This is a genomic window from Amycolatopsis sp. NPDC050768 (genome assembly GCF_040654155.1).
GTDB lineage: Bacteria > Actinomycetota > Actinomycetes > Mycobacteriales > Pseudonocardiaceae > Amycolatopsis.
On sequence record NZ_JBFAHL010000001.1, the window covers coordinates 1117608 to 1174231 of the forward strand.

The following is a 56624-nucleotide window of genomic DNA, read 5'->3' on the forward strand; positions in this document are numbered from 1 at the left end:
TTCAACGCTCCTAGTGCTCGTCGCGCGGGCGGGCGTCCCACGCTTTGACCAAGGTAGAGAGGTCGCCGGGCAGGCGGTCGGCCAGCCCATCCTCCGGGAGGCCCTCCTTGCCCTTCAGCCACGGCCCCAGTGCCTCGATCGTGGCCTCGTCCAGACCTCGGCGGGACAGGCCCACGACGTTCACGCCGGTGACGCGCGCCGGGTTGCCCACGGCGATCGTGAACGCGCCCACCTCGCGCCGCACGGCCGAGGCCATGCCGACCATCGCGCCGGGACCGACCACCACCTTCTGGTGCAGGATCGCGCCCATGCCGAGGTTGGCGCCGTCCCAGATGTGGCAGTGGCCGCCGGTGAGCACGTTGGACGCGATGGTGACGCCGGAGCCGACCAGGCAGTCGTGGGCTATGTGGGAGCCGCGCAGGTAGTAACCGTCGCTGCCGAGCGTGGTGGTGCGCCAGGTGCCCTGGTGGACGGTCGCGTACTCGCGGATGCGGTTGCGGCTGCCGATCACCACACCGTGGCCGTCGGCGTCCGCGTCGCCGGTCGGTGCGGTGTCCCAGCCGGCGGGGTGTTCACGGCCACGGTCCTCGCCCGGCGTGCCGATGGTCACGTGCGGGCCGATCCAGTTGCCGTCGCCGATCCTGGTCGGGCCGACGATCACCGTGTACGGTCCGATCACGTTGTCGTCGCCGAGCTCGACGCCTTCGCCGATGATCGCGGTGGGGTGGATTCGGTTGGCCACGCTGGTGATCCGTTCCGTTTCGTTTTACCGCTGTCGGGTCCGAGCGGCCTGGGGTCTGGGGCAGGCGGCGGCGCCCGGTAACGTGTGGCCCGCGTTCACGCAGGGCGGCCGGGCGCAGAACCGGCGGCTCTCCGGCCTCGCGGCCTGAGCGCACTGCACTGTACCGGACGCATCGAAATCGCCTGCCGAGAGAGACTGCCGATGATCCCCATTACCGTGGTCGACGTCCGTGACGCGGAAGACCTCGTCGTCGAGGTGCTGCGATCCGGCGCCATCGCACAGGGGCCGATGGTCAAGCGCTTCGAGGACGCCTTCGCGCACGTCGCGGGCACGAAGCACGCCATCGCCGTAAACAACGGCACCACCGCGTTGGTCGCCTCACTGCAGGCGCTGGACCTGGCACCGGGTGACGAGGTGATCACCACGCCGTTCACGTTCGTCGCGACGCTGAACGCCATCCTCGAGGCCGGCGCCACCGTCCGGTTCGCCGACATCCGGCGCGACGACTTCGCGATCGACCCCGACGCCGTGGGCGCCGCCGTCACGGACCGCACCAAGGTCCTGATGCCGGTGCACCTGTACGGCCAGACGGCGGACATGGGCAAGCTCGCCCCGCTCGCCGCCGAGCACGGGCTGCAGGTCATCGAGGACTCGGCGCAGGCGGTCGGCGCGTCGTTCGAGGGCCGCGCCGCCGGCTCGTACGGCATCGGCTGCTTCTCGCTGTACGCGACGAAGAACGTGACCACCGCCGAGGGCGGCGTGATCACCACCGACGACGACGTGCTGGCCGACAAGCTGCGCGTGCTGCGCAACCAGGGCATGCGCGCCCGCTACCAGTACGAGATGGCCGGTCACAACTACCGGATGACAGACCTGCACGCGGCCGTCGGCATCCCGCAGCTGGAGAAGCTCGACCAGCTCACCGCGGCCCGCCAGGCCAACGCGAAGCGGCTGTCGGAGGGGCTGGCGGGCACGCCGGGCCTCGACATCCCGCAGGTGCTGCCGGGCCGTGAGCACGTGTGGCACCAGTACACCGTGCTCGTGGGCCCGCACGCGATGCTCTCGCGCGACGAGCTGGCCGCCTCGCTCACCGAGCGCGGCATCGGCAACGGGATCTACTACCCCAAGATCGTGTTCGACTACGACTGCTACCGCGGCCACCCGCTGATCCCGGGCGCCGACGTGAACGACTTCCCGGTGGCCACGGCCGTCGCGGCGCAGGCGCTTTCGCTGCCGGTGCACCCGCACCTGACCGACGCGCAGCTCGACAAGATCATCGAAACGGTTCGCGAGGTGCTCGGCGCATGACCCACCGCATCGCCCTGATCGGCACGGGCAACATGGGCTCGCTGCACGCGCGCGTGCTGGCGGCCAACGAGCGCGTGGACCTCGTCCGCGTGATCGACCCGCGCGAGGAAGCCGGCCGCGCCGTCGCCGAGCGCTACGAGACGCAGTGGACGCCGGAGCTCGACTCACTGTCCGATGTGGACGCCGTGGTGCTCGCGTCGGCCACCGAGGTGCACTACGACCTCGCGCAGGAGATCCTCGGCCAGGGCAAGCCGATGCTCGTCGAGAAGCCGGTGTGCAACAGCTTCGAGCTGTCGCAGGAGATCGTGGCGCTGTCCGAGCAGAAGGACGTGCCGCTGATGTGCGGCCTGCTCGAGCGCTACAACCCAGCCGTGATGACGGCGCGGGCGCTGGTCAACGAGCCGGTGCACTTCATGGCACGCCGCCACGGCCCGTACGCGCCGCGCATCAAGACCGGCGTCGCGTGGGACCTGCTGGTGCACGACGTCGACCTGGCGATCCAGTTCTTCGGCGGCGCCACGCCGGCCCGCGTCACCTCGGGTGCCGGCTACTTCCACCCGAGCTCGGTCGAGGGCGCGGAGGACGCCATCGAGACGGTGCTGTCGTTCCCGACCGGCCTGGCCACGGTGTCGGCTTCGCGGCTGGGACAGAAGAAGGTGCGTTCGCTGGTCGTGTCCGAACTGGACCGGCTGATCGAGATCGACCTGCTGCGCCGCGACGTGACGATCTACCGCCACGTGTCGCACGACTCCGTGACGCCCGACGGCCTCGGCTACCGGCAGCAGACCGTGATCGAGATCCCGGAGCTGGTCACCGCGCGCGAGCCGCTGGCCACGCAGCTGGACCGGTTCCTGGACCTGCTCGAGGGCAAGATCGACGCCGCCGTGGAGCGCGACCTGATCCTGCCGTCGCACCACGTGGTGGCGCAGGTGCTCACGCAGGCCGCGGCTTAGGTCTTCGGTAAGACGGTTTTTCGGTAAGACGGAGTCATTTGGTGAGGCGGGTGCCGTCCTTGCCGTACGCGACCAACGGGGTCAGTACGGCGGGGTCGGGCACTTCGCGCTGGTCGAACCAGAACACGACCACGCGGGGGTCCACGCTCCACGCCGCCGTCTGCGCCACCACCGGCTTGCCGTGCACGGTGCTGACGATCTTCACGGCAGGCCCGGAGAAATAGCCGTACACGGGCACCCAGGTACCGCCGGCTGCCATGCCGCCCGCGGTGGCGTGGAAGCCGAACGAGCGATCGGCGCCGCGGATCTCGTTGCTGGCGTAGAGCGACAGGTAGCCGGTTTTGGTCTGGACCGCGGCCATGATGCCGAAGTGGACGTCGGGCAGGGCCGCGTTGTCGTCGATCTTGGTCGCGTAGAAGACGAGCTCGCCGCCGGCGGCGGTCTTGATGCCGGTGTGGATGACGTCGCCGTAGGGCTGGGTCGCCGAGTTCGGCACCTGGTCGATCGCCGACGTCGGCGGTGGCGAGGTGGTCGGCAGGGCGCCGTCCGACGCGACCGGGCCGCTGGTCGCCGGGGCCGGCGGCGCGGCGACGGGCACCTGCGTCGGCTCCGCCGGCGTACGCAGAGCGACGGCGCCGAACACGATCCCGACGACGGCGGCCACCGCGGCGGCCGCACCCGCACCCGTGGCGATCCTGCGCCGTCGACGGATGCGCCGGCCCTCGGTGATGATCCGGCCCAGGTCGGGCGCGGCGAACGGCTGGTCGGGCTCTTCGCGCAACGCGGAGCGCAGCTTGTCGAGGTCGTTCACCGCCCGCTCCCTCCGATCAGCACGTCTTCCGGCCCGGCGTCCACCCGCAGCTTCGCGAGCGCCCGCGAGTTCGTGCTCTTGACGGTACCCACCGACACGCCCAATTCATCGGCGACCGCCTGTTCCGGCAGGTCGAAGAAGTGCCTGAGCACCACCACGGCCCGTTCGCGGCCCGTCAGCCGCGCCAGCGCGGACGTCAGCCACTCGCGCTGCGTCACGGCCTGCGCGACGTCCTGGCTCGTCGGCCGCTCCGGCACTTCCTCGGAGGCGTACTCGCGCAGCGGGCGCCGCCAGCCGTCGATCACGTGGTTGACCAGCACGGTCCGGGCGTACGCGTAGGCGTCCTTGCGTCGCACGCGCGACCAGGCGGCGTAAGTGCGGGTGAAGGCGGTCTGCGCGGCGTCCTCGGCCTGGTGGCGGTCGCCGGTCAGCAGGTACGCCGCGTGGGTGAGCCGGTTCGACGAGGCCTGCACGAACTCGACGAACTCGTCGTCACTGCGCGCCACCCGCGAACCCCCGATCTCCACGTCTACGGGACGGCTGGGTGCACGTCAGGTTGCCGCCGCTAGAGCTTTTGCACGCGACCCGCGATGAGCGCGTCCAGGTCCAGCACCACGGGCATACCCGCGACGTCGAGCTCGACTTTGCCGGAGTGCTCGCCGAAGTTCTCGTAGTCGCCGTCGACAAGACGATAGGTGATCATGCTGACGGGTGCGTCGAGGTCGATGATCCAGTAGTGCTCGATGCCGGCGTCGGCGTACTCGAAGTGCTTGGTGACCTGGTCGGTGCGCTTGGCGCCTTCGGGCAGGATCTCCACGACCAGAAGGGCATCTTCGGCACGCACTCGCGCTGGGTTTTCGTCGAGTACGGAAGCTGGAGCGACCAGCACATCCGGCACACGCACGGTAGGCGGAGCCTCGTTGAGCAGCAGCTCTACTTCATTGACCGCACTGAAGTCTGGTGCGAGCTGCTCGTCCAGCAGGTACGTAGCTCGCCAGATCGAACGCTGGTGAAAAACGAGCGGGCGCGGCGACACAGCGAGAACCCCTTCGACGACTTCGACATGGAACTCCGAGGTCTCCGGAAGTTCCGCCCAGTCGTCGAGGGTCAGGAGGTGGTGAGGCCACTCGAGGGCACTCATGGCAAATCCTTCACTTTCAGTGACCGCAACAGTGATCAAGACTACCGTCCGCGTTCACCGGTCACCTCAAAGCTACCCGCTGAAGTCGCCGGCTGGAGAGCCCCAGCCGGAGGCGTCGTCCGACAGGCCGCGGCGGCGGGCGTTCTCCGCGCGCACCCGCTCCACTTCGGACTGGATGTACTCCTCGTCGTAGCGCTGGAACACGCGCGCGGGGTTGCCGGCGACCAGGGTGCGCGGCGGGACGTCCTTGGCCACCACCGAGTTGGGCTGCACGGTGGCGAAGTCGCCGATCGTCACGCCGGCCATGATGACGACCAAGCCGCCGATGAAGCAACCCTTGCCGATCTTCACGGGTTTGCGCTCGATGAGGTCGCTGCCGGAGTGGTTCTGCAGCGTCATGTTCGCGAGCCAGCTCGAGTGCGTGAAGATGAGCGTGTTGAGGCCGATGCTGGTGTGCTCGCCGATCTCCAGGCCGCCGCTCGCATCGAGGGCCGCGCCTTCGCCGATCCAGCAGTGCTCGCCCATGGTGAGGTTCTCGGGGCTGATGATCTTCACGCGCTCGCGCACGCGGCACGTCGAAGGCAGCCCGTAGAACGCCGCCCGCTCGGCGTCGTTCAGGTACTGCGAAACGAGGTCGTTCATGATCATCGGCCGCAGGCGGTTGCTGCGGTCGTCATCGAAGAACATCGTCGCCCGCCACCATCTTCGTGAACACGCGCAGGTGTTCCTCGGCCACCACGTCGAGGCCGAAATTGGCCCGGACCATGGCGCTTTCCCGCTGTGCTATCCGTTCCCTCAGCGAAGGGTCGTCGAGCAGTGACAGCACGGTCGCCTCCACGGCCTCGGCGTCGTCCGGGCGCACGAGCAGGATGTTCTCGCCGTTGCGCAGCTCGATGCCCGGGTAGTTGTCCTCCGTGACCGACGCGATGGTGGCCGTGCCGGACAGCATCGCCTCCAGCGACGCGGTGCCGCAGCCGCCGTTGAGGTCGTGGGTCACGATGTCGGCCGCGGCGAAGTACGCCGGCACGTCTTCCTTCGGCACCGCACCCGTCACGACCAGGGCTTCCGCCACGCCGAGCTCTTCGGCGCGCTTGAGGAACGCGTCGTGGTAGACGCGCCCGACGATCACCACGCGCACGCCCGGGTGCCGGTCGAGGATCGCGGGCAGCGACTCGATCAGCGGCAGCCGGTTGCGCAGCGGGATCACGTGGCCGAGCGAGACGATCAGCGGCGCGTCGCCCACCTCCAGCTCCGTGCGCACGTCCTTGGTCACCGGCTTTTCGAAGTGCCCCGTGTCCACGGCGATCGGGAAGTACTCGGAGTTCGCGTCGCTCGTGCCGTAGCGCTCGACGCAGTAGTCCACGCCGAGCTTGTCGAGGATGACGTAGCGCGGCCGGATGTAGGAGAGCACGGGCTTGACCAGCACCGCGTCGAGTATCCGGAACACGCGCGAGTACAGCTTGTTCTCGCTGATCAGGAGCGTGTGGATGGTCAGCAGCACGGGCAGCTTGTGGCGCCTCGCGTAGAACCCGGCCAGCCACGACAGGTCGAAGAACTGGCCGTGCAGGTGCACCGCGTCGGGCTTGAACTCGTCCAGCAGCTTCCACACCCGCCGCCAGTTGCCCGGCTTGAGCGACGCGAAGCTCATGTCGAAGTCGATCGACAGGCCGAGCTGCGGCATCTTCGCCGCGGGCAGCCGCACGACGCGGTAGCCGTCGCGCTGTTCGTCGGCCGGCGCGTCGCCGTAGGCCGCCGTGATCGCGAGGACCTCGTGGCCGGACGCCGCGTACTCACCCGCGAGCGACGCCGACATGTGGGCGCTGCCGCCCACACGGGGCGGGAAGAAGTTGTTCACCACCGCGATGCGCATCGCACGTCCTTGGGCTGGGCCCGCGGCGGAGTTCACTCGGAATCCCTGACGAGGGCTCGCATGCCCTCTTCAACCGAGATCGTCGGCTCCCAGCCCAGCATCTCGCGGGCCCGCGTGATGTCCGCGGCCCGGCGCGACACGAGCACGTCACGCTCGTTGAACTGCGGCTGCACGTCGACGCCCACGGCCTCGATGAGGATCTTCGCCAGCGTGGCGATCGAGGTGTCGACGCCGGTGCCGATGTTGATCGGCAGGTTCGACTGCTCCGACTCCAGCGCGGCGACGACCGAACGGGCCAGGTCCGACACGTGCACGAAGTCCATCGACTGGTCGCCGCGGCCGTCGATGATCGGCGGCTGGCCGGCGCGCAGGCGCTGGATGAAGTGGTTGATCACCGACGTGTAGTAGGCCTCGATCTTCTGGCCCGGGCCGTACACGTTGAAGAAGCGCAGCGCGTTCCACGACAGGCCCTTGGTGCGCTCGTAGAAGCCCAGCAGGTCCTCGCCGGCGCGCTTGGAAATGCAGTACGGCGTGAGCGGGCGCAGCTCGTCGTCCTCGTGCATCGGCAGGCGCTTGGGCTCGCCGTAGACCGAAGCGGTGGACGCGAACACCAGGCGCTCGACACCCTCGTCGGCGGCCGCGGCGAACACGTTGTGGTTGCCGGTCATGTTGATGTCGATCGACTCGTGCGGGTCGGCGATCGACTTGTTGATCGAGACCGTGGCGAAGTGGATCACGTGCGAGCAGCCGCGAATGGCCTCGCGCACCGCGCCGCCGTAGCGCACGTCCTGCTCGACCAGCTCGACCTTGCCGGTGGCCACGAATTCGTTCACGCGAGCGCGGTCGCCGCGGGTCATGTTGTCGAAGATGCGGACGGTGTACCCGCCGTCCAGCAGCAGCGGGATGACGTGCGCGGCGATGAACCCACCGCCGCCGGTGAAGAACACCTTCTTCTCGGACATGGTGGCTGCTTCTCCTCGGTCGGCGATCTTCAGTCGGTTTCGGGTCATCAGCCGAGCGCGCGAACGGCATCACGCACGGTCGTCACCACACGGTCCACCTCGGCTTCAGTCAGCTCCGCATGCATCGGGATCGCCAGCTGCCTGCGGAACGCGTCGGCGGAGACGGGCAGCGGCTGCTGCTCGCCGTACACCGGCTGCAGGTGCGAAGCGTACGTCCCGAAATTGCACTGAACGCCCTGTTCGCGGATACGCAACGCCAGCGCGTCGCGGCTGACCTCGGGCGCGACGGTGAGCAGGTAGGCCTGCCAAGGGTGCTCGCGGTCGGGCAGCTCGACGGGCGCGGTGAGCTGTTCGACGTCGGCGAACGCCTCGTGGTAGCGCTTGGCCACGGAGCGGCGGGCGGCGAGCAGGTCGGGCAGCCGATCGAGCTGCACGCCCATGATCGCGGCCTGGATGTCCGACAGGCGGAAGTTCCAGCCGAGCTCGTGGAACTCCGGGATCGGCAGCGTGCCCGAGCCCTCGCGGCTGATGGCCGGCTCGATGCCGTAGGTGTGCATCTTGCGCGCGTGGGCGATGAGGTCTTCGCGGTTCGAGACGAGCGCGCCGCCCTCGCCCGCGGTGATGCCCTTGCGGCCGTGGAAGGAGAACGCGGCGAGGTCGGCGAGGCTGCCGGCCGGGCGCGTCTTGTACGTGGCGCCGGCCGAGCAGGCGGCGTCCTCGAACAGCCACAGGCCGTGCTTGTCGGCGATGGCGCGGTACTCGTCGAAGTCGCCCGGCAGACCGGCGACGTCCACGGCGAGGATGCCGACCGTGCGCGGCGTGATCAGGGCTTCGATCGCGGCCGGGTCGGCGCTGAAGATGTCGGGCCGGATGTCGGCGAACACGGGCTTCGCGCCGGCCTGCAGCACGGCGTGGCCGGTGGCGGGGAACGTGTAGTCGCCGACGATGACCTCGTCGCCCGGCCGCACGCCGAGCACCTTCAGGCCGAGGAACAACGCGGCGCCGCAGCTGCTGGTGGTCAGGGCGTGCGCGGTGCCCGTGGTCTGCGCGAACCGCTCCTCGAAGCGGCGGCACGCGGGACCGGCGCCGGCGAGCCAGCCCGAGCGGAACACCTCGGCGACCGCCGCCAGCTCCTCCTCGCCGACTGTCGGCCTCCCGAGCAGCACCTGTTGGTCGGCCGGTTGTCCAGACATCCCCGCTCCAGTTTGTTTCTCGCACCAAAGTCGTTGCGCAAGCTCGTCCCGAAGTGTATATACACGTACTCCGCCGAGCCGGGCGTGGGGACGAAACGTGCCGGTAACGGGCGGGCGGAGCGCTTAGTCTTGCCGCATGCGGATCGGGGTTCTGGGGGCGGTCACGGCGTGGGACGCGGCGGGGGAGCCGGTCGTCGTCGGGGGTCCCCGGGTGCGGGCGCTGCTGGCGCAGCTCGCGCTGGAGTCGGGCCGGTTCGTGCCGGCGGAGCGGCTGATCGACGGCCTCTACGGCGAGGAGCCGCCGGACGGCGCGGCCAACGCGCTGCAGTCACAGGTGTCGCGGCTGCGCAGCGCGTTGAAAACTGTGGCGCCGGTGGAGTTCACGGGCGCGGGCTACCGGCTCGTCGTGGAGCCCGACGAGGTCGACGTGCACCGGTTCGAGCGGCTGGCGGGCGACGGGCGGCGCGAGCTGGCGGCCGCCGACGCCACGCGTGCCAGCGACCTGCTCGGTGAAGCTTTGGCGTTGTGGCGCGGACCGGCGTTCGCCGACGTGACCGAAGCGCCCTTCGCGGCGACGCAGGCAACCCGTCTCGAGGAGCTGCGCTCGGACGCGGCGAGCGACCGCATCGACGCCGAGATCACGCTGGGCCGCGCGGCGGAGGTGCTCGACGAGCTGCGGGCGGCGGTCGTCGCCGCGCCCCTGCGCGAACGGTCGCGCACCCAGCTCGTGCGCGCGCTGCACGCGGCGGGCCGCTCGGCCGAGGCGCTGGCGGCGTTCGAGGACGCGCGCCGCACGCTGGCCGACGAGCTCGGCGCCGACCCCGGGCCCGAGCTGGCCGAGGCGCATCTGGCCGCGTTGCGCAGCGAGCCGGCGGCCGCGTCGTCGCCGTTGCCCGCACAGCTGACCAGCTTTGTCGGCCGCGACGGCGAGCTGCGGCAAGTCGGTGAGCTGCTGCGGCACGCGCGGCTGGTGACGTTGCTGGGTCCCGGCGGCACCGGGAAGACACGGCTGGCAGTGGAAGTCGCGACGGCTCATGCCGGGTCGGCGGCGTTCGTGGAGCTGGCGCCGCACGTCGCCGATGATGTCGGGCAGGCCGTGCTGAGCGCGCTGGGCCTACGCGAAGGCGCGTCGCCGTTGCGGGGTTCGGGCGTGCAGGACCCGGTGGAACGGCTGGTGTCGGCGTTGCGCGACCAATCGACGTTGCTGGTGCTGGACAACTGCGAGCACGTGGTCGACGCGGCCGCGCGGCTGCTCGCGCGCCTGCTGCCCGCGTGTCCCGGCCTGCGTGTGCTCGCGACGAGCCGGGAGCCGCTCGGCATCACCGGTGAGCAGCTGGCGCCGGTGCCGCGGCTCGCAGTGCCGCCGCCGGGCACTCCCGCGGCCGAGGCGCTGGGGTTCCCGGCCGTGCGGCTGTTCGCCGACCGAGCGGCCGCGAGCGACCCGGCGTTCCGCGTGGACGAGGACACGATCGGCGACGTCCAGCACATCTGCGCCGCGCTCGACGGCCTGCCGCTCGCGCTGGAGCTGGCGGCGGCGCGCGTGCGGACGCTGCCCGTCGGCGAGATCGCCGCCCGGCTGGACAACCGCTTCCACCTGCTCGCGCGTGGCAGCCGTACGGCGGAGACGCGGCATCGTTCGCTGCGCGGCGTCGTCGAATGGAGCTGGGAGCTGCTGGACGACGACGAACGCCGGCTCGCGCGGCGGCTCACCGTGTTTTCCGGTGGGGCGACGCTGGGTCTTGCCGAGCTGGTGTGCGAGGTGCCGGACACCGTCGACCTGTTGCCGGGTCTGGCGGACAAATCACTGGTCGAGACCACGGGCGATCGCTACCGCATGCTGGAGACGATCCGTGCGTTCTGCGCGGAGAAGCTTTCGGGCGCGGGCGAAACGGCGCGGTTCGAGGCGGCGCACGCTTCGGCCTTCCTGCAGCTGGCCGAAGAAGCCGACCCGTTGCTGCGCACCGCCGACCAGCTGCGCTGGCTCGACCGGCTCGACGCGGAGTACGACAACCTCGTCGCCGCGCTGCGCTGGTCGACGGACGCGGACCAGCGCAGCGCGCTGCGGCTGACGGCCGCGCTGGCCACGTACTGGTGGATGCGCGGCCGGCGTTACGAGGGCGCGATGCTGTCGCTGGAAGTCGTGAAACGCTGTGGTCCGGTCGCTCCCGAGGGGTACGAGGAGCAGTTCCTGATGTGCGTGCTCAATGCGATGTCCGGCGCCCCGGGCCACGACGCGACGCTGCCCTACCGGTCCACAGTGGAGCATTACGCGCGAGACATGTCCTGGGCACCAAGGCATCCGACACTGAGCCTCCTGCTGGGCGTGGTGATCGGCCCGCCCGCCGACGAGGAGACGCTCTTCACCCGCAGCAACATCATGGCCGGCGGTGACCCGTGGAGCAGCGCGCTCGTCCCCATGGGCACAGGCCTGCGCGCGATGCTCACCGGCGACCTCGACGAGGCCGAGACGAAGCTGCGCGAGGGCGAGTCCCGCTACCGCGCCCTCGGCGAACGCTGGGGGCTGTCGATGTCGCTCGACCACCTGTCGCAGCTGCTCACCTGGCGCGGCCGCTGGGACGAGGCCATGGCCGCCATGACCGAGTCCATGGACCTCATGCAGCAACTCGGCGCGGCCGACGACTACGCCGACCTGCTCTGCCGCCGCGCCGACAGCCGCACCCGCCGCGGCGACGTCGCGGGCGCACGCGAGGACTATTCGAAGGTGATCGCGCTGGCCCGCCGCGCCGGAATGCCGGAGACGCGCGCTTCGGGTTACGTCGGCTTGGCGGCTCTGGCGCGCCGGGACGGCGACTTGGCGGGGGCTCGTTCACTGGCGGAGCGCGCGTTGGCGGAGTGCACCAGCGGCTCCTTCTCGGTCGCCGCGGTCCGCGGAGCGGCGACGATCGCGTTGGGCTGGGTTGCCGTCGCGTCGGGCCACGCTTCGGAAGCCCGCGCGCTCATGCGCGAGGCCGTGGAGGCGGCGCACCAGTGGCAGGACAGCACCGTGCTGGCCTCGGCCCTGGAGTGCGTCGCGGGCGCCGCTCTGCTGGAGGGCCACGCGGAGGAGGCCGCCATGCTGCTCGGCGCCGCCGTCGCCGCGCGCGGCACGGACGTCGCGGGCCAACCGGACGTCGCCGAGGTGGCCGACCGCGCCCGCGCTCAGCTGGGCCCGGGTTACGAGCGGTATTACGCCAGCGGACGGGAGTTGACGGTGCAGAAGGCGTTGACAGCGGCGGGGATCGCTCCGTAACTCCCCGCTGACCTGCACTGTCAGCCATCGTGCGTCGTTCGTGCGTGGGCCGTCAGCGGGGCCCGGCAGCGTGAGGGCCCGGAGCGAACCACGGAGGCCCACCATGACCATCACCGCAGCGTCCACCAGTCCGGGCAGAACGCTGACGCCTGCGCGCAAAGCCGCCATCATCGGCGTCTGCGTGCTCGTGCAGATCCTTACGGCCGTCGACATGACGGTGCTCCACCTGGCGATCCCGGCGTTGTCCGAGTCGCTGCGGCCGACCACCACGCAGGCGCTCTGGATCGCCGACGGGTACGGGTTCGCGTTGGCCGGGCTGCTCATCACGGCGGGCAACATCGGCGACCGGATCGGGCGCAAGAAGCTGTTGCTCGTCGGAGCGGCGGTGTTCGGGCTCGTGTCGGTGGCCACGGCATATGCGCCGAGTGCCGAGCTGCTGATCGTGCTGCGGATCCTGCTCGGGGCGAGCGCGGCGACGCTGATGCCGTCGACGCTGTCGATCCTGCGCAACACCTTCACCGGCAAGGAGCGCACGGCGGCGATCGGCGTGTCGAGCGGGCTGACGATCCTCGGGTTCGGCCTCGGTCCGCTCATCGGCGGCGCGCTGCTGTCCCACTTCTGGTGGGGTTCGGTGTTCCTGATCAACGTGCCCGTAGTCGTCGTGCTGATCGCCGTCGGCATCTTCGTGCTGCCGGAGTCGCGCAATCCCGTGCCCGGGCGGCTGGACGGAGTCAGTGTCGCGCTGTCGCTCGTGGGCATCCTCGGCGTGGTCTACACCATCAAGGAGATCGCGTACGAGGGTCTGAACCACTGGGACGTCTACGCGGCGGCGATCCTCGGCGTCGGCAGCCTGCTCGCGTTCGTGCTGCGCCAGCCGCGCCTGGCCGAGCCGCTGATGGACTTGCGGCTCTTCCGCAACCGCGCCTTCTCGGCGACGGTCGTGACCACCGTGCTCGCGATGTTCGCGCAGCTGGCCGTGAGCGTGATCTCCACGCAGTACTTCCAGCTCGTCAACGGGTGGTCGCCGCTGAAGTCGGGGCTGGCGGGCCTGCCGGGCATGGGCGGCGCGCTGATCGGCGGCACCCTCGGCGCCGTGCTGATCAAGTCGCTCGGCCGCGCCGGCACGGTCACGCTCGGCTGCCTGTCCTCGGCGATCGGGTTCGCGCTCTACAGCCGAACGGACGTCGGCACCGCGTATGGGTACCTCGTGGTGACGATGGTGGTCTTCGGCATCGGTCTCGCGCTGATCCTCACCGTCGCGACGGACACCGTGCTCGGCGTCGTCCCGAAGCACCGCGCGGGCGCCGCGTCGGCCATCTCCGAGACGGCCACGGAGCTCGGCGGCGCGCTGGGCATCGCGGTGCTCGGCAGCGTGCTCGGCTCGCTCTACCGCCAGGGCCTGCCCGCGGATGTCCCGGAGCCGGCTCGGGAGACGCTGGCCGGCGCCGCGGAGGTGTCTGCGCAGCTCCCGGCCGGTCCCGGGGCGCAACTGCTGCACACCGCGCAGCACGCGTTCATCGGCGGCCTGCAGGTGACGATGCTCGGCGCCGCGGGCCTGATGGTGCTGGTAGCGGGCGTGGCGTGGGTCGCGCTGCGCGGGGTGCCGAAGGTACTGGAAGACCCGGCTGAGTGACCGCGACCCCGGTCCGGGGTGGGCGGAAGTCCACTTCGGACCGGAGTTCGCCAATGGGTCACCTGATGCGTGAAGAACCGCATTTCAGACCACTTGGGCTACGCAACCGACGCCGAGGTCGCGTAGCCTTTCTGTCCGTGCGTAACGTGGTGGTGATCGGTGGCGGAATCGTCGGCCTGGCCGTGGCGTGGGAGCTGTCGCGGCGGGGGCAGGACGTCACGGTGCTCGAGAAGGAGGGCCGCTGGGCGGCCCACCAGACGGGCCACAACTCCAACGTGGTCCACGCCGGCCTCTACTACAAACCGGGCTCGTTCAAGGCGCGGATGTCCGTGGCCGGCAATCGGTCCATTGTGGACTTCGCGCGGCAGTACGGCGTGCCCGTGGAGGTGTGCGGGAAGCTCGTGGTGGCCACGAGCGAGTCGGAACTGCCGGCCCTGAACACCCTCGCCGAGCGCGCCGAGGCCAACGGCGTGCCGGCCAAGAAGGTCACCGCCGCCGAGGCGCGCGAGTACGAGCCCGAGGTGGCGTGCGTCGGGGCGCTGCGCGTGGAGTCGACGGGCATCATCGACTTCCCGGCCGTCTGCGCTTCGCTCGTGCGCCTGCTCGACGAGGCCGACGCGGACCTGCGGCTCGACACCGAGGTCGTCGGCATCCGCCCCGGCGCCCACGGTGGCGTGGAGGTCGCCACCGGCACGGAGGTCATCCACGCCGACGCGCTCGTGAACTGCGCCGGCCTGCAGTCCGACCGCGTGGCCGAGCTGGCCGGCGTCACGCCGAGCGCGCGCATCGTGCCCTTCCGGGGCGAGTACTACGAGCTCAAGCCCGAGCGCCGCCACCTCGTGCGCGGCCTGATCTACCCCGTGCCCGACCCGACGCTGCCGTTCCTCGGCGTGCACCTCACCCGCATGCTCGACGGCAGCGTGCACGCCGGCCCCAACGCCGTGCTCGCGCTGCGCCGCGAGGGCTACCGCTGGGCCGACGTGTCCGTGAAGGACCTCGCCGACGTCGCCCGCTTCCCCGGCGCGTGGCGGCTGGCGCGCAAGTACGCGTTCCCGACGGGCCTGGAAGAGGTGCTGCGCTCGTTCTCGAAGAAGCGCTTCGCCGCGAGCCTCGCCCGGCTCGTGCCCGCCGTGACGGAGGACGACATCGTCCGTCACGGCTCCGGCGTGCGGGCCCAGGCGCTGCGCGCGGACGGCTCGCTCGTGGACGACTTCCTCATCGAGACCGCCCGCGACCAGGTCCACGTGCTCAACGCCCCGAGCCCCGCGGCGACGAGCGCGCTGGAGATCGCGAAGCACATCGCCGACCAGGTAGCGGCGTAACCAGCGCAAACGCGTCCGCGGAAAGTTTTTGAAATTTCCGTGAACCGTCCGGCCTCCTCGCTCCGTGTGTTGGCCGCACGCGGAAGATCACGCTGGAGGTCCCGGAAGCCATGAACCACAACGCCTCGCACTTCGGTGAGCCGGCCACGACGTTCCTGAAGCCGAACCTCGGCCAGGACCCGGCGAACCTGGGCCGGGTGGTTCAGGCGGTTGCTCGCCCTGGTGCGCCCCGGCCGCTGCGGGTCGACGTGGCCGGCGGTGGCCCGGTCGGGCTGATCTTCGCGTGCACGCTGCGCTCGATGCTGGGCGACAAGGTCAAGATCCGCGTGTTCGACCGCCGCTGGATGCGCCGCGACGGCCGGATCGCCTGGCAGGGCACGGCGGAGGGCAACAACCGCCGCGAGCAGGTCGTCACGCTGCAGAGCAACGTCTGGGGCCAGCTGCCGATGCTCGTGCGGCGCCGCCTGTTCACCGCCGGCAACTACTCGGAGATGTGGCCGCTCGGCCCCGACTCCCCCACGCACCGCGGCCGCCCGCGCAACATCAAGGTCCGCTGGATCGAAGACTGCCTGCTGGAGATGGCGCAGGACTTCTACGGCATCGAGCTCATCCCCGAGCCGTACACGCAGCCGAAGTCCTGGGACGGCCTCGACGTGCTCGCCATCTGCGACGGCGCCCGCTCGAAGACGCGGGAGGACCTCAAGGAGGCGTTCGGCCCGTCGAGCCGCGACCTCTACTCCGTGGGCGGCACGCCGCTCGACGAGACCGTGCTCGGCATCCGCATCAAGGGCAAGGTGCCCGACGAGCACACCGTGCCGCTCACGGTGTGCCAGAACCGCTTCCTGTTCAACTCCCTCGGCGGCGGCTTCATCAACATGCGCCTCACCGCCGAGGAGGCCTCGGAAGTCTTGGCCTACGGCGAAAACGGCCCGGTTCCGTGCATCGGCAAGTTCGGCTGCACCATGCGCCCGGACGGCGACAAGTTCGTGTGCGACCGCCACCGCTCGGTGTTCAAGCCCTCGGTGGACAAGCTGTCGTTCCTGTGGCCGCGCATCGCCGACGGCGTCAAGTTCTTCGGTGCGACGATGGCCGACATCGTGGGCATCACGTCGTTCAAGCTGGGCATGCAGCAGAACCCGAAGTTCACTGCGCAGCTCGCGCCGTCCACGTACGCGTTCCTGCTCGGCGACGCCGCCAACTCACTGCACTTCTGGCCGGGCCGCGGCCTCAACACCGGAGTGAAGAGCGTGCAGTCGCTCGCCGCGAACCTCGCGTCCCGCTGGGCCGGGCGAGCGTTCCGCGCCGCCGACTTCGCGCCGCACGAGGGCCTGATGCAGCAGCTGCAGTACCGCGAGAAGTCGCGCGCCTGGACCACGATGCTGATTCCCGACGAGAACGGCCTGCCGCGCGGCATCGAGGACCGCATCCGCGCCGGCCTCACCAGCAAGGAAGACCGCCAGGCGCTGGCCGACACGCTGTACAAGCGGCTCCTCGCCGTGAAGTCCCGGCTGGAGGGCCGCATGGGCACGCTGGCCGACGACGCTTGGTACCGCTCGCGCATCAACTCGCTCGACGTGAAGACCCTGGGCGTGATGGTCGAGTCCGGCGCCTGGATCACCCGTGAGATCGGCGGCGACGAAGTGGCGGTGAACATCGAGGTGGCACCCGCCGACACCAACGCCTCGGAGCCGACGCGCCGCGCCCCGTCGCCCCAGCGGCCGGCCCGCCCCGCGTCACGCAACATCCCGGTGGCGCGCACCGCCCCGGCCGGGCCGCGACGCCCCGCCGGCGTGTCCTGACGCGACAGTCCACTCAGGACTTTCAGGTCGGGAGGTTCCCCGAAACCAGGGGAACTCCCGCCTTGACGGCGTCGCACGCCTTCGAGGGGTCGTCGAGGTAACCGGACACGATCTGGATCGACGACGTCGGCGTGACGGCCAGGCCGGCGCCGCAGTTGACGCCGCCGGAGTCGTTGAAGTTGGCGAAGATCGACCAGTGGTGACCGTCGGCGTCGATGGTCGAGACCGGCGGCACGTCCATGCCGGGCCACTGCGTCATCGGCAGGTCGGGGCCGAGCCAGACCTCGAAGGCCTTCTGGCCGCGGTCGCCGTCGGTGTCGTCCCACAGGCAGAACACCGCGTTGGGCACGACGCTGGAGTTCTGCTTCTCACCCTGCGGCGCCACGTGCAGCGACGCGGCTTGGTCGGGCTTCAGCAGCGTGCACGGGTCCAGGCCCACGAGCGGCCCACTCGGCGGCGCCGCACTGCTCGGCGCAGTCGGCGTGATCTGCGGCGCGGGCTGCCCACCCGGCAGGTGCGCGGCGACCTGCGGCACCGCCTGCTTCGCCGCGTCGCACGCCTTGGTCTCGTCCGGGTTGGACACGCTCACGAACGCGTAGGACTTCGGGCCGAGCGTGGTGTAGAGGTCGCAACTGCCGGGGATGAACGAGCCGTAGCGCGTCCACTGGAACCCGCCATCGGAGAAGGGCGGGGCCTTGACGACGGCGCCCTGCAAGTAGTCGTCCAGCGACTGGTCCACCGACCAGCCGACGGTGAGGATGGTCAGCGCCGCACTGTCGTCCTTGCTGTTCCACAGGCACATCGCCGGCGTGCGCAGCTTCTCGCTCGCCGCCTGCCCCTTGCCGGGCGCGCGATAGCCGAGCGCATCGGCCTGCTGCCGGCCGACCAGCGAACACGCGTCCACGACCTGCTGCACGGGCCCCTGCCCGGGCACCGGCGCCGCGGCGCCCCCGACCCGCACCGTGCACCCGGCCACCACCACGGCCACACCGGCCACGGCCACGGCCGCCCGCACTCCCCTGAACCCCATCGACGTCTCCTCCTCGCGCCCGAACCCTAGCGGGCACACCGGGGTGGCACCGGCTATCCACGGAAACGACGACGGCCGGGACCCCGCAGGGCCCCGGCCGCGTAAAACCGCCGATCAGCGCTTCTTCTTCGGCTCCAGCACCTCACGCCCGCCGACGAAGGGGCGCAGGGCCTCCGGGACGCGCACCGAGCCGTCGGACTGCTGGTGGTTCTCCATGATCGCGACGATCCAGCGCGTGGTGGCCAGCGTGCCGTTGAGGGTGGCGGCGATCTGGGGCTTGCCGTTGGGGCCGCGGTAGCGCACGGACAGGCGGCGGGCCTGGAAGGTGGTGCAGTTGGACGTGGACGTCAGCTCGCGGTAGGTCTCCTGCGTGGGCACCCAGGCCTCGCAGTCGAACTTGCGGTGGGCGGACGTGCCGAGGTCGCCGGTGGCCGTGTCGATGACGCGGTAGGGCACCTCGATCTTGGCGAGCATCTGCTCTTCCCAGCCGAGCAGGCGCTGGTGTTCTGCCTCGGCCTCGGCGGGCGTCGTGTAGACGAACATCTCGACCTTGTCGAACTGGTGCACGCGGATGATGCCGCGGGTGTCCTTGCCGTACGAGCCGGCCTCGCGGCGGTAGCACGAAGACCAGCCGGCGTAGCGGCGCGCGCCGTCGCCGAGTTCGAGGATCTCGTCGGCGTGGAAGCCCGCCAGCGGGACCTCGGAGGTGCCGACGAGGTACAGGTCGTCGTCGCGCAGGCGGTAGACCTCCGACGCGTGGGCGCCGAGGAAACCGGTACCGGCCATGATCTCCGGGCGCACGAGCGACGGCGTGATCATCGGCGTGAAGCCGTTTTCCAGCGCCTGCGCGATGGCCATGTTGAGCAGCCCGAGCTGCAGCTGCGCGCCGACGCCGCTGAGGAAGTAGAACCGCGAGCCCGACACCTTCGCGCCGCGCTCCATGTCGACGGCGCCGAGGCCCTCCATGAGGTCCAGGTGGTCACGCGGCTCGAAGTCGAACTTCGTGGGCTCGCCGACGGTCTTGAGCACGGTGAAGTCGTCTTCGCCGCCGACCGGCGCGTCGGGGTGCACCAGGTTCGGCACGGTTCGGAAGAGCTGGTCGAACTCCTCCGACGCCTCCGTCTGCTCGACCTCGGCGGCCTTGACCTGGGCGGACAGGTCCTTGGCGCGTGTGAGCAACGAAGCCTTCTCGTCGGGAGCGGCCTTCGGGACGAGCTTGCTCACGGACTTCTGCTCGGCCCGCAGCTTGTCGGCGTTGGCGATCGCGGAGCGGCGGCGGGAGTCGAAGCCGAGCAGCTTGTCGACCACTCCTTCGTCCTCACCACGGGCACGCTGCGACGCGCGCACGGCTTCCGGGTCTTCGCGCAGAGTCCTGGGGTCAATCACGGAAGAAAGGGTAGTCGCAGGCCAGCAGGTCCCTCGAAGCGGTTTGGGGATTGCGCGGCCCCTTGGTCGTCCACGGACAAACTGTGCGGCCCTCGTCCGAGGACGGAGCAGTCTGATCGTTGTCGCCCGTTTCCGGCGCTGCCCATACTCCGAGGAGGCCGAGACGGATGGAGAACGACATGACCGACGAGCTGCTCGCCCGGCACCGAGCGGTGTTGCCGTCCTGGATGGCGCTGTTCTACGACGAGCCGATCGAGATCGTCCACGCGCAGGACCGGCGCGTCACCGACTCCAACGGCCGCACCTACCTCGACTTCTTCGCCGGCGTGCTCACCAACTCGATGGGCTACGACGTCGCCGAGATCAGCGACGCCGTGCGCAAGCAGCTCGACACCGGCGTGCTGCACACCTCCACGCTGTACCTGATCCGTTCGCAGGTGGAGCTCGCCGAGCGGATCGCCGCGCTGTCCGGCATCCCGGACGCGAAGGTCTTCTTCACCAACTCCGGCAGCGAAGCCAACGACACCGCGCTGATGCTCGCCACGCAGTACCGCGGCAGCAACCAGGTCCTGGCGATGCGCAACTCGTACCACGGCCGTTCCTTCGGCACGATCGCCATCACGGGCAACCGCGGCTGGTCCGCTTCGTCGCTTTCGCCGGTGAAGGTCAACTACGTGCACGGCGGCTACCGCTACCGCAGCCCGTTCCGCGACCTGTCCGACGCGGCCTACATCGACGCCTGCGTGGCCGACCTCGTCGACATCCTCGAAACCGCCACCTCCGGCGACGTCGCCTGCCTGGTCGCCGAGCCGATCCAGGGCGTCGGCGGCTTCTCGCTCCCGCCGGACGGGCTGTTCAAGGCCATGAAGGAGGTGCTGGATTCGTACGGGATCCTGTTCGTCTCCGACGAGGTCCAGACCGGCTGGGGCCGCACGGGCTCGCACTTCTGGGGCATCCAGTCCCACGACGTCGTGCCCGACCTCATGACCTTCGCGAAGGGCCTGGGCAACGGCCTGGCCATCGGCGGCGTCGTCGGCCGCGGCGACGTGGTGGACGCCATCAACGCCCAGTCCATCTCGACCTTCGGCGGCAACCCCGTCGCCATGGCCGGCGCGACCGCGGTGCTGGACTACATCAAGGACCACGACCTGCAGGCCAACTGCGCGGCCCGGGGTTCGCAGCTCTTGTCCGGCCTGCGCGCCGTTGAGAATCCCCTGATCGGCGAGGTCCGCGGCAAGGGCCTGATGGTCGGCATCGAACTCGTCGAGCCCGGCACCACGACCCCGCACCCGGCGGCCGCCAAGCAGATGCTGGAGGAAACCCGCGCCCGCGGCCTCCTCATCGGCAAGGGCGGGCTGCACAACAACGTCCTCCGCCTGGGTCCGCCGATGACCCTGACGGAAGCCGAGGCTCAGGAAGGGTTGGCCATCCTGGTGGACGCCCTGGCGGCCGCCCACGCCGCAGTCTCCTGACACACGGGCTGTGGACAAGCGGGCAGGCTGTGGACAACCTGCCCGCTTTCCCGGTGCTCACACCCGAAACGGTCGTCCCTCGCCGGTAGCGTGGAAAACGGGGGCTGCTCAGATCCTCTGCTCAGCCGCGCACGAACCGCGCCACCTGCTCCGCCAACTCCTCACCCGCGTCTTCCTGCAGAAAATGCCCCGCCCCCGCGATCACCGGATGCGTTCGACCAGCAGCCCCCGGCATCGTCCGCTGCAGGATCGGCCCCATCGCCCCCGTGATGGGGTCGCCGTCGGAGAACGCGACCAGGAACGGCAAATCCAGCGCCGTCAACGTCTTCCAAGCCGCCCGGTTCGCGTCCGAAGCCGGGTTGTCCGGCCGATACGGCACCAAGCCCGGCATAGCCCGCGGCCCGGCCTTGTACATCTCGTTCGGGAACGGCGCGTCGTACGCCGCGCGGACCGAATCGGACAACACAGACCGGCACCCCGACTGGATGAACCGCGCGATGTCCAGCACCTGCGCGTTCTCCACCGCCGATCGGAACTGGTGCCACACCTCAGGCATGTCCTGATCACCCGTCGGCAGCCCGGTGTTCGCCGCGACAACCCCGGCGAACCGCGAGGCGTTCTCCGCCACCAGCCGCAGCCCGATCAGCCCGCCCCAGTCCTGGCCGACCAGGGTCACGTCACGCAAGTCCAACGCGTCGAAGGCGAACCCCCGCATCCACGACACGTGCCGCGCATACGTGTGGTCCACGATGTCGCCCGGTTTGTCCGAGCGGCCGAATCCGACGAGGTCCGGCGCGATCGCACGCAGGCCAGCGGAGGCGAGAACCGGCAGCATCTTGCGGTACAGATACGACCAGCTGGGCTCGCCGTGCAGGAGCAGCACGGGCGGTCCGTCGGCCGGGCCGGCCTCGACGTACCCGACTCTGATCAGGCCACCGTCGGGATCGGCGAGCTCCGCGTACTGCGGCTCGTAGGGGAACTCGGGCAGGTCCGCGAACCGGTCTTCCGGCGTCCTGAGCAGTCGCACGGTTCCACGCTAGTGGGAACCGGACCGCAAAGCAGTACTCAGGAAATACCGACCGCCACCACGAGGCCCAGCGCGAGGTGCGCGGCGGCAACGACGATGCTCGCCGGCGCGAACTTCTCGCTCTCGATCGTGGAGCCGACGTCGATGCGGGTGGCCCACTCGAGCAGCCGCACGGCGATCACCTGCACGATGATGCCGAGCAGGCCGTAGACCAGCGACGTGATCAGGCCCTCGGTGAGGTCGTTCGCCGAGTTGAAGATCGCGACGACCACGATGAACGCCATCGACAGCAGCCCGGACGCGGTCACGATCACCGCGTTGGGCAGCCCGCGGTGCACGAGCTGCGAGAGCTTGCCCGGGGTCGTCCAGTCGATCGCCCAGAAGCCGGCGAACATCAGCAGCAGGCCGACGACGCCGTACAACAGGATCGCGCCCATCCCGCGCAGGAGGTCGGAGCCGAACGTGTCGGACAGCGCAAGGGTCGTGGTCACAGGGGTCTCCCAGAACGATCAGAGCTAACCGTGCAGATCAGGCGGGGAGGTTGTATCACGACTCGGGGATGCGGTGCGGGACGAACGCGGCACCGTCGTCGGTGACCAGCCCGCTCGTCTCGCGGATCCCCAGCCCCGCGGACGAGTCCCCGACGATCCACGCGCCGAGCGCCGGCCGGAAGCCGTCGAACTCGGGCAGCGGGTCGAACGCCTGGTAGACGTAGCCCTCGGCGCCGTAGACGCCGTCGGTCTGCGTCTCGTAGCCGGTGGCCACGATCTGCACGTTGGCGCCCTCACGGCCCAGCTTCGGCTTGCGCACGTACTCCGTGAGCAGGCCCGGGTCGTCGGTGAACGCGGGCAGCAGGTTCGGGTGCCCGGGGTAGTTCTCCCACAGCACGGCCAGCAGCGCCTTGTTCGAGAGCAGCATCTTCCACAGCGGCTCGACCCACAGCGTGCGCGGCATCGTCTCCACGGCGAAGCGGCCGAACTCCTCGTCGACCACCCACTCCCACGGGTAGAGCTTCACGACCGTGGACATCTGGGCCTCTTCGAGGTCCACGAACCGCTTGAGCACCGGGTCCCAGCCGATCTCCTCGATCGAGAGCCCCACGGTGTCGAGCCCGGCCTCCGCGGCCGTCTCCTGCAGGTATGCGGTGGTCACGTGGTCTTCACCGGAGGGATCGGCCGAGGACCACGTGAAATGCAGCTCGTTCGACGGCAGCTTGTCGCCGATCTCGCGCCAGCGCTCGACGAGCTTCTCGTGGATGGAGTTCCACTGGTCGTCGTTCTCGAAGACGGTCGTCTTCCAGTGCCACTGCAGCACCGACGCCTCGAGCAGCGTGGTGGGCGTGTCCGCGTTGTACTCCAGCAGCTTGGCCGGCGACTTGCCGTCGTAGCGCAGGTCGAAGCGACCGTAGACGTGCGGGTCCTGCCGCTTCCACGACTCGGCGATGTGCGGCCAGACCCACTCCGGGATGCCGAACCGCCGATAGCCCTCGGTGGTGACGACGTTGTCCACGGCCTCCAGGCACATGGAGTGCAGCAGCTCGACGTCGGCTTCGAGCGAGAGGACCTCGTCCATGTCGAAGACGTAATGCACGGACTCGTCCCAGTACGGGCGCGCCTTGCCGGCGCCGTCTCGTGCCGGGGTGCCGTAGACGAGGCCCTGCTCCTCGACGATCCGCTGCCAGTCGCGCCGCGGCTCGGACCTGTCCCGGTACACCTACGAGCCCCCGCTCTTGCCGGTGCCGCCCGTGCCGCCGGACGTGCCCGTCTTGCCACTGATGCCGAAACCGCCGCGTTGCACCGATTTGCCCGACTTCGTCGAAACGTTCGTGTTCCCGGACGGCGCGGTGAAGGTGCCGCCGGCCACCCGCTGCCCGACGGTGCCGGTGCCGCCGTAGTTGTAGCGGTAGCTGTTGAAGCCACCGCCCACGAGCGGGATGATCCAGAAACCGCCGCTCTGGTAGCCGTGCTGGCTGGTGACGTAGCTCTCGTCGCAGAACTGGTCGTTCTGGATCACGCCGTTGGCGTCCGTGCACACGGCGGTCTCGTTGGTCGGCTTCGCGACCGTGTAGAACGTCGCCACGAGCCCGGCCAGGCCCACGGTCACGCCGCTGCCGATGAGGATCTTGCGCTTGGTCGCGGCCTTCTGGTCGGCCTTGCGCGCGGCCTCGGCGGCCTCGGCCTCCTGGCGTTCCTGGTCGGCGATCGCCTGCCGGCGAGCCCGCTGCTCGGCGAGCGAGGGCTCCTTCGGCGTCGTGCCCTCGTTCTGGAACCGCATCGAGCCGCGCTGGGTCGGCTCCGTTGGCGGCTCTTGGGGTGGCTGGGCCCCGTTGCTGTCGTCCTGCGTCATCTGCGCTCCGTAATCCCCCGCACCGCGAAGTCTCTTCCCACACTAACGACCCGGGACGCGCACGGCTCGTGCGGCGCGGGCATCATGGGTATCGATGTCTCCCGACGCCGAGCGGTTCCGCTCGCCCCTGCAGACCCTGACCACCCGCGTGGTGATGACCGGGGTGTTCCTGGGCGCCGTGATCGCACTGGGGCTGTCGGTCGCGTTCTCGTGGACGGACTCCTTCGCGGGAGGGGCCGGTGGCGGTGAGGGCAAGCTGTCGGCCGCGGCCCAGGAAGCGTTCCAGTCACCCCCGGGCAGCTGCCTGACCTGGAACGCACCGGACGCGTCCGACGTGCGCAAGGTCCCCTGCACCCAGTCGCACCTGTTCGAGGTGACGGGCCTGGCCGACATCGGCGCGCAGTACAACGCCGAGGCGCCGTTCCCGAACCTCGACCAGTGGCAGCAGATCGCGCAGACGAAGTGCAACGCCGACGTGACGCCGTACCTCGGGCACGCGCTCGACCCGTACGGAAAGCTCACCACCAACCTGCTGCGCCCCAGCGCCGACCAGTGGGCCGACGGCGACCGCCAGCTCCGCTGCGGCCTCCAGTGGGCCGGCCCCGGCGGCGGCCTGCAGCCCACCACCGGCCAGGCGAAGACGCAGGACCAGTCGGCCGTGTGGGCGCCTGGCACCTGCCTGGCGCTGGCGGGCAAGGGCGTCGGCGACCCGATCGACTGCGGTCGCCCCCACTCGTACGAGATCATCGCGACGCTCGACCTGGCCACGCAGTTCAAGGACGGCTACCCGGACCAGGACAAGCAGAACAAGTGGCTCGACACTGAGTGCAACAAGGCCGCCGACGACTACACCGGCAAGGCCGACCTCAGCGCCAAGAAACTCATCCTCGGCTGGGACCTGCGCGAGCAGGAAAGCTGGGACGCCGGCTCCACCAAGGTCAACTGCAAGGTCGCCGCCACCCTCGGCGACGGCAGCGGCTTCGTGGCCGTCACCGGCAGCGTCAAGGACAACGCCGGCCAGCCCGACGCCGCCGGCCCACCCGCCGACAACGGCGGCGGCCAGAGCAGCTCCCCACCCAGCACCACCGGGTCCCGCTGACATGCCGGTGGAGATGACCCGTGCGCGCTTCGAGGAGCTCGTGTCCGAGGCTTTGGACCAGGTCCCACCCAAGTTCGCCGACGCGATGGACAACGTCGTCGTCCTGGTCGAAGAGTTCAACGACGAGTCCCCCACGATCCTGGGGCTCTACCACGGCGTCGCCCTCACCCGCCGCACCACGAACTACGGCGGCGTCCTGCCCGACCGCATCTCCATCTACCGCCGCCCCATCCTGTGGATGTGCTCCACGGAGGCCGAGGTCGTCGAGCAGGTCCTCATCACCGTCATGCACGAACTGGGCCACCACTTCGGCCTCGACGACGACCGCCTCCACGAACTCGGCTGGGGCTGAGCGCACGCTTGCCGGCGACGCCAGATGACGAATCAGCTTCAACACCCGAACTACTCCATCGAGAGCAGTGCCCACCGGCGGTTTTGGTGCTGAAATAGCACATCACCCGGCCGCCGGGAGGACGTGAATGACTGCTCTCGACACCCCGCCCCTACCGGACGACGACCGGCAAAACCCAGCCGCCGACACGACCGACACCGCCGACAACCCGGCCCCGGCCGAAAAATCCCGAAGACCCCTGGTCCTGGCCGCCGCCGCAGGATTCGCCATCGGAATCCTGATCACCGGCCTCCTCTGGGGCCTCTCCAGCCAACGCGGCGGTGCGAACGTCGACGCGGCAGCCGCCTGCGACGCCTTCAACCGCGCCGGCCACCTCCCCGACACGACGGGCGGCTACGACCCCACCGCCTTCACCCGCCTGGCCGACGACGCGGCCCACCGCATCGCCGCGGCCTACGAGCTGGCCCAGGCCGCAGCCGCCTTCGACGGCCAATACCAACCCCTGGCGCAGAGCCTTGCCGGCGTCAACGGAATGGTCCTGTCCGGCCGCTTCGACAGCCAATCCGGACAGGACGACATCATCCGCGTCCAACAACTCTGCGCCAGGGGCTAAAACCTCAAGCCCGCCGCACCGTCTTCACCGCGAGCTGGAAGCCCGGCAGCTTGCCGCCGGCGCAGCCCGTGCCCGGGTCGGGCAGGAACTTCGACGCCGTCTCCTGCGGCAGGTACACGCGCAGGCCCTTCACCGACGTCGGCTTGCACACCGCCGGGTCGAAGTTCGCCGCCTGCGCGAACTGCACGTCCGCTGCAGCCGACTGGCCCGGCTGCAGCTTGATGGCGTCGCCCTTCGTCCCCTCGCGGAACGCGGCATCGCCGACCTGGTGCCCGTCGTCGCCGGCCACGTAGGAGACGCCGGGGAAGCCCTGGATCGTGCAGGCCTTGCTGCTGGAGTTCTTGATCAGGATCGGCCGGTAGACCGAGCCCGCGCCCGCGTCGCCCTGCCCGAGCGAAAGCGTGACGTCGCCGGCCTTGCAGAGGCCGTTGTTCACCGGCTGGCCGGTCGCCGGCGGGCTGTCCGAAGAGGACTCCGACGAGCTGGCGGTGGGCGCCGGCGACGTGTCGGAAGTGCTGGCCGAAGTGTCCGAACTGGGCGTGTTGCTCGCGGTCGGCGTGGTTCCGCTACCACAAGCCGACAGCAGCAGGGCGCCGGACGCGCCCAGCGCAGCAAGAAAGACCAAGGGAATTCGTGGTTTTGTCATGCTTACCATCTCAGTTGCCTCCCCGTGCTGGGTAACCACCGTTCAGTGGACGTGCGACCTCCGCACCGGGTTGCGCCGGCATCGTGAACTCTTCACCAGACGGAAGGCGATCATGACGGGCTTTTCTCACCAGGCATGGCAACACACGGTGAAACTACAACACGCCATGTCGGTCCACCCGTTCAACGAAGAGCTCGCGACCGGCACTTTGTCGCGCGAGCGATTCCAGTTCTACCTGGTCCAGGACGCGCGGTACCTCGTCGGCTTCGGCCGCGCGCTGGCCGCCGCGGCGGCCAAGGCGCCGGAGGTCGACGACGTCGCCTTCCTGGCCGGAGCGGCGCGCGAAGCCATCGTGATCGAGCGCGAGATGCACGAGAGTTACTTCAAGTGGTTCCGGCTTTCGGAGATCGATCTGGCCGACATCGAGACGTCGCCGACGTGCGTCGCGTACTCGTCGTTCCTGCTGGCCACGGCCCACACGGGCAGCTACGGCGAGCTCCTCGCGGCGCTGCTGCCGTGCTTCTGGGTGTACCAGAGCGTGGGCGCCGGAATCCTCACGCGGCAGACGCCCGAAACCGACAATCCGTACCGGCCGTGGATCGACACCTACGCGGGCGACGAGTTCGAAGCGACCGTCCGCACGGGCCGCGACGCCCTCGACCGCGCCGCCGACGCCGCGGGTGAGGCGACGCGCGAAAAAATGCTCGCCGCTTTCACCCGGGCGTGTGAGTACGAGTGGATGTTCTGGGACAGCGCGTACCGCCAGGAAGGCTGGCCCACTGCCGCAATGCGGTAATTTTGGTCTCGGCTCCGCCGAGACGCGCAAGATCGCTTTGAGCCGATTTCTTCCCTCCCGATGTGATCGGCCCAAGGGGCCGATCACATCGCTCAGTCCAGAAACCGGCGCGATCTCGCGCTGGTGGCTGATAGAGAGCGCCGGGCTACAACGGCGTGTCGACCCAGGTAAGGCATCGCCAGCCGTCGGGCTGAGACTCCAGCTCCACGACGCCCGTGTTCGGGATGAGCGCACTGCTTGCCAGGTCGCCGGGCACGTTGGCGGCCAGGAACTCCGCGCCGAGCCGGATCGCGCCGCCGTGGCTGACCAGCACGACGATGCCGTCCGGGTCGGTCTGCTCGTGCTTCGCCCGCAGGTCGTCAGCGGCGCCGACCATGCGGGCCCGCACCTGGGCGCCCGACTCGCCGCCAGGGATGGCGACGTCCAGGTCGCCTTCGGTCCAGCGTTTGGCCGTCTCGAGGTAGGTCCGGATCGACTCGGCGTCGGTGGCGCCCTCGAGGTCGCCCGCGTCGACCTCCTTCACGCCCTCGATCACCTGCACCTCGAGGCCGAGCACCTCGGCCAGCGGCGCGGCCGTCTGCTGCGCGCGCGTTGCCTGCGACGCGTACACGGCCACGATCGGCTCCGCGGCGAGCCGGCCCGCGAGCGCCTTCGCCTGCTCCTGCCCCAGCTCGGTGAGCGGCGGACCGGGCAGCGCTGTGTCGAGCGCGCCCCGCACATTGCCGTCGGTCTGGCCGTGGCGGACGAGGAACAGTCTCACGCGCCTTCTCCCTTCAACACGGCGTCGACCCAGGCCTGGGCGTCGACGAAGTCCTGGTTGCCCGCGCCGGCCTCGACGGTGGCGGCGACATCGTCGGCCCGCGGGTGCGAGCCGAGGAAGCGCAGGTGGCAGCGGCGGCGCAGCGCGGCCATCGCGTCGACGATCCGCGGCTCGGCCACGTGCCCCTCGAAGTCGATGAAAAAGCGGTACTCGCCGAAGTTGTTGCGGGTCGGGCGCGCGTCGAGGCGCGTGAGGTTGATGCCGCGGCTCGCGAGCTCGGCGAGCAGCTCGGCCAGCGTGCCGGTGCGGTTCACGGCCGCCGCGACGATCGACGTGCGGTCGGCGCCTGTCGGCTCGGGCAGCTCGCCGGGGCGGCGGACCAGCAGGAAGCGCGTCTGCGCGTCGTGGACGTCGGCGACGCCCGTGGCCAGCTCCTCCAGCGCGTAGTGCTCGATGGCGACCGGTGCGGACACGGCCGCGTCGTAGGTGCCCTCGACCACGCCGACGGCGGCCGACGCCGTGGACGAGGAGGCCACCACGGTCGCGCCGGGCAGGTTCGCCTCGAGCCACTCCCGCACCTGTGCGAGGGCGTGCGGGTGGCTCGCAACAGTGCGGATCTCGCCGCCACCCGGACGCGTCAGCACGCTGAAGTGGATGGGCAGGATGGTCTCCGCGACGGCGACCAGGGGGTCTCCGTCGCTGAGGCCGTCGAGCGTCGTCGGCACGACGCCCTCGACGGAGTTCTCGATCGGTACGCACGCAGCGTCGGCAGCGCCTTCGCGGACGGCCGTGAGCGCCAGCCGGACGGTCTCGTAGGGAGTCAGGTCCTCGCCCGGCGCGAGCGCACGGGCGGCCTGTTCGGTGAACGTGCCCTGAGGGCCGAAATACGCGATCCGCAACACGACCGCCAGGCTACTTACAACACACGTGGCGGTTTTCACTCGGACATCCGGTCCGCCAACCGGTTACGCCGGGTGGCTTTTTTTGCCATGCTTGAACCGTGACCGCCGAATCGGGCACACACACCGGGCGCGAGGACATCGGCCCGCCGGTTTCGTCCCGGACGCCGGAACTCGTGTTGTGCGCCGTCGATGAACCGCTCGCCGCCGCGTGGACCCACGCCCTCGGCCGCCTCGAAACCGAGGCCGCCACGGTCCGGGTGCACCGTGGGTCGGTGCTGGACGTCGTCGCCCAGGCCGTGGTGAGCCCCGCCAACTCCTACGGCTGGATGCGCGGCGGGATCGACGCCGTCTACGCGCTGGCGTTCCCGGGCGTCGAGCAGAGCGTGCGCAGCGCGGTCTTGGCTTCGTACGGCGGAGAACTGCCCATCGGCGAGGCCGTGATCGTGCCCACGGGCGAGGCCGAACCGGCGTGGCTGATCAGCGCGCCGACCATGCGCGCGCCCGGCGAACGGCTACCTGCGGACACCGTGCACCCGTACCTCGCGGCGCGCGCGGTGTTCCTGCAGTGGCAGCACGGGAAGCTCGAGGAAGGGCCGGTGCGCGAGGCCGTGGACACCATCGCGATGCCCGGCTTGGGCACCGGCGTCGGCGGCGTCGACCCGGCCACGTGCGCGCGCCAGGTGGCCGCGGCGTGGGTGGAAGTCTTCGGCCGCCGTCGTAACCCTCGGTGACCGCGTAGGCAACGGTTCGGGCCGCGTGCAGCACATCACAGCGCGTTCACGGGCGGTAGGCCCTACCGTTGATGGAGCGTTACTCGCAAGGTAGTGCCCAGTACGGAGCCAGCGCAGGCGACGGCCGAGGAGTGTGCGATGCCACGGGTCCGTGAACTCAGTCCCTACGTCGAGCTTCACCGGGAACAGTGGCGGGAGCTGCGCAGCTCGACCCCACTGCCCCTGACCGCCGATGAGCTGGTTCGGCTGCGGGGTCTCGGCGAGCAGATCGACCTGGCCGAGGTGGCCGACGTCTACCTGCCGCTGTCGAGACTGATCAACCTGCAGGTCAAAGCCCGGCAACAGCTGTACGAAGCCACCACCACGTTCCTCGGCGAAGAGTGCGTCAGCACGAAGGTGCCGTACGTGATCGGCGTCGCCGGCAGCGTCGCGGTCGGCAAGTCGACCACGGCCCGCATCCTGCGCACGCTGCTCGCCCGCTGGCCGGACCACCCGCGCGTGGACCTCGTGACCACCGACGGGTTCCTGTACTCGCGCGACGAGCTGACCCGCCGCGGCATCATGCACCGCAAGGGCTTCCCGGAAAGCTACGACCGGCGTGCCCTGCTGCGCTTCGTCACCGAGGTGAAATCCGGCGCCGAGCGCGTGTCGGCGCCCGTGTACTCGCACCTCGCGTACGACATCCTGCCCGGCGAGGAACAGGTCGTGGAGCGCCCGGACATCCTCATCATCGAGGGGCTGAACGTCCTGCAGCCCGGCCCGCGCCTGACCGTCTCGGACCTGTTCGACTTCTCCATCTACGTCGACGCGCACACCGACGACATCGAACGCTGGTACGTCGAGCGCTTCCTCAAGCTCCGCCACACCGCGTTCTCCGACCCGGCTTCGCACTTCCACCACTTCGCCGGCCTGGACGACGACGAGGCCCGTGAGGAAGCCCGCCACCTGTGGCGCACGATCAACGAACCGAACCTCATGGAGAACATCAAACCGACCCGCCCTCGGGCCACGCTGGTGCTCCGCAAGGACGCCGACCACTCCATCAACCGCGTGCGCCTGCGCAAGCTCTGACGGCTTCAGGGTCAGCCCTGCGGGTGGCCCGTCCTTCGGCGCGTCGATGGCTTGTTCGGCGGCTTTGTCGGCGGCTTTGTCACCCACATAGCCCTCACCTGCCCCACACCCTCACCCTCCGCCCCCCGACCTCGGCCGATCGGCCAGTTCGGGGGGCGGCTTCGTAACCAGTTGGCCGATACCGGGCGAGCCTCGTGAAAGCGACCCTGAACAGAAGGGAAATTCGCACCTGACCTGGGAAGGAGGCCCCCGATGTTCTCCATCGTCCTCACGTGGATCGGCGCAGTACTCGGACTGGCCCTCTTCGTCGCCATGGCCGCCAGCACCTTCCTGGTCGACCTGGACGAAGCCATCCGCGAACGCCGCCGCAAGGCCGCCACCGCAGCCGCCACCGTCCCCGTCCCCGCAGTCCCTGGCCAAACCCCAACGGCATAAACAACAAAGCCCCAGCCACACCGGCCGGGGCTTTCTTTTATGCTTTTCGCTTTTCCCACCACACAACCGCACCAGATCTACACACTCACCAGCGCACCCAGACCCGGCCCTGCACCTCGATCCCCGCTTTCCACGCGGTCTGGACTATTTGTCAAGGTACTCTTTCCCGCCTTGACAAATAGTCCAGACCGTAGTGAAACTAAAAAATCGGGGTGCTCCACGCGCTACCCCCAACGCAATGGTGCGCTCCGCGCGCCGAGCCGCGACAACGGCTATTCAACCGCAGTCAACGCCTCCCGATACCCTTCCAAATCATAATCCAACCGATCCTCATCCTCAGCCTCTTCCAGCTGCCCCTCCAGCACAGAGACCAACTCCCCCAAAACCTCTTCCCTCGTCAACCCCTTCTCGATCAACTTCTGGGCCGCCACCCAAACCTCTTCAGGCGAGTCCTCCCAAAGCTGATCCACCACCGACGTCTCCAACGCCAGCCTCAACCCATCAGCACCATCGAACTCGTCATTCGCCAACGATTCGTGATACTCCGGATGCCCACCGATAACCAGCATCCGCCGCTGCTCCGGGTCCGACGGATCCAAATCCGTCAGCTCCTCGTCCCCGATCACCGTGGACAACTCCGGCACAGCAAACCGTCGCCGCTCCACAACCCCCAAAACCTCTTCGGCAGATTCCGTCCCGTCCAGATAATCCGAAACCTCATCCTCTTCGGACTCATCTTCATCGGACAGGTATTCCGCCAAGTACTCCTTCACGTCTTCAACGAGAGCAGCCGAAGCAACCTCCGACAACCCGCCCCGAGCCGCGGCCCAAGAAGCCCACGCCAGCACCACCGGCGGCACGAGATCCTCGTCCTCGACCTCGTACTCCCCACCCAGCAACGACTCCAGGAACCGCGCCAGCTTCTCCGGCCCGACGCGCAGCGGATCCGCCGGCTCCGTCCGGCACCCGTGGTCCACCAGCAGCCGCGCCACCGACCGCGCCGCCTCGACGTCGGCGAACGAAACCTCCCCGAGGAACTCCTCCACGATCGCGTCGCGCCGCGCGTCCGGCCACTCCTCGACACCCCGGCCGGCTGACGGCGCCGGCAACGCCCGCAGCCACGCCATCGCCACGGCGTGGAAGCGCGTGTAGTCCTCGCCGACGTCGGGCTCGTCCATGCCGTCGGTCGCGGCGATGCCGTCGAGCAACAGGCGGTGCGCGTCGGCCGGCTCGACCTTCTCGAGGACCACGAGCTCGCCGTCGTCGGCGATCTGCGTGCGCATCTCGGCCAGGACTTCGTGCGGCTCGTCGATCACCACGAGGTCGCGCACGCGGCCGAGCTCGGTGAAGTCGAGCAGCGCCAGCAGGCCGAGCGTCGCGTCGCCGCGGGAGAACGTGCACAGCAGCGAGGACTCGTCGCCGTAGACGTCGCCGGTCCGCCAGATGTCACCGACGGTCACGCGGCCGACCTCACCGGCCCACTCGGGCTCGGGGATGCCGCGCGAGAGCACCACGGCGAGCGCCTCGGCGGCCGCCGAGCGCTCCTCCTCGGTCTCGGCCAGCACCTTCAGCGCGGCCAGCAGTGCCGCCGCGCCGGGCGTGATCTTGCGCTGCGCGAACGCGATGAGCTCCAGGCCCAGCTGCTCGCCGCCCTCGGGCTCGCCCTCGATCGCGAGGTCCCACCACTGCCCGACCACCTCGGAGGCGAGGAGCTCGACGTCGAACGGGACGGGCTCCGCCGCGACGGCGGAGAAGTCCCGGAGGACGTCCTTGAACAGGCCGTTCACGCTGGGCGTGGCGGGCTGGGGGGTCTTCTTGCGGGCGCGGCTCACCGGACTCATGCGGAACATCGTTGCATCGCTGGTGCGGGCGCGGATCCGCGGGACGCGCGGCCGCGGTGGCCCCGGGCGCGGTATCCGCGACCGGCCAGGGAGCCGGCTGCGAAGAGGGACCACCGCGACGTCGCGGAGAAGAGCTACGTGCGAGGTGTTTCAGCTGGTCAACGAGTCAGGCGCCGGAAGGTTACGCGGTTTCGGCAACGCGATCCGAGCCGCGCGCACTTCCGCGATCAGCCGCGTCTTGCGCCGGTGAACGTTCACCAAGTCGGCCAGGTACCCCGTGAACTCCTCCGCCGTGCCGGCGCGTTTGTGCAGCGTGCGCAGCTTCTTCAGGTGCTTCGCCGCTTCGCGGTAGGCCTGCGGGTCCTTCTGCTCGATGAGCTGCTCGACCTGGCTGCGGTAGACCGGAATCGTCTCGGCCGGGTGCGCGACCTCGCGCGACGCGGCCAGCTCCACACGCAACGCCAGCGACCCACCGAAGCGCACGCACGCGCGCCACGCCTCGTCGGGCCGATCCTCGGCGAGCAGCGCCCGGGCGAGCTCTTCGGCGCCTTCTTCACTGTCGGCCGCGCGCTCCCTCAGCCGCGCGAGGGCCGCGACGCGCTGCACCGACCACACGCCCGCTTCGACGGCCGCCTCGCGCAACGCCGTGTACGTGACGTTGCCCGGCGCCTCGTCGAACTCCTTGCGGCGCAAGGCGACCGTCTCGTCTTCCGGCTCGGGGAGGGTTTGGTGGAGGTTCTGGTGGAGGTTTTGGTGCGTTTTGTGCGGAGTGAGCGCGCGGGCCGCATGCGCGATGGCCTCGCTGTGCCGCCCGGCCGCCCGCAGCACCCGCACGATCTTCAGGCTCACATCCACCCGCGGCGGCTTGGCGGAGAGGATCGCGACCAGCGCGTCCACGTCCCCGCGCACTTCGGCGAGCTCCTCCAGCATGCGCTCCGCGACGTCCCGGCGGTACCCCGTCGGCCCGGCTGTCAGTATTTCGTCCACAGTAGACTTGATCCGCTCAAGTCCCTTTTCCCCCAACGCCTCGGCGAAATCCGCCAGCGCGATCGTCGGCCTTCCGGGCCCGTCGAACTCCACTTCCAGCAGCCACTCGGCCAACTGCTCGACGTCCGGCGGCCGAGCAACACACGCCCGCGCGTACAACTCGACGGCGAAGTCCAGCTTGTCCCCGAGGTCACCGAACGGATCCCCGGACTGCTCCAACACTTCACCGATGTCATCCACGGTCCGCCGCGCGAGCGGCGCCAGGTCCGCCGGACTGCCCGCGTCGAGCAACCGCTCCAAGGTGTCCAGCACGGCGCCCACCTTGGCCGTGTACTCGACGTTGCCGTCCTGCACCGCCGTGTCCAACAGCCGATGCGCCTCAGCCACCTCACCCGATTGAGTGGCGCACCGCAGTTCCAGCGAATGCCGTAACTCAGGGTCACGCCGCGCCTGGGCGTACAGCAGGTCCGCCAGCGTTTCCGCGTCCAACGTACGCAGGTAGGACCGCAGATCCGGGGGAGCACTCACGCGCACCAGTCTGCCGCATGCCGTTCGCCGCGCGTGTGGGCCAACTGCGTGCTCTTTCCGGCCCAACCGGGCACCGCGGGTGACCTGTGGTTCTCGTCGTTTGGTGCTCTGGCGGGCCGGCGTTTGGGGGCTCGGTGCGGCACTGTCTCGCGGGTTGGTTGGGCGCCGTCCGACCGGCCCCGCGAGTTGGCTCGGCGCCGTCGCGACCGGCCCCCTGGGTTGGTTGGGCGGCGTCGCGACCGATCCCCCGGGTCGGCTGGGCGCTATCGCGGCCGATCCCGCCACCCGACCGCGGATCGGGCCGACGCCATCGCGACCCATCCCGTGGCCGGCCTCGCACACCCTCGCCACAGGTCGGATCGGCGCCGCTTCGATTCGATGCCGCGGCCCGGCCCTGCGCCACCATGCGGATCGGTGCGGATCGGTTCGACGCCGTCCCGGGCCGGCTCGCTTGCTCTGCCGCAGCCTTGCATTGCCAAGGCATCGGCGCGTGCCCCGTCACCACGGCACGGATGCCACGCCGCGGACCCAGGACTATGCCGTGCCTGCGCTCAGCGGGACGCCGCGCCGCTTCGTGCTGCCGCGGCCCTGTGCCGCGGCGCTGAGCGTTGCCGCAGCTCCGCGCTTCGCTCGGGCTCCAGGGATTGCTGCGCCACCGTGCTCCGCCGCAGTTCCGAGCGTTGCCGCGACTCCGTCTCCTGCCCGATCCCAAGCTCCACCTCGGCCTGCCGCAGCTCCGCGGCTTTCCGCGCCACTGCTGCCCGCCCCAGTGCGAGCCGCCGCGGGTCCGTGAGCCAGTCGGCGAGCCGAATCGCCACCGCCATCACCACGCCGGCGAACACCACGATCGCCGCCCCGCCGGCGAGCGCCCCGCCCAGAGTCCGGTGAGCGTGATAAACCGTCATCTGCACCGCGAAGTTGTTCTGCTGCGCGAAGAGCTCCCCCAACCCACGTCCCGCAACCGCCGTCGCCGCGCGCCACGTCGGCATCGCGACCGGCAGCGGCGCCGCGTCGGCGAAGGCGTTCTCGACCGCCGTCAGCGTGCTCCAGTCCTCTCCGCGAACGAGCGCTTCGTACCGCTCCCGACCACTCTGCGTGAGCCTGCCCGCCGCGCTCGCGAGCGTCGTCCGGTACCCGCCCACCGCGTCCGTGAAGAGCCGCCGCGTGGTCCCATCGAGCCCCGCCAGCGCGAGAGAATCCGCTCGGTACAAACCTTCGGTCGCCACCAGCAGATCCACGGCCGTGTTCTGCTGGTACGCCGTCTCCGCATCCGGCGCCGCACGGGTGAGCTCTCGCAGGCCGGCGAGGGCGTCGTCGATACGCTGCGTATAGCTGACGTACTCAGCCAGCCGGTCGCCCGCGAGCAGCGCGTTGCCCCGCCGCTCCTGCAACCCCACCACGGTTCGCGTCACGTCGTTCGACGCCCGCGCCGTCTCATCCGCCAGCCCGCGCACGCGATTCGCCTGCTGCACCAGGAAAATCCCAATCACCAACGCCACCAGCACCAGCGCCGCACCGGGCACGAACGCGATCAGGACCACGCGCCTGCGCAGGTACTCCACGGCCCTTCCTTCCGCTTTTCCCCAACCCGGCCAACCACGCTAGGGAAACCACGGCGCGAGGGTCAACGCAAGTCCGCCATACGGCCGTTAGCCCACCGTGACCGCCGTGGTACGCAATCTCCCGTGACTCTCGACGCGCTCACCCAACGCCTCCGCGACTTCGCCTCCGCCCGCGACTGGGAACCGTTCCACCACCCGAAGAACCTCGTCATGGCCCTCTCCGGCGAAGTCGGCGAGCTCATCTCCCTCTTCCAGTGGCTCACCCCAGAAGAGGCCCGCGAATACCGGTCCGACCCGACCCTGACCACCAACGTCCGCGACGAAATCGCCGACGTCCTCCTCTACCTGATCCAACTCGCAGACACCCTGGACATCGACCTCCTCGAAGTGGGCAACGCGAAGGTCGACCGCAACGAGACCCGCTTCCCGCCCGTGCAGCGCTGATCAGCCGGCGCGGCTCGTCGACGGTCTGCTCGTCGTCACCACCTGCTGCGCCGGCTGTGTCTCGGGCGGGCGCAGGAACGCGACCAGCAGCAGAGCCGCGACGGCCACCACCAAGGCCGCGAACACGACGATCCGCATCAGGCCGGCCGGTGGCGCAGGCAGAGGACCAGCCCGGCGGACGCAGCAGCCGCGATCAACGCACCCGCGGCGACCAGGAACGAATATTCGCCAAATGGGGATATCGACGTTTCCAGAATTGCGCCCACCGGATTTCCCGGTTCCGCCTGCGCTACGGCAGAGGCGACCACGATGAGCCCCGCGACCAGGGCGAACGGACCAATTACACGGCGAAAGCGAGCCAACAGGAAAACCTTCCGAAGAGTCCGGCGAAGCGATGTCGGGCATATCGCCGTGCCGCCGGAACCGTTACGGATCAATTCCGAACGATTTCCCGCGGCAACCTGATCGGGTGCATCCGGTGATTTTCCGCCGCGCCGCCATCCCGCCGACAACGCGCCCCGACGTGTCCTCGGGCACCAGCACCGGCAACGGCCGCCCCGAAGCCGTAACCTCGGGGTATGCCGATCCAGGTGCTGCTCGTCGACGACCACGAACTGGTCCGCCGCGGCCTGCGCGACCTGTTGGGCGACGAGGCGGACATCGAGGTGGTCGCCGAGGCCGGGGGCGTCGAGGAGGCGCTGGCCGTCGCGATGCACGTGGAGCCGGACGTCGCGGTGGTCGACGTCCGCCTCGGCGACGGCGACGGCATCACCCTGTGCCGCGAGCTGCGCTCCAAGCCCAACCCGCCGGCCTGCCTCATGCTCACCGCCTTCGACGACGAGGAGGCCATGGTCGGCGCGATCATGGCGGGCGCGGCGGGCTATCTGCTCAAGCAGGTGCGTGGCCAGGACGTGGTCAACGCCGTCCGCGAGGTCGCCGCCGGCCACTCCCTGCTCGACCCCGTCTCCACGGCCCGCGTGCTCGATAAACTGCGCCACCCGCCCACCGACGACCTCGCCGCCCTCACCGACCGCGAGCGCGACGTCCTGGAGCTCATCGGCCAGGGCATGTCCAACCGCGAAATCGCCGAACGCCTCTTCCTGGCCGAAAAAACGGTCAAGAACTACGTCACCTCGGTCCTCGCCAAGCTCGGCATGCAACGCCGCACCCAAGCCGCCGCCTGGATCGCCCGCCGCGGCAAGTGATGCCCGAAAACGCATACCCCCCCCCGTCGTTCCGGCCGAAAGTCCCCGCCGATCCGGCGTATGACCACTGGCTGACCTACCGCGTCGAACGCCGGATCCTCGTGGTGACGCGCACGGTCACCACCGTGACGCGGCTGCTGGACATCCTGTCGCTGCTGGAAGACGACCACCGCGTGCAGGTCGTGTTCACGTTCGACGACCGGCGGCGAGCGGTGTTCGGCGCGGGCCTGGCGGAGTTCCTGGCCGGGCTCGAGGCGCTCGTCCTGCCGTGGGACCAGGCCTTGGCGACCACCTTCGACCTGGCCATCGCCGCGAGCGAGAACGACGACCTGGCCGAGCTGAAGTGCCCGGTGCTGCTCGTGCCGCACGGGATCGGGCACCAGAAGTACTACCCGCGCACGAAAACGATCTCCGGGCTCAACCCCGAGCGCCTGCACGGTGATCGCCTCCGGATCGGGCTCTCCCACGGCAACCAGCTGAGCCACGTCCCCGAACATCGCCGGCGGGCCGTCGTGATCGGGGATCCGTGCCACGACCGGATGCTGGCCAGCGTCCACCGCGTGCCGCACTTCAGGCGGGTGCTGGGTGCCGCGGACCGCACGCACGTCGTGCTGGCGTCGACGTGGGGACCGCAGTCGCTGATCGGCTCGGATCCGCAGCTGCCGCACCGGTTTCTGGCCGAACTGCCGCTCGACGAGTACCGCGTGAGCCTCGTGCTGCACCCCGGCGTGTGGTCGGCGCACAGCGCGTTGCAGGTGCGCGCTGTCCTGGCGTCCGCGAGACGCAGTGGGCTCGCGGTGATCCCCCCGCAACGTGGCTGGCAGGCGACGGTCCTATCGGCCGGCTGTGTGGTCTCCGACTGCGGTTCGATGCCGCTGTACGCCACAGCTGCCGGTGTGCCCGTGGTGATGGCGAGCCCGGTCGCCGACACCGTCGTGGCCGGTTCGCCGCTCGCCGATCTGGTGGCGCGGGCGCCGCGGCTGGACGAACGCCCGCTCGCCGACCAGCTGGCGGCCGCGATCACGAACGGTCCCATCGACGGTCCGGCCGCCGAAGCTGTCGAGTACCCGGGCAAGTGCGCGGAGCTCCTTCGAGCGCTGTTGTACGACCTCCTGGACCTGCCGGAACCCGCGCGCCCCGCCGCGTTTCCGCCGGTCGACGACCCCACACCGGAGTTCCAGACGCCGGCCGCGCTGCGCGTGAGCGTCCAGGCCGACGGTGCTGACCTGGTCGTTCGCCGCTTTCCCGCCGCCGTCCCCCAGCTGGGTGGGCCACTGCCGGGCCAGCACGTCGTCGCCCACGCCGAACTCGCCACCCTCGCCGAACTCGAGGGTGCGGCCGTCGTCCACCACGAGCTGGGTCGCGACTTCGCCGGCTGGGCCGCCGACACCGCACGACGTCGCCCGAACGCCCGGCTCTTCGCCGAAACCGCACCCGGCTTGTGTCGCGTGTGGACGGACGGGGTGACCACCGACCTCCGCACCACCGCGGACGTCGATCCGCTGCTGCTGGCGTCAGCGGCCCAGTGGCGCACGGTGCGGCGCCTGCCGTTGACGGATCTGCGGGTACGCGTCGGCGACCGGACGATCTGATTACGCGGGCAAGCCGTACCAAAGCTTGTGGTACAGGCGTTCCCGCCGCGGGTGCCGCGACGCCTCGTACCGCTGCCACACGCCGGACCAGTGCTGACGCGCGAGGTCGTGGCCGCCGGCGCGCCACGCGGCGTCGCCGATCGCTTCGCCGAACTCCAGGTCGTACTGGTTGCTGCCGGCGCCGTTGGCCAGCCGCCACGCTTCCGGAAGCAGTGCGAGCGCGTCGGCCGGCCGGCGCGTCTCGGCGAACACCTTCGCCCGCACGAGCCAGACCTGCGCCCGGTCACGGTCGTGCCTGGCGAGGGTGTGGTTTTCGGCTTCGTGCAGCAACTCCAGCGCTTCCGGGAACTGCTTCAGGGAGACGAGGACGTTGGCCAGCATTCGGGCGTGCAGGCCGCGGCCGCGGTGCGGTCCGCCGCCGGCGCTGAGGCCGCGGGTGATCTCAAGCGCGGCGCGGTAGCACGTCTCGGCCTCGGCGAGCTGCCCCTGTTCGCGGTGGAACAGACCACGGAACTCCAGCACCGACGCCGAAAGTTCCGGGTTCGGCTCCGGTAGTTTCAGCATGGCGTCGTTCGCCCGCTCGAACGCGCGCGCCGCTCGGTCGAACTCACCGACCAGCGAGAGGATCCGCCCGTACATGCTGATCATCCGGGCTTCGAGCGCCGGCGCCGGGTTGGTCCTGAGCCCGCGGTCGAGGATCGCTTCGAGGTCCCGGTGCAGCCCGCGGTGGAGGCCGACGACCTCGATCGCGCCGCAGATCTGCGTGAGCTCGCGGTGGAAGCCGGCGTCGAGTGCGGCGCCGGCCAGGGCCCGGTACGTCGGGAGCTCGGCCACGAGCCAGTCGACCTCATGCCGTTCGAAATCGTGGATTTCGGTGCCAGGAGGGAGATTCGTGTCGTAGAGGCGCAGCCGCTCCGGGCCCGATTTCTGGAAATCGGCCTGCACGGCGCGTGAAGCGTAGAAGCGGACGAGCCGGGCGAACGCTTCTTCGGTCCCGCTCGTGTTCCCGGTCCGGCGCACGGCCTGGCGAGCCTGGCTGCCGAGCCGCAGCCGACCGTCCGCGTCCCTGGTCACGAACACTTGTGCGTGCAGTTCGGCTAGCAGCGCCGGGACCTGGGACTTCGGCCGCCCGGAGATCGCCACCGCGACTTCGTTCGTAAAGCTCGGTCCGGGAAACACCGTGAGCAGCCGGCACAGCTCGGCGGCGCCGTCGGACAGCCCCGCCAGCGCCTCGTCGTACGCGTGGCTCACGGGTCCGAGCGAGCCGCCGCCCTCGAGCTCGGTCGCGACGGCCGCCAGTGGCCGAGGCGTCACCGCGGCGAAAGACCGCACTCGGTTCGCGGCCACGACCAGTGCCGCGGGGACACGGTCGCACTGGGCCAGGAGTTTCTGCGCGCCTTCGGGATCGCTGTGCACGAGCTGCTGCGAACAGATCGCTTCGAGCAGCTGCCGGTCGGCGCCGTCCTCGAGCTGGCCGAGCGGGACGGGCGCGAAGCGGAGGAGAAAGTCGTCTTCCGGGGCCGACGTCAGGGCCAGCACCAGGCTCATCGGCGCCGCCGGGACGAGACCGTTGAGCTCTTCGGCGCTTTCGACGTCGTCGAAGACCACGAGCAGTCGCAGGGGCTGGAGCACCTCGTCGTACTGGACGGCGAGGTCGTCGTCGGCCGTGCTGAGCACCTCGATGCCCAGGTGGGACAGGATGAACGCCTTGATCCGGTTGCGGCCCAGCGATCCGCCCGGGCCGTCGCGGAAGTCGGCGAGGTTCACCAGCAGGGCACCGTCGGGGTAGGAAGACTTGCTGTGCACCGCGAAGTGCTCGGCCGCGGCGGTCTTGCCGATGCCGGACGGGCCGGTCAACAGAGCGGTGCCGGTGCGGCCGCTCAGCGGCTGCCATACCGCGACCCGGTCGACGAACAGCGGCGACCGGGGGACGATCCACGGCGGGTTCCCGGTTGTCGTCAGGTCCACTTCGGCCAGAGCTTTGAGCTGGTGGATGGCCTCGGGGTTCTCGGCGAGAAGCCGCTCCACGGCCTTCTCGAGCGCGGCGGGATCGTTGCTCAGCCGGCGGGTCAGGCGGCCCCACAGGTACTCGCCGACCTTGCTGCCGACGGTGAACGCCAGCCCGACGGATTGCTTGACGAACTCGGCGACCAGCACGTCGTCGCTCACGTATCTCCCCCTCATGAGTCCTGCGGTCCACGCTAGCAGCGGGCGCGAAGGCCGTCTCTGTCCGTGAAAGGGCTGGTCTGCACCAGAACCAGCCGAGTGGCCGATGGACGACCGGGATCCGTCACGGTCGGCCACGGAGGATTCGGTAAGGATCTTTCGGATTCACCCCATCGTGAGTCGAATGGGTGTTCGATCGCCGGTAGACTCGTCACCGGGTGAAAGCGAGCGGAGACTCGCGATGCTGGGGTGTTGGTCGATGTCGAACGGGATGCCGTACGTGCCCGTCGAAGAGGAAGGAGCGGCTCACATGACGCGTGAAGGCTGAAGCCGGATCAACGCGCTGTGGGTGGCGGTCGCGCACGGGCGACTAGTCCAGAGGGAGATCGAAGGCGACGAGTGTGCCGAGACTCGGTGAGGAGTTGATGAAGAACTTCCCGCCGGCGGTGTCGGCGCGTTCGGCCAGGTGACGCAGGCCCCGGGTGGCGACGCCTTGGGGCACGCCGGATCCGTTGTCGCGCACGCGGAGTTTCACGCCGTCGCGGTCACGGGTCAGTGACACGCGCGTCTCGCTCGCGCCGGAGTGGCGGACCACATTGGACAGTGCTTCGCGCAGTGCCGCGCGGATGTGGTCGGCGCTCGCGGCGGGGATGTCGGCGAACTCGCCGGAGAGCTCGAGGGTCGGCGGGTAGCCGAGGAGTTCGCCGGCGATGCGGACTTCACCGCGGGCGGACTCGGCGAGGTCGGTCGGTGTGCCGATGTCGTGACGCGGCTCGGGTGAGCGCAAGGCTCGCACGGTGCCGCGGATTTCTTCGATGGTCTGGTCGAGCTGGTCGATGGCGTCGGACAGCCGCGCGCCGTCGGCTTGGGCGAAGCGCTTGCGCATGTTGCGGCGCACGCGGTCGAGTTGCATGCCGGCGCCGTAGAGGCGTTGCACGATCACGTCGTGCAGCTCGCGGGCGATGCGTTCGCGCTCTTGGTAGAGCGTCACGCGGTGGCGGGCGTTGGCGCCCTCGGCGAGCGCGAGCACGACGCCTGCCTGTGCGGCGAACGCCACGAGCATCTCGACGGTCCCCGCGGAGAACGGCTCGCGGCCCTGCAGGCGGTAGACCGTGAGGGCGCCCAGGACCCGGCCGCCGGAGCCGAACGGTGCGGCGGCGAAGGGGCCGAAGCCACGCAGCTCGTCGGGCACGAAGGGTGCGGTGCGCGGGTCGACGACGAAGTTGTCGCTGACCACCGGCTCGCCCCCACGCGCGACGCGGCCGGCGGCGGAGTCGGCGGGCAAGGTCAGGCCCTGCAGCGCGCGGCCGGCGCCGCCGGGGTCAACGGCGGCTTCGACCACGACCTGCCCGTCGTCGGCGCTGACCATGGCCAGGCCGAGGTCGGCGTCGGCCAGCTCGGCGGCGCGGATCACGACGGTGTCCAGCACGGCCTCCGGGTCGTCCCCGGACAACGCGGTGCTGGTGATCTCGGTGGCAGCGGACAACGCCCGCGCGGCAAGTGTCGGGTCCATGAGCAACACCGACCCTAGCGCGTGCTTGCGGCCCGGACCCGGAATCGTGACCGTCACCAATCACCCCTCGCGGCCGGTACCGCTTGCTTCTCGAGCACCTGGCCGCCGCGGACCTCAAGGACGACGTCGGCGTCGAGCTGCTCGTCGAGGCTGTGGGTGACGTGCACGACGGTGCGGCCGGCGAGCTCGGCACGCAGCGTGGCGCGCAGGGCGCGAGCGGTCCGTTCGTCGAGGTGCGCCGTGGGCTCGTCGAGCAGCACGAGGTCGGCGGCCGGCGCCGCCAGCAACGCCCGTGCCAGCGCGACGCGCTGGGCCTGGCCACCGGAAAGCCCGGTGCCGGCGCTGTCGAGCACAGTCGCCACGTCGAGCTCCGGCAATTGCGCCAGGTCGAGCGCCCGGCGGACGTCCTCGTCGGTCGCCCGCGGATCCGCGAGCCGCAGGTTCTCCGCCACGCTCGTCGACACCAGCGTCGCCTCCTGCGGCGCCCACGACACCCGCCCGGGCACCGCGACCTGCCCCGCGCGCGGCTCCAGGAACCCCAGCAACGCCGCCACCAACGTCGACTTCCCCGCCCCGCTCGGCCCCACCACGGCGACGTAGGTTCCGGGCTCGATGTCGAGCGTCACGTCGGTGAGCACGGTTTCGCCACCGGGCCAGCCGAGGTCGGCGTCACGAAGCCGCACGGCGCTCGGTCCTGGCGCGGGCGCGTCGCCGACCCCCTTCCCGGGGCGCGCAGCACGGCCGAACGGCGCCGGCTTCGACGCGATCGTGGTCTTGCGGCGCTGCCGCTCTTCGCCGGCTCGCACTTGCGCCAAACCTCCCGCGCTGGCGGAGTTGGCCTGTGCCGAGGCGGACGCCAGGTGCAATCCAGCCGACCGCAGTGCTTCGCCGGGCAGCTCCGGCTCTGATCCGGCAGCTGTGTCGAGGTCGCCCAGGCGGAGGCGGGCAGCGCGCAGCGTGTCCCAGTGGGTAGCGGCCGGCGGCAGCAGCGAGAGGACTTCGGCGAGGGCCAAGGGGACCAGCGCCAGCAGTGGAGCCATGACCCCCGACAGGTGGCCGGACGCGACGGCCGGCGCGGCGAGCAGCGTGCTGCCCACGGCAGCGGCCCCGGTGGCCAGGACGATCAGGGCGTCGGCCGCGCCGGCTCCGAAGGCTTGGCGGCGGGTGGCGGCGGTCAGCCGGGCGTCGGTCGCGAGCAGCGAACGGCGGCGCGCGGTCGCGGTGCCGTAAGCGATCAGCTCGGCCGCCGAGGTGAACAACACGAGGACCCGCGCGGCGACGTCGCGGCGCCCGGCGGCGAGGGCGGCCGTCGCGTGGCGCTCGGCCAGGAGGGCCAGCCGGGGCGCGACGAGACCGACCACCACGGCCGCGGCGAGGAGCAGGCCGGCGGACGGAAGGACGACCGTCTGCACCGTGATCGCGCCCACGGCGACAAGCCCGACGACGACCGGCGGCGAGACCACGCGGGGCAGCAGGTCGCGGATGGTGTCGACGTCGGTGACAAGGCGGCGCTGGCCCTCGCCGGCCGCCAAAGCGCGCGCCGGGCCGAGGCGGACGAGCGAGTCCCACAGCCGGACGCGCAGCCGCCCGGCGATGCGGAACGCGGCGTCGTGCGTGACAAGACGTTCGGCGTAGCGCAGAGCCGCGCGCCCGAGCCCGAACGCGCGCACGCCGACGACCGCTACGGTCAGCGTCAAGATCGGCGGCTGCAACGAAGCCTTCGCGATCAGCCACCCCGAAGTCGCCGTGAGCGCAACGCCCGCCAACAGCGCCACGGCACCCAGCACGGCTCCGAAAAACAGCCGACGGTCGAGCAAGAACCGCCACGGCACCGGCCGACCGGACCCCACCGTGCTGGCGGACGTGGTGCCGGACAACGGCTTCTCATCCGCCACCGCCACCGCCGCCGACCGCTCGTGCGCCGCGATGATCGCCGCCGCCCCACCCGCCACGGCCCGCTCGACGGCGCCCATCACGCGCCGGGCGTTGACCTCGTCGAGGTGGGCCGTCGGCTCGTCGAGCAACAGCAGCCACGCGCCCGCCCGCACCTTCACCAACGCCCGCGCGACCGCCACACGCTGCCGCTGCCCCAACGACAACTGCCCGACGGGCCGGTCCCCCAACCCCGACAACCCGAGCTCCGCCAGCACCACATCGACAACATCAGCCGCGCCGACCGAGGCAGCACCGACCGCGCCGGCTTCTTCAGAGCCAACCTGGGCGGCTCCGACACGTCCAGCCGCACGCACCGCAGACCCAACCACGCCCGAGCCGACAACGGAGTCACCTGCAGGCGAATCGACGAAAACCGGGGCCGAGCCGAGCCCGGGGCCAGCGCCAGCCGCGCCCGCCACCTCCTCACGAACGGTCCCGCCGCTGAACACCGGCGACTGCGGCACCCACGCGACATCCGCGCGCCAGCGGTCCACATCCACCGAGGCCAGGGGGACGTCGCCGAGGGTGATGGTGCCGTCGTAGGTGGGGAGGAAGCCGAGGAGGGCGGCGAGGGTGGTGGATTTGCCGCCGCCACTGGGGGCGCGGAGCCAGGTCGTTTGGCCTCGGCGCGCGGAGAACGAGGAACCAGCCGGGGCGAAGCCGCCGCGGCGGGCGATGCTTAGGTTGGACACAGTGAGTTGTCCACGGGGCGGAACGCGCGTGCCGAAGTGCGGGGCCGGCTCGGCCAGGACGTCGGTGACGCGGCGGACCGCCTCGACGCCGTCTTCGCTGGAGTGGAAAGCCGCGCCCACCGCGCGCAGGGGCTGGTAGCACTCGGGGACCAGGATCAGCACGCCGAGCCCGATGGCCAGGGGCAACGAGCCCGACACCAGCCGCACGCCGATCACGACCGCGACCAGGGCCACGGACAACGTGGCGACCAGTTCGAGCACGAAAGCCGACGAGAACGCGACCCGCAAAGTCTTCAACGTCGCGCGGCGGTGGCGTTCCGAGACGCGGGCCACGGTCGCCGACTGCGCGTCCGCGCGGCGGAACGCCGTGAGCACCGGCAGAGCGCGCACCAATTCCAGCAGCAGCCCCGACATCCGGTGCACGGCGTCCGTCGCGCCTGCCACGCGGTCGGCCGTGAACTTGCCGACCAGCACAGCGAAAACCGGCAGCAAGGGCACCGTCACCAGCACGATCACCGCCGACGGCCAATCCATCCACAGGATCGCCGCGCCGGCCGCGAGCGGGACCACCGCGGCCGTCACCAAGGCCGGCAAGTATTCGCGGAAGTAGGCGTCGAGCGCGTCCAAGCCGCGGGTCACGAGCTCCGTCAGCGAGGCGTCGCCGCGACGGGCCAGCCACTCCGGGCCCAGCCGCAGAGCGTGGGAGACGACGCGGGCGCGCAGGTCCTGCTGCGCCGTCGCCGCGGCGCGCGCCGAGACCACCCGCACCGCCCAGCCGGTGAACGCCCGGCCCGCGACGAGCGCGAACAGAGCGGCCAGCTGGGCGGTGCGGCCCCCGATCCCTGTGGAGACGATGGACGCGAGCACGTCGGCCAAGAGAAACGCTTGCGCCACAAGGAAAACAGCGTTGGCGAACGAGAGCGCCGCCACGAGGAGCAGCGCCCGGCGCGCGGCCGGCCCGAGAGCCGAGAGCGCGCCGAGCGGCCCCTTGCCCGGCCGCACCTGGTCCACTGTGGACCTCGGGGCGGAAAGGGTGGTGCGGCCGGGAAGCGTGATCACGGTGCGTGCACCGCCGGGATGTGCTGGACGCCGATGCGCCTGCGGAAAACCCAGTAGGTCCAACCTTGGTAGATGAGCACAGCCGGCGCGCCGAACGCGGCGACCCACGTGATCACCTTCAGCGCGTACGGGCTCGCGGCGGCCTGTGCGATGGTCAGCGAGTTGGCCGGATCCCCCGTCGACGGCAGCACGTTCGGGTACAGCGCCCCGAACATCGTCACCGCGGCAGCCGCGATCACCACGCCGAGCGCGGCGAACGCCTGCCCGTCGCGGTCCGCGTGCAGCCGCAGCCACGCGACGATTGCGGCAACCACGCTGACCACAAGCGCGACCAACGTCCACCCCTGCCCAGCGCGTAACTGCACCACGATGAGGAACGCGACCAGCGGCAGCAACGCCACCGGCAGCAGCCGCAACGCCAGCACCCGCGCCCGTTCCCGCATCGAGCCCGACGTCTTCAGCGCCAGGAACGCCGCCCCGTGCACCAGCGAGAACCCGACCACGGCGAGCGCGCCCAGCAGCGTGTCCCACCGCACGGCCTCGAACGGCGTGCCGACGCGGTTGCCTTCGGCGTCGAGCGGCAGCCCGAGCACGGTCGTCGCGAGCAGCAGCCCGACACCCAGCGGCGGGATCCACGAGCCGACCATGATCACGCGGTCCCACGTGCGCCGCCAGCGTTCGGAGTCGACCTTGCCGCGGTACTCGAACGCGACCCCGCGCCCGATCAGCGCCAGCAGCACGAGCAGCAACGGTAGGTAAGCGCCCGAAAACAGCGTCGCGTACCAATCGGGGAACGCCGCGAACGTGGCGCCGGCCGCGACGATCAGCCACACCTCGTTGCCGTCCCACACCGGCCCGATGGTGTTGACCATGACGCGCCGCTCGGTGTTGTCGCGCCCGAGCACGGGCAGCAGCATCCCGACGCCGAAGTCGAAGCCCTCGAGGAACAGGTACCCGAGCCAGAACAGCGCGATGATCCCGAACCACACCAGCTGGAGCGTTGTCATAACTCATCCCCAAAATCGCCCTGAGTTATCCACAACCCATCGAGTTGTCCACAGATCAGCTGTGGGTAACTCTCGTGGGTGATCGGGTGAACACTCTGGGTCCAACCCAACGAAACAGCACCCACCGAGTCAGTAAGCGAACGACAACGTGTCATCCGAACCCGCCTCCCCACCGTGAGCAGGCGGCGGCAGAACCCCTTCGACCCCACCGCGGATGTACTTGCGCATCAGGAACAGCTCCACCACGCCCAATCCCAGGTAGAGCACCGTGAGCGAGATCAGCGACGTCCACACCTCACCCACCGACAGCTTCGACACCGCCTGCGCCGTGAACATCCACATGCCCTCGACGCCCGTCGGGTTCGGCGCGACCACGAACGGCTGACGCCCCATCTCCGTGAAGATCCAGCCGGCGCTGTTGCCGATGAACGGCGTCGCGATGCCCGCGACCAGCAGCAACGGGAACCAGCGCCCGCTCGGAATCCGGCCGCGGCGCGTGAGCCACAGGGCCAGCAGACCGATCCCCGCCCCGATCGCGCCGAAGCCGATCATGGCCCGGAATCCCCAGTAGGTCACCGGCAGGTTGGGCACATAGTCGATCGGCTTGCCCGCCAGCGGCCCCAGGTCGGGGTCGTTCGGATAGTTGGTGCCGTACTTCGCCTGATACTGGCCGATCAGGTTTTCCACACCCGGCACCTCGGTGGAAAAGTCGTTGTGCGCGAGGAACGACAGCAGCGCCGGCACGGTGAACGTCTTCACGTCCTCACAGTTGGCCCCCGCGACGTCACCGATCGCCAGGATCGAGAAGCTCGCCGGCTTCTCCGTGTGGCACAACGCTTCCGCCGACGCCATCTTCATCGGCTGCTGCTGGAACATCAGCTTGCCCTGCGTGTCACCCGTGATGGCCAGCACCGCGAACGCGGCGATCCCGACCCAGCCACCGAGCCGCAGCGACGCGCGCCAGACGTCCCGGTGCACCCCGGCGTCCGAGTCCGAGTCGGAACGACGCCGCCACAAGTGCCAGCCCGCCACCCCGACGAGGAACGCCGCCGCCACCGAGAACGCCCCGGCCAGCGTGTGCGGGATCGCCGCCAGCGCCGTGTTGTTGGCCAGCACGGCGAAGATCGAGTTCATCGTCGGCTTGCCGTTCACGAACTCCACACCCACCGGGTGCTGCATCCACGAGTTCGCGGCCAGGATGAAGTAGGCCGAGGCCATCGACGCCAGCGAAAACGCCCACGCACACGCCAGGTGCACGCGTTTCGGCAGCCGGTCCCAGCCGAAGATCCACAGGCCGAGGAAAGTCGACTCCACGAAGAACGCGACGAGCCCCTCCATCGCCAGCGGCGCGCCGAACACGTCGCCGACGAAGCGGGAGTAGGCGCTCCAGGTCATCCCGAACTGGAACTCCTGCACGATCCCGGTCACCACGCCCATGGCGAAGTTGACCAGCAGGAGCTTCCCCCAGAACTTGGTCATCTTGAAGTAGCGCTCGTTGCCCGTACGCACCCAGGCGGTCTGCATCCCCGCGACGAGCACCGAAAGTCCGATGGTCAGCGGGACCATCAGGAAGTGGTACACGGTGGTGATGCCGAACTGCCACCGCGCTAGCTCAAGGACATCCACGTACCCGAGCTAACTCCGCCCGCGCGGCACCGACCAGTTCAACACGTCCCGAAAAACGAGGGACCAACGTCCTGAACCCGGGAAACGCCCACGTCAGGCGTCCCGGGCACATCTGTCCACTGTGTACCCGAAAGGGATCTACCGGGTCTGCTCCACCACCCACGACAGATACCGCGGGCTCCCGCCGACGAGCGGGGTCACCACGATCTCCGGCAGGGCGTAGGTGTGGCGCACGTTCAGGAACTCCTCCAGCGCACCCGAGCGGTCGGCCGCCGTCTTGCACTCGACGCGCCACTCGTAGTCGGTGCGCACCTTGCCCTCCCAGCGGTACACGCTCGTGATCGGCCCCACGATCTGGGCGCAGGCGGCGAGCCGCGCCTCGACGGCACTCGTGGCGATGTTCCGAGCGGTCGCTTCTTTGTCGACAGTGGTGGTCACGACCACGTGGTCAGCAGGCATGACCCGCACCGTACCGCATCCGCAAAACAGAATTCGGCATGCCGAAAACTATATTCAGGAACCCCAGCGGAAGCTATTCAACAAACCTCACGGGGCAATTCGCAAACCCGATCAACTTGCGGCTTTCTGAACACCTCCTTTATCGTTGAAGTGAAAGGGGTGTCCACCGGCTCATGTCTCCCGCAATCATCGCTCTCATCAGCGCGTTCGGCCTGGTCCTGGCAGTGGAACTGCCTGACAAGACACTGGTCGCGACGCTGGTGCTGACCACGCGTTTCCGCGCGTGGCCGGTATTCGCCGGGGTGTGCGCGGCATTCGCGATCCAGTGTGTTATAGCCGCGGCGTTCGGCCACGTGCTCACCCTTCTTCCGGAAACCGCGGTTTCACTGCTCGTGGCCGCGATGTTCGGTATCGGCGCCTTCATGCTCCTGCGCGAAGGATTCAACGAAGCCGACGAAGCGGCCGACGACGCCGCACGCCTCGGCGCGGCGCCGAAGTCCTTCCTGCGCTCCGCGCTGACGTCGTTCGGCGTGCTCTTCGCCGCCGAGTGGGGCGACGCGTCGCAGCTCGCGACGGCGGGTCTCGTCGCGCGGCTCGGCAACCCGTTCGCGGTCGGGCTCGGCGCGTTCGTCGCGCTGGTCTCCGTGGCCGGGCTCGCGGTGTTCATCGGCGCGAAGATCCGCAGCCGCATCCGGCCGAAGCTCATCCAGCGCGTCGCGGGGTTCGTGTTCGCCGGATTCGCCGCGTTCGCCCTGGTCCAGCTCGCCTTCCGAGCTGGCTGACCACAGAGACTTCACAGGAACACGAGGTAGCCTCCCCGGAACCAGTGGATGAGGGCAAGGTGAATCCGCGATGACGCGGGGAGCCTTGCCCTTCGCCATGACCACCGAGGAGTGCCCCCATGTCGAAGGCCGTGCCCGCCGCCGTGTCCCCCGTGCACGGCCGGCTCGCGCTGGCCGGCATGGCGCTCGCGGTGGCCATCGCGGCTGACCTGCATCTGCGACTGTCAGCGCAGGTCAGCCCGGTGTGGCAGACGCTGTCGGAGTACGTCTACGGCCACCTCGGCGGGCGCTCGGCCGCGCCGCTGTTCAGCGCGATGTGCCTGGCGCTGGCACTCGGTTCCGTCGCGCTGCTGGCCGGGCTGGTGAAGGCCCGCCGCTCGCCCGCGGTCGTCGTACTGCTCGGCGTGTGGTGCGCGGGCCTCACGATCTGCGCGACCGTCCCCGTCGACCCCGACGGCCAGGCCCGCACGTTCGACGGCCAGCTCCACAACGGCGCCGCCATCACCGCGTTCCTGGCCCTGCCGGCCGCCGCGTGGCTGCTCACGCGCCGCGGCACGCCGAAGTGCCCGTGGGAACCGCGCCGCAGCACGATCCGCGGCCTGGCCGTCGCCAGCGTGGCCAGCGTGCTGATCGTGCTCGGCGGGTTCGTCTTCGAGCTGATCACCGGCCCCGCGCAGCAGGAAGTGACGCTGGGGTTGTTCGAGCGGTTGCTGTTCTGCGTGGACCTGGCGCTGCTGCTCACGATGGTGCGACCGCTGCTGGCGGCCGCGCGCCGCTAGGCGTCCGGACCCACCAGGATCGGCTCGACGCCGTGGCCGGTCAGCCACCACGACTCGTACTGCCGGTCCGGCCCCACGCGCAGCTCGGCGCCGCCGTCGAAAACCACCGCCAACGTGCCTTCCTCGGGCACCGCCACCTCGGTCACACGCTGGCCGAACAGCGCGAGCACCGGCGCCAGGGCCGCACCGCTGCCGGGCTCCAGCTCGTGGCTCACGCCCTCGACGTCACGCAGCACGAACGACGTCTCGAGCACCAGCTCGGCGTCCACCCGCGGCTCGTCGGCCGGGTCCGGCTGGTCGACCAGCGAGAGGCGCACCTGGTAGTCGAACGACGTCCGGCGCACTTCGCAACCGACGAGCTCACTCGGAACGTTCACCTGGGCACCTCCGCGACGGCTCCTCGGCAAGCCGCCCCCTTTGCTCCACGAGACCATATTCCAGCACGCCACGCCGCACTACGCGTCGGTTCGGAGCACCTCGGTCAGCTTTCCGGCCGCCGCGACGACCTGAGGACCCACCGCGGCGGCGTCCAACGGCTCCAACGACACCACCCCGACGCTCGCCCGCAGCCCCGGCACCCCGCGCACCGGCGCGGCCACGCCGGACGCGCCCGCCTCCAGCTCGCCCGTGGACGCGACCCAGCCGTCGCCCCCTGGCCGCAGGGACATCGCCCGGCCCGCCGCGCCCGCGCTGAGCGGATGACGGCTGCCCACGCGATACGCGACGTGGTAACTCGTCCACGACGGCTCCACCACCGCCACGGCCTGCGCCTGGTCGCCCTGGGCCACGGTGAGGTGCGCCGTGACCCCGACCTTCTCAGCCAGCTCCCGCAGCACCGGCCGCGCCGCTTCCCGCAGCTGCGGGAGCACCTGCCCGGCCAGCCGCAGCAGGCCGACCCCGAGGCGCACCTTCGTGCCGTCGCGCCAGATCAGGCCGCGTTCGGACAACGGCACCAGCAGCCGGTAGACGGCCGCGCGGCTCGCGCCGATCGTCACGGCCAGCTCGGAGATGGTCGCCGCCTCCTCGCCCGCGTCGGCCACCGCCTGCAGCAGGGCCAGGCCGCGGTCGAGAGTCAGCGACCCCTCCCTGCTCACAGCAGCTCGAGCTCACCCAGGTCGGCCACCGGCTCGGCGAACGACGCCGCCGCGTAGGACGCGAAGAGCTCCCGCACGGCCTTCGCAGCCGGCTCGGACAACGCGCGGGCCTCGTCGGCCAGCGCCTTGCCGTCGGTGGACTCCAGCGCCTCGCGCACGTCGCCGCCCGAGAGGCAGCGGGCCGAAGCGACGATCAGGTTCAGGAAACCGTGGTGCGTGAAGCCCGACTCCGGATCGGTGTGGCGGACGGCGCGATGCAGGCTGTTGGTGGCCTTGAACGACGCGCCGGGCGCGCCGCTGACCACCGACATGAAGTCGGCCACCTCGTCGACGCTGGGGAAGTTCTCCCCCGCCGGCCCGCCGCAGCGGATCTTCGGCCAGCTGCCGTGCTCGATCACCTTGCGCACGCCGTCGAGCCAGCCGACGCCGCGGCGCGGCTCGACCACGCGGATCACGTCCTCGGGCACGAACTCCGAGACGCGCTCCAGCCACACCTCGTCGACGTCCGACGGCGCCGGCATCTCGACCATCCGCAGCGACAGCAGCTCGCTGCGCGACTCGACGATCGAGATGGCCTTGGGCACGCCGCCGAGCCCGGTGTCGATGATCAGTGACAAGGGCAGCGGCTCCTTCGGCTTGATCTTGATCAACTCGGTGATCAGCTCCGGCAGCCGGGAGGCCTGGCAGAGGAAAACGCCCAGTACACCGGCGTGTTCACCCGCCCGCGACTCGTAGTGCGCTCGCAGGGCTTCGGGCATGGCCGCGTCCGAGGGCGGAAAGAGCGCCGAGTCGTCGACGAGCCGCGCGAACAGGGGAGGAATTCCACGGGGGCCGGGGGGCGTGAGTTCCACAGCGCTTGACACGAATGACACGCTAGTAGCGTACGACAAAAGGACAAAATTGTTCGTTCTGCGGACACCTCCAGAGGAGTCACCCATGCCCTTCTACCGGCGAGTAGGCGAGGTCCCCCACAAGCGGCACACGGCCTTCCGCAAGCCCGACGGCGGCCTGTACGCCGAAGAGCTGATGGGCGTCGAGGGCTTCTCCGCCGACTCGGCGCTGCTGTACCACCGCGGCCTGCCGACGGCGATCGTCGACGCGGTGGCCGTACCAGAAGACCGCGGCGGCCTCGTGCCCAACCACCCGCTGAAGCCACGGCACTTCAAGACGCCCGAGCTGAAGTTCGGCGCGTCCGCCGACGCCGTGACCGACCGGCGGCGGCTGTTCGGCAACAACGACGTGACGATCGGCTTCGTCGTCGCCACCGCCCCTTCGCCCCTGTACCGCAACGCGGCGGGCGACGAGCTGTTCTACGTCCAGGGCGGGTCGGCTGTCTTCGAGACGATCTACGGGGCGCTGGAGGCCTCGGACGGCGACTACGTGGTGATCCCGACGTCGTGCACCTACCGCGTGGTGCCGCGCGGCGAGGTCCGCCTGTACGTGCTGGAGGCGCGCGGGCACATCGGCCCGCCGAAGCGCTACCTCTCGGCGAAGGGCCAGTTCCTGGAGCACTCGCCGTACTGCGAGCGCGACGTCCGGGGACCTGTCGCGCCACTGCTCGTGGACGGTTCCGACGTCGACGTGCTCGTGCGCCACCGCGCCGGCCTCACCCGCTACACCTACGCGACGCACCCCTTCGACGTCGTCGGCTGGGACGGCTGCCTGTACCCGTGGGCGTTCAACATCGACGACTTCGAGCCCATCACCGGCCGCGTGCACCAGCCGCCGCCCGTGCACCAGACGTTCGAGGGGCCGAACTTCGTGGTGTGCTCCTTCTGCCCCCGCAAGGTCGACTACCACGAGGACTCGATCCCCGTGCCGTACAACCACGCGAACGTCGACTCCGACGAGCTCATGTTCTACGTCCGCGGCAACTACGAAGCCCGCCGCGGCTCGGGCATCGGCATCGGCTCCCTGTCGCTCCACCCGTCGGGCTTCACACACGGCCCCCAGCCGGGCGCCGCGGAGGCGTCGATCGGCGCGGAGTTCTTCGACGAGACGGCGGTGATGGTGGATACGTTCGCGCCACTGGAGCTCGGGGAAGCGGCTTCGGCTTCCGAGGACGAGGCTTACGCGTGGTCGTGGTCGGGGAGAGGTCCGACAGGGTCCTGAAAGCGGACGGCGCCGGTCCAGACGTGGCTCGGCAGGCCGGCTCGGGAGCCGGTGATCCACAGCTTTCCGGTTGCGGCGATGTCGAGAGCCGCGGCAAGGGACACGCGGGGCACTTCGAGGGCCACTTCGGTGCCGTCGGGGCGAGTGGCGCGGGCTTGGAGACTGAGCCGGTCGCGCCTGAAGGTGATCACGGGCTCGAGTTCCAGTTCGGTCCACTCCCGGGCGCGGGACGGCCGGATCGAGGCCACTGCCGCAATCGCCGTCGAAAGGACCGTGAGCACGCCCAGGACGGCCGTCAGCGGGGCCAACAGCCGGTCTGTTGTCGGGAACGTCAGCCACGCGACGACGTAGAGCGCGGAGATGACCGCCATCCCCGCGAGGTCGGTCCACTCGCGGCGTTTGCGGAGGGCTTGCAGCGGTGCGGCGTCGGGCGTCGTGGCGGGTTCCGCTGGGCGTGCTCTGCGGCCGGGTGGTCTGTCGCCGATCCGGGCCGGGACGAGTCCGGCGTCGGTCGCGGGCACCAGCACGGCGGCCCGGTTGCCGCTATGCAGCAACCACGCCTCCCGGCGTTGGGCGAGGACTTCGGCCCCGTGCCGCGGTGCCCTGAACCGCACCCAGCGCCCGTCCGGCAGCGCGAAGCCGACTGCCCGGCCGATCACGACGTCGCTCACCTCGACGCGCTCGAACGCGCCGGCCAGCAGCGGCTTGAGTCGACGCTGCCTCGCCACCGCCGCGGCTTTCAAGGCGACGTTCCCGCCGAAGAAGTAGGCGAGCAGCACCGACTCGGGCACCGCCTGGTCACCGCGCACCACGAACACGGCGGCGACCAGGAACAGCGCCACGGCGTAGGCGAGCTGCCGCACGGCTCCGCGGTGCATGGCCCTGAGCAGGTCGCCGAAGAGCGGCAGTTGGTCGGCAGGGAGGGCGGGGTCGGGTTGCCAGCTGGACATCGAGGCCCCTCGTCACGCTTCGTCGAGCTGGAAGCGGATGCGGCTGGCCCTGCGCCCGAACTGCGGCCGGACCAGACTGCCGGTTGTCCACAGGCTGCCACCGGAGGCGAATTCCAGCGCCAGCACGAGGTTCGACCTCGGCACCACGAACTTCGCCGACGAACCGTCGAGCCGGACCGCACGTCCTTCGACTCGGATTCGGCGATCGGCGATGGTGATCCCCGAGCCGGGCTCGACCGATAGCTCGGTCCACTTCCGCGGTCTCCGCGAGCTGAACGGCTGCAGGAGGACGACGAGGGCCAGGAAACCCGAGCAAAATGCCGCCAGCCCCAGCACATCAGCCGTGAAGGACCGGTCTCCGGCCGGATAGCCCAGTCGTACCCAGATGAGAAGCGCCGTGGTCACGGCCAGCACCGCGATCAGCGTTGCGCCCCGGCGAACGAGCGAGGAGCGGCGGAACTCTGCCCAAGCGTCGGGCGCGGGTTCGGGTGGCGGCGTACCGCCGACGGGCGGCGTGTCCTTGATCCGGCCTCGCATCATGCCGGTGCCGACCACGAGAAAAGACGCGCGGTCACCTTGGCGGAGCACCCACAACCGCGGCTGAGCGGTCACGATTCCGTGCTGCTTCCGGGACGAGCGGC

The 56624-nt window shown here is 70.2% G+C and carries 53 protein-coding genes (1 of these 53 only partly in view); 20 read left to right on the forward strand and 33 right to left on the reverse strand.

Annotation, left to right across the window (positions count from 1 at the left end):
- Nucleotides 1-10: 10 nt before the first annotated feature.
- The gene (locus tag AB0H62_RS05740; RefSeq protein ID WP_220245600.1) at nucleotides 11-742 is read right to left on the reverse strand and encodes a UDP-N-acetylglucosamine acyltransferase; all 732 of its coding nucleotides are present in this window, start codon (nucleotides 740-742) and stop codon (nucleotides 11-13) included.
- Between the two features lie 201 nt (nucleotides 743-943).
- On the opposite strand from AB0H62_RS05740, the gene AB0H62_RS05745 reads away from it, so the two are divergent.
- Both AB0H62_RS05745 and AB0H62_RS05750 read left to right on the forward strand, forming a co-directional pair.
- Entirely contained in the window at nucleotides 944-2050 is a 1107-nt protein-coding gene (locus AB0H62_RS05745; RefSeq protein ID WP_220245599.1) for a DegT/DnrJ/EryC1/StrS family aminotransferase, read from the forward strand.
- Nucleotides 2047-3003 carry a Gfo/Idh/MocA family oxidoreductase gene (locus AB0H62_RS05750; RefSeq protein WP_220245598.1) on the forward strand — a complete coding sequence of 319 codons (957 nt, stop codon included), beginning with the start codon at nucleotides 2047-2049 and terminating at the stop codon, nucleotides 3001-3003. Before AB0H62_RS05745 ends, AB0H62_RS05750 begins: the two co-directional genes overlap by 4 nt.
- Before the next feature lie 34 nt (nucleotides 3004-3037).
- Here AB0H62_RS05750 and AB0H62_RS05755 read toward each other — a convergent pair whose 3' ends face one another.
- From AB0H62_RS05755 to AB0H62_RS05785, 7 genes are read right to left on the reverse strand one after another with little or no spacing between them, the layout of a single operon-like run.
- Nucleotides 3038-3814 (reverse strand): hypothetical protein, encoded by a 777-nt coding sequence (locus AB0H62_RS05755; protein WP_360584340.1) that lies wholly within the window; start codon nucleotides 3812-3814, stop codon nucleotides 3038-3040.
- Nucleotides 3811-4320: a SigE family RNA polymerase sigma factor gene (locus AB0H62_RS05760; protein WP_220245596.1), complete on the reverse strand. Its 510-nt coding sequence runs from the start codon at nucleotides 4318-4320 to the stop codon at nucleotides 3811-3813. Before AB0H62_RS05760 ends, AB0H62_RS05755 begins: the two co-directional genes overlap by 4 nt.
- A 59-nt stretch (nucleotides 4321-4379) precedes the next feature.
- Nucleotides 4380-4994: a Uma2 family endonuclease gene (locus AB0H62_RS05765; RefSeq protein ID WP_360584342.1), complete on the reverse strand. Its 615-nt coding sequence runs from the start codon at nucleotides 4992-4994 to the stop codon at nucleotides 4380-4382.
- 33 nt (nucleotides 4995-5027) lie between these two features.
- Nucleotides 5028-5642: an acyltransferase gene (locus AB0H62_RS05770; protein WP_220245594.1), complete on the reverse strand. Its 615-nt coding sequence runs from the start codon at nucleotides 5640-5642 to the stop codon at nucleotides 5028-5030.
- Nucleotides 5629-6825 carry a glycosyltransferase family 4 protein gene (locus tag AB0H62_RS05775; protein ID WP_220245593.1) on the reverse strand — a complete coding sequence of 399 codons (1197 nt, stop codon included), beginning with the start codon at nucleotides 6823-6825 and terminating at the stop codon, nucleotides 5629-5631. The genes AB0H62_RS05770 and AB0H62_RS05775 overlap by 14 nt, the downstream gene beginning before the upstream one ends.
- 32 nt (nucleotides 6826-6857) lie before the next feature.
- Nucleotides 6858-7787: an NAD-dependent epimerase/dehydratase family protein gene (locus AB0H62_RS05780; protein ID WP_220245592.1), complete on the reverse strand. Its 930-nt coding sequence runs from the start codon at nucleotides 7785-7787 to the stop codon at nucleotides 6858-6860.
- A gap of 47 nt (nucleotides 7788-7834) precedes the next feature.
- Nucleotides 7835-8980 carry a DegT/DnrJ/EryC1/StrS family aminotransferase gene (locus AB0H62_RS05785; RefSeq protein WP_360584345.1) on the reverse strand — a complete coding sequence of 382 codons (1146 nt, stop codon included), beginning with the start codon at nucleotides 8978-8980 and terminating at the stop codon, nucleotides 7835-7837.
- Between the two features lie 136 nt (nucleotides 8981-9116).
- Between AB0H62_RS05785 and AB0H62_RS05790 the strand changes: the two genes are divergently transcribed.
- The 4 genes from AB0H62_RS05790 (at nucleotide 9117) to AB0H62_RS05805 (ending at nucleotide 16984) form a co-directional block, all read left to right on the forward strand.
- Nucleotides 9117-12230: a BTAD domain-containing putative transcriptional regulator gene (locus AB0H62_RS05790; protein WP_220245590.1), complete on the forward strand. Its 3114-nt coding sequence runs from the start codon at nucleotides 9117-9119 to the stop codon at nucleotides 12228-12230.
- 103 nt (nucleotides 12231-12333) lie between these two features.
- Nucleotides 12334-13863, forward strand: coding sequence for an MFS transporter (locus AB0H62_RS05795; protein WP_220245589.1), 1530 nt, complete (start codon nucleotides 12334-12336; stop codon nucleotides 13861-13863).
- 137 nt (nucleotides 13864-14000) lie between these two features.
- On the forward strand, nucleotides 14001-15185 hold the full coding sequence (gene lhgO / locus AB0H62_RS05800) for an L-2-hydroxyglutarate oxidase (protein ID WP_360584348.1): 1185 nt from the start codon (nucleotides 14001-14003) through the stop codon (nucleotides 15183-15185).
- Between the two features lie 110 nt (nucleotides 15186-15295).
- Entirely contained in the window at nucleotides 15296-16984 is a 1689-nt protein-coding gene (locus tag AB0H62_RS05805) for a hypothetical protein (protein ID WP_360584350.1), read from the forward strand.
- Between the two features lie 22 nt (nucleotides 16985-17006).
- Here AB0H62_RS05805 and AB0H62_RS05810 read toward each other — a convergent pair whose 3' ends face one another.
- Both AB0H62_RS05810 and serS read right to left on the reverse strand, forming a co-directional pair.
- Nucleotides 17007-18014, reverse strand: a complete 1008-nt coding sequence (locus AB0H62_RS05810; protein ID WP_360584352.1) for a DUF3558 family protein — start codon at nucleotides 18012-18014, stop codon at nucleotides 17007-17009.
- Between the two features lie 114 nt (nucleotides 18015-18128).
- A complete protein-coding gene (gene serS, locus AB0H62_RS05815) occupies nucleotides 18129-19400 on the reverse strand; it encodes a serine--tRNA ligase (protein WP_220245585.1) in 1272 nt (423 codons plus the stop codon).
- Between the two features lie 179 nt (nucleotides 19401-19579).
- Here serS and AB0H62_RS05820 point away from each other — a divergent pair, with 179 nt between their 5' ends.
- Entirely contained in the window at nucleotides 19580-20872 is a 1293-nt protein-coding gene (locus AB0H62_RS05820) for an aminotransferase class III-fold pyridoxal phosphate-dependent enzyme (RefSeq protein ID WP_360584677.1), read from the forward strand.
- A gap of 121 nt (nucleotides 20873-20993) precedes the next feature.
- Here AB0H62_RS05820 and AB0H62_RS05825 read toward each other — a convergent pair whose 3' ends face one another.
- The 4 genes from AB0H62_RS05825 to AB0H62_RS05840 are packed head-to-tail and all read right to left on the reverse strand — an operon-like array spanning nucleotide 20994 to nucleotide 24173.
- A complete protein-coding gene (locus AB0H62_RS05825; RefSeq protein WP_360584354.1) occupies nucleotides 20994-21899 on the reverse strand; it encodes a haloalkane dehalogenase in 906 nt (301 codons plus the stop codon).
- Nucleotides 21900-21937: 38 nt separating this feature from the next.
- Nucleotides 21938-22390, reverse strand: a complete 453-nt coding sequence (locus tag AB0H62_RS05830; protein ID WP_220245583.1) for a DUF350 domain-containing protein — start codon at nucleotides 22388-22390, stop codon at nucleotides 21938-21940.
- Nucleotides 22391-22445: 55 nt separating this feature from the next.
- Nucleotides 22446-23612: a glutathionylspermidine synthase family protein gene (locus AB0H62_RS05835; protein ID WP_220245582.1), complete on the reverse strand. Its 1167-nt coding sequence runs from the start codon at nucleotides 23610-23612 to the stop codon at nucleotides 22446-22448.
- A complete protein-coding gene (locus tag AB0H62_RS05840) occupies nucleotides 23613-24173 on the reverse strand; it encodes a hypothetical protein (RefSeq protein WP_220247284.1) in 561 nt (186 codons plus the stop codon).
- 166 nt (nucleotides 24174-24339) lie between these two features.
- On the opposite strand from AB0H62_RS05840, the gene AB0H62_RS05845 reads away from it, so the two are divergent.
- The 3 genes from AB0H62_RS05845 (at nucleotide 24340) to AB0H62_RS05855 (ending at nucleotide 26309) form a co-directional block, all read left to right on the forward strand.
- Nucleotides 24340-25344: a septum formation family protein gene (locus AB0H62_RS05845; RefSeq protein ID WP_220245581.1), complete on the forward strand. Its 1005-nt coding sequence runs from the start codon at nucleotides 24340-24342 to the stop codon at nucleotides 25342-25344.
- Nucleotide 25345: 1 nt separating this feature from the next.
- Nucleotides 25346-25696: a metallopeptidase family protein gene (locus AB0H62_RS05850; RefSeq protein WP_220245580.1), complete on the forward strand. Its 351-nt coding sequence runs from the start codon at nucleotides 25346-25348 to the stop codon at nucleotides 25694-25696.
- 127 nt (nucleotides 25697-25823) lie between these two features.
- Entirely contained in the window at nucleotides 25824-26309 is a 486-nt protein-coding gene (locus AB0H62_RS05855; RefSeq protein ID WP_360584357.1) for a hypothetical protein, read from the forward strand.
- A gap of 4 nt (nucleotides 26310-26313) precedes the next feature.
- Here AB0H62_RS05855 and AB0H62_RS05860 read toward each other — a convergent pair whose 3' ends face one another.
- Complete coding sequence (locus tag AB0H62_RS05860) at nucleotides 26314-26955, reverse strand: DUF4232 domain-containing protein (RefSeq protein ID WP_360584359.1); 642 nt, start codon at nucleotides 26953-26955, stop codon at nucleotides 26314-26316.
- A gap of 166 nt (nucleotides 26956-27121) precedes the next feature.
- Between AB0H62_RS05860 and tenA the strand changes: the two genes are divergently transcribed.
- Nucleotides 27122-27751 (forward strand): thiaminase II, encoded by a 630-nt coding sequence (tenA, locus tag AB0H62_RS05865; protein ID WP_360584361.1) that lies wholly within the window; start codon nucleotides 27122-27124, stop codon nucleotides 27749-27751.
- A 145-nt stretch (nucleotides 27752-27896) separates the two neighbouring features.
- On the opposite strand, the gene AB0H62_RS05870 is transcribed toward tenA, so the two are convergent.
- Entirely contained in the window at nucleotides 27897-28511 is a 615-nt protein-coding gene (locus AB0H62_RS05870; protein ID WP_220245576.1) for a histidine phosphatase family protein, read from the reverse strand.
- Nucleotides 28508-29413, reverse strand: coding sequence for a prephenate dehydratase (gene pheA, locus AB0H62_RS05875; RefSeq protein WP_220245575.1), 906 nt, complete (start codon nucleotides 29411-29413; stop codon nucleotides 28508-28510). The genes AB0H62_RS05870 and pheA overlap by 4 nt, the downstream gene beginning before the upstream one ends.
- Nucleotides 29414-29511: 98 nt before the next feature.
- Between pheA and AB0H62_RS05880 the strand changes: the two genes are divergently transcribed.
- From AB0H62_RS05880 to AB0H62_RS05890, 3 genes are all read left to right on the forward strand, one after another.
- Complete coding sequence (locus tag AB0H62_RS05880) at nucleotides 29512-30144, forward strand: macro domain-containing protein (RefSeq protein ID WP_220245574.1); 633 nt, start codon at nucleotides 29512-29514, stop codon at nucleotides 30142-30144.
- 138 nt (nucleotides 30145-30282) lie between these two features.
- Nucleotides 30283-31215 carry a type I pantothenate kinase gene (coaA, locus tag AB0H62_RS05885; RefSeq protein ID WP_220245573.1) on the forward strand — a complete coding sequence of 311 codons (933 nt, stop codon included), beginning with the start codon at nucleotides 30283-30285 and terminating at the stop codon, nucleotides 31213-31215.
- Between the two features lie 252 nt (nucleotides 31216-31467).
- Nucleotides 31468-31650: a hypothetical protein gene (locus AB0H62_RS05890; RefSeq protein ID WP_220245572.1), complete on the forward strand. Its 183-nt coding sequence runs from the start codon at nucleotides 31468-31470 to the stop codon at nucleotides 31648-31650.
- Nucleotides 31651-31922: 272 nt separating this feature from the next.
- Here AB0H62_RS05890 and AB0H62_RS05895 read toward each other — a convergent pair whose 3' ends face one another.
- The 3 genes from AB0H62_RS05895 to AB0H62_RS05905 all read right to left on the reverse strand — a co-directional run bounded on the left by AB0H62_RS05895 (nucleotide 31923) and on the right by AB0H62_RS05905 (nucleotide 36568).
- A complete protein-coding gene (locus tag AB0H62_RS05895; RefSeq protein WP_360584365.1) occupies nucleotides 31923-33491 on the reverse strand; it encodes a hypothetical protein in 1569 nt (522 codons plus the stop codon).
- Nucleotides 33492-33641: 150 nt separating this feature from the next.
- Nucleotides 33642-35006 (reverse strand): hypothetical protein, encoded by a 1365-nt coding sequence (locus tag AB0H62_RS05900; protein WP_255638581.1) that lies wholly within the window; start codon nucleotides 35004-35006, stop codon nucleotides 33642-33644.
- Between the two features lie 551 nt (nucleotides 35007-35557).
- Nucleotides 35558-36568: a nitrate- and nitrite sensing domain-containing protein gene (locus AB0H62_RS05905; RefSeq protein ID WP_220245570.1), complete on the reverse strand. Its 1011-nt coding sequence runs from the start codon at nucleotides 36566-36568 to the stop codon at nucleotides 35558-35560.
- A gap of 123 nt (nucleotides 36569-36691) precedes the next feature.
- Here AB0H62_RS05905 and AB0H62_RS05910 point away from each other — a divergent pair, with 123 nt between their 5' ends.
- A complete protein-coding gene (locus AB0H62_RS05910) occupies nucleotides 36692-37012 on the forward strand; it encodes a nucleotide pyrophosphohydrolase (RefSeq protein ID WP_220245569.1) in 321 nt (106 codons plus the stop codon).
- Here AB0H62_RS05910 and AB0H62_RS05915 read toward each other — a convergent pair whose 3' ends face one another.
- Both AB0H62_RS05915 and AB0H62_RS05920 read right to left on the reverse strand, forming a co-directional pair.
- Nucleotides 37013-37150, reverse strand: a complete 138-nt coding sequence (locus AB0H62_RS05915) for a hypothetical protein (RefSeq protein ID WP_220245568.1) — start codon at nucleotides 37148-37150, stop codon at nucleotides 37013-37015.
- Nucleotides 37150-37524, reverse strand: coding sequence for a hypothetical protein (locus AB0H62_RS05920; RefSeq protein WP_360584368.1), 375 nt, complete (start codon nucleotides 37522-37524; stop codon nucleotides 37150-37152). The genes AB0H62_RS05915 and AB0H62_RS05920 overlap by 1 nt, the downstream gene beginning before the upstream one ends.
- A gap of 66 nt (nucleotides 37525-37590) precedes the next feature.
- On the opposite strand from AB0H62_RS05920, the gene AB0H62_RS05925 reads away from it, so the two are divergent.
- Both AB0H62_RS05925 and AB0H62_RS05930 read left to right on the forward strand, forming a co-directional pair.
- The gene (locus tag AB0H62_RS05925; protein ID WP_220245566.1) at nucleotides 37591-38217 is read left to right on the forward strand and encodes a response regulator transcription factor; all 627 of its coding nucleotides are present in this window, start codon (nucleotides 37591-37593) and stop codon (nucleotides 38215-38217) included.
- Entirely contained in the window at nucleotides 38217-39809 is a 1593-nt protein-coding gene (locus tag AB0H62_RS05930; RefSeq protein ID WP_360584370.1) for a hypothetical protein, read from the forward strand. The genes AB0H62_RS05925 and AB0H62_RS05930 overlap by 1 nt, the downstream gene beginning before the upstream one ends.
- Here the strand turns inward: AB0H62_RS05930 and AB0H62_RS05935 are convergent, their stop codons facing one another.
- From AB0H62_RS05935 to cutA, 6 genes are all read right to left on the reverse strand, one after another.
- Nucleotides 39810-41978 carry a tetratricopeptide repeat protein gene (locus AB0H62_RS05935; protein WP_360584372.1) on the reverse strand — a complete coding sequence of 723 codons (2169 nt, stop codon included), beginning with the start codon at nucleotides 41976-41978 and terminating at the stop codon, nucleotides 39810-39812. It lies immediately after the preceding gene.
- Between the two features lie 367 nt (nucleotides 41979-42345).
- On the reverse strand, nucleotides 42346-43488 hold the full coding sequence (locus AB0H62_RS05940; RefSeq protein WP_220245563.1) for a GAF domain-containing protein: 1143 nt from the start codon (nucleotides 43486-43488) through the stop codon (nucleotides 42346-42348).
- A 53-nt stretch (nucleotides 43489-43541) separates the two neighbouring features.
- The gene (locus tag AB0H62_RS05945) at nucleotides 43542-47126 is read right to left on the reverse strand and encodes an ATP-binding cassette domain-containing protein (RefSeq protein WP_360584679.1); all 3585 of its coding nucleotides are present in this window, start codon (nucleotides 47124-47126) and stop codon (nucleotides 43542-43544) included.
- 44 nt (nucleotides 47127-47170) lie between these two features.
- Complete coding sequence (cydB, locus tag AB0H62_RS05950; RefSeq protein ID WP_360584374.1) at nucleotides 47171-48181, reverse strand: cytochrome d ubiquinol oxidase subunit II; 1011 nt, start codon at nucleotides 48179-48181, stop codon at nucleotides 47171-47173.
- A gap of 129 nt (nucleotides 48182-48310) precedes the next feature.
- On the reverse strand, nucleotides 48311-49807 hold the full coding sequence (locus tag AB0H62_RS05955; protein ID WP_220245560.1) for a cytochrome ubiquinol oxidase subunit I: 1497 nt from the start codon (nucleotides 49805-49807) through the stop codon (nucleotides 48311-48313).
- Between the two features lie 138 nt (nucleotides 49808-49945).
- Nucleotides 49946-50266, reverse strand: coding sequence for a divalent-cation tolerance protein CutA (cutA, locus tag AB0H62_RS05960; RefSeq protein WP_220245559.1), 321 nt, complete (start codon nucleotides 50264-50266; stop codon nucleotides 49946-49948).
- A gap of 173 nt (nucleotides 50267-50439) precedes the next feature.
- On the opposite strand from cutA, the gene AB0H62_RS05965 reads away from it, so the two are divergent.
- Both AB0H62_RS05965 and AB0H62_RS05970 read left to right on the forward strand, forming a co-directional pair.
- Nucleotides 50440-51048 carry a TMEM165/GDT1 family protein gene (locus AB0H62_RS05965; protein ID WP_360584376.1) on the forward strand — a complete coding sequence of 203 codons (609 nt, stop codon included), beginning with the start codon at nucleotides 50440-50442 and terminating at the stop codon, nucleotides 51046-51048.
- Nucleotides 51049-51167: 119 nt separating this feature from the next.
- Entirely contained in the window at nucleotides 51168-51827 is a 660-nt protein-coding gene (locus AB0H62_RS05970) for a DUF998 domain-containing protein (protein WP_220245557.1), read from the forward strand.
- On the opposite strand, the gene AB0H62_RS05975 is transcribed toward AB0H62_RS05970, so the two are convergent.
- From AB0H62_RS05975 to AB0H62_RS05985, 3 genes are all read right to left on the reverse strand, one after another.
- Nucleotides 51824-52204 (reverse strand): DUF6188 family protein, encoded by a 381-nt coding sequence (locus AB0H62_RS05975; protein WP_220245556.1) that lies wholly within the window; start codon nucleotides 52202-52204, stop codon nucleotides 51824-51826. The two genes, AB0H62_RS05970 and AB0H62_RS05975, sit on opposite strands and share 4 nt — an antisense overlap.
- Nucleotides 52205-52282: 78 nt before the next feature.
- Nucleotides 52283-52921 (reverse strand): helix-turn-helix domain-containing protein, encoded by a 639-nt coding sequence (locus AB0H62_RS05980; RefSeq protein WP_220245555.1) that lies wholly within the window; start codon nucleotides 52919-52921, stop codon nucleotides 52283-52285.
- A complete protein-coding gene (locus AB0H62_RS05985; protein WP_266118434.1) occupies nucleotides 52918-53772 on the reverse strand; it encodes a hypothetical protein in 855 nt (284 codons plus the stop codon). The genes AB0H62_RS05980 and AB0H62_RS05985 overlap by 4 nt, the downstream gene beginning before the upstream one ends.
- A gap of 85 nt (nucleotides 53773-53857) precedes the next feature.
- Between AB0H62_RS05985 and AB0H62_RS05990 the strand changes: the two genes are divergently transcribed.
- Complete coding sequence (locus AB0H62_RS05990) at nucleotides 53858-55033, forward strand: homogentisate 1,2-dioxygenase (protein ID WP_360584379.1); 1176 nt, start codon at nucleotides 53858-53860, stop codon at nucleotides 55031-55033.
- Here the strand turns inward: AB0H62_RS05990 and AB0H62_RS05995 are convergent.
- The gene (locus AB0H62_RS05995; RefSeq protein WP_360584381.1) at nucleotides 54991-55983 is read right to left on the reverse strand and encodes a hypothetical protein; all 993 of its coding nucleotides are present in this window, start codon (nucleotides 55981-55983) and stop codon (nucleotides 54991-54993) included. The genes AB0H62_RS05990 and AB0H62_RS05995 overlap by 43 nt on opposite strands.
- A 12-nt stretch (nucleotides 55984-55995) precedes the next feature.
- Nucleotides 55996-56624, reverse strand: the 3' portion of a protein-coding gene (locus AB0H62_RS06000; RefSeq protein ID WP_360584383.1) for a hypothetical protein. Its footprint extends 352 nt past the window's final position; only the last 629 of its 981 coding nucleotides appear in the window; its start codon lies beyond the right edge, outside the window — the gene reads right to left on this strand; its stop codon occupies nucleotides 55996-55998.

Excerpts from the sequence above, each read along its gene's own strand:
- AB0H62_RS05820 (WP_360584677.1), top strand. The coding sequence starts at position 19,580 with ATGACCGACGAGCTGCTCGCCCGGCACCGAGCGGTGTTGCCGTCCTGG.
- AB0H62_RS05860 (WP_360584359.1), bottom strand. The coding sequence starts at position 26,955 with ATGACAAAACCACGAATTCCCTTGGTCTTTCTTGCTGCGCTGGGCGCG.
- AB0H62_RS05995 (WP_360584381.1), bottom strand. The coding sequence starts at position 55,983 with ATGTCCAGCTGGCAACCCGACCCCGCCCTCCCTGCCGACCAACTGCCG.
- AB0H62_RS05795 (WP_220245589.1), top strand. The coding sequence starts at position 12,334 with ATGACCATCACCGCAGCGTCCACCAGTCCGGGCAGAACGCTGACGCCT.
- AB0H62_RS05925 (WP_220245566.1), top strand. The coding sequence starts at position 37,591 with ATGCCGATCCAGGTGCTGCTCGTCGACGACCACGAACTGGTCCGCCGC.
- AB0H62_RS05850 (WP_220245580.1), top strand. The coding sequence starts at position 25,346 with ATGCCGGTGGAGATGACCCGTGCGCGCTTCGAGGAGCTCGTGTCCGAG.
- cutA (WP_220245559.1), bottom strand. The coding sequence starts at position 50,266 with ATGCCTGCTGACCACGTGGTCGTGACCACCACTGTCGACAAAGAAGCG.
- AB0H62_RS05840 (WP_220247284.1), bottom strand. The coding sequence starts at position 24,173 with ATGCGGTTCCAGAACGAGGGCACGACGCCGAAGGAGCCCTCGCTCGCC.
- cydB (WP_360584374.1), bottom strand. The coding sequence starts at position 48,181 with ATGACAACGCTCCAGCTGGTGTGGTTCGGGATCATCGCGCTGTTCTGG.
- AB0H62_RS05915 (WP_220245568.1), bottom strand. The coding sequence starts at position 37,150 with ATGCGGATCGTCGTGTTCGCGGCCTTGGTGGTGGCCGTCGCGGCTCTG.
- AB0H62_RS05895 (WP_360584365.1), bottom strand. The coding sequence starts at position 33,491 with ATGAGTCCGGTGAGCCGCGCCCGCAAGAAGACCCCCCAGCCCGCCACG.
- tenA (WP_360584361.1), top strand. The coding sequence starts at position 27,122 with ATGTCGGTCCACCCGTTCAACGAAGAGCTCGCGACCGGCACTTTGTCG.
- AB0H62_RS05780 (WP_220245592.1), bottom strand. The coding sequence starts at position 7,787 with ATGTCCGAGAAGAAGGTGTTCTTCACCGGCGGCGGTGGGTTCATCGCC.
- AB0H62_RS05930 (WP_360584370.1), top strand. The coding sequence starts at position 38,217 with ATGCCCGAAAACGCATACCCCCCCCCGTCGTTCCGGCCGAAAGTCCCC.
- AB0H62_RS05785 (WP_360584345.1), bottom strand. The coding sequence starts at position 8,980 with ATGTCTGGACAACCGGCCGACCAACAGGTGCTGCTCGGGAGGCCGACA.
- AB0H62_RS05745 (WP_220245599.1), top strand. The coding sequence starts at position 944 with ATGATCCCCATTACCGTGGTCGACGTCCGTGACGCGGAAGACCTCGTC.
- AB0H62_RS05965 (WP_360584376.1), top strand. The coding sequence starts at position 50,440 with ATGTCTCCCGCAATCATCGCTCTCATCAGCGCGTTCGGCCTGGTCCTG.
- AB0H62_RS05890 (WP_220245572.1), top strand. The coding sequence starts at position 31,468 with ATGTTCTCCATCGTCCTCACGTGGATCGGCGCAGTACTCGGACTGGCC.
- AB0H62_RS05770 (WP_220245594.1), bottom strand. The coding sequence starts at position 5,642 with ATGTTCTTCGATGACGACCGCAGCAACCGCCTGCGGCCGATGATCATG.
- AB0H62_RS05990 (WP_360584379.1), top strand. The coding sequence starts at position 53,858 with ATGCCCTTCTACCGGCGAGTAGGCGAGGTCCCCCACAAGCGGCACACG.
- AB0H62_RS05940 (WP_220245563.1), bottom strand. The coding sequence starts at position 43,488 with ATGGACCCGACACTTGCCGCGCGGGCGTTGTCCGCTGCCACCGAGATC.
- AB0H62_RS05805 (WP_360584350.1), top strand. The coding sequence starts at position 15,296 with ATGAACCACAACGCCTCGCACTTCGGTGAGCCGGCCACGACGTTCCTG.
- coaA (WP_220245573.1), top strand. The coding sequence starts at position 30,283 with ATGCCACGGGTCCGTGAACTCAGTCCCTACGTCGAGCTTCACCGGGAA.
- AB0H62_RS05790 (WP_220245590.1), top strand. The coding sequence starts at position 9,117 with ATGCGGATCGGGGTTCTGGGGGCGGTCACGGCGTGGGACGCGGCGGGG.
- AB0H62_RS05845 (WP_220245581.1), top strand. The coding sequence starts at position 24,340 with ATGTCTCCCGACGCCGAGCGGTTCCGCTCGCCCCTGCAGACCCTGACC.
- AB0H62_RS05970 (WP_220245557.1), top strand. The coding sequence starts at position 51,168 with ATGTCGAAGGCCGTGCCCGCCGCCGTGTCCCCCGTGCACGGCCGGCTC.
- AB0H62_RS05750 (WP_220245598.1), top strand. The coding sequence starts at position 2,047 with ATGACCCACCGCATCGCCCTGATCGGCACGGGCAACATGGGCTCGCTG.
- AB0H62_RS05810 (WP_360584352.1), bottom strand. The coding sequence starts at position 18,014 with ATGGGGTTCAGGGGAGTGCGGGCGGCCGTGGCCGTGGCCGGTGTGGCC.
- AB0H62_RS05775 (WP_220245593.1), bottom strand. The coding sequence starts at position 6,825 with ATGCGCATCGCGGTGGTGAACAACTTCTTCCCGCCCCGTGTGGGCGGC.
- AB0H62_RS05855 (WP_360584357.1), top strand. The coding sequence starts at position 25,824 with ATGACTGCTCTCGACACCCCGCCCCTACCGGACGACGACCGGCAAAAC.